Consider the following 53391-nt stretch of genomic DNA (forward strand, 5'->3'; position numbering starts at 1 on the left):
ATGTATGATCTTAAAACACATGGGTCTTTTCCTGCGGAACGGATCATGCCGTTCACGTTTACGGTCACGAGCACGAGCACGTTCACGATGGTTGCCGGCAACACGTGAACGCAACCGTCAGACGGTTCAACCGGCGTGGAATGAAACGGTCGAGCCGGTCTCGGCCTGCCGTGCTCGTGCTCGTGAACGTGAACCTGCACGTGAACGAATAGTACATGCGATTGCCCTGGGGAACGGTGGGAATACCATCACGCCCCGCCACCTTCCGCATCAGGACTCCTCGTCGTCGTCCTCCGTGTCGGGGGCAGGCAGGGTGTTGGTCTTTCTCAGGTTGATCAGGTAGGCCCGAAGGACCTCGGCTTCGATGCGGCCCCGTCGTTTGGCGGGGACGGGCATGCGAAGCTGGAGGGTGATCTTGTTGTGATCCGGGATCTGGATATTGATCCGGGGCTCCACCCCGGGCTGGTCCAGGGCGTGTTTCCGGGACAGGTGGGTCATGTGACGGATCGCCAGGTCCAGATAGGGGCGGCAGACGTCCCGGGCCGCGTCCAGAAGCGCCGCTTCCGCCGTCTGCCAGTCTTCGGTATTCTTCAGGGTCACGGTGATGATGTGGAAGACATAGTCGCCCATGAAGGTTTCGTTCCGGACCGGCGCACTCAGAAACACCGCGTTGGGGACGAACACCGAAATCCCGGTATACTGATGGGTCTTGACGCCGGAGCCCACTTCGAGCAGCAGGACCCCGGTGAGGTTCTGGTCCAGCACGTCGCCCCGGATCCCGTTCACCTCGATCCGGTCGCCGATGGTGAAGGATTTGGTGCCCGACCGGTACAGGTAGCCGACGATGTTCAATATGAATTCCTTGGTCGCCACCACGATGGCCGCGGCAAAGACCACCACCGTGGCGCCTAAGGCCTGAAGCTGCTCGATCCAGACGATCACGATGAAAAACAGCCAGACAAAGAAGGCAATGTTTTTCAGGGTCACCATCCACTTGCGTTTGACGCCCTGATCCATGTCCGTTTCACGGATCAGACGGTTGGCCGCCATCCGTCTCGCCGCCACGATCAGGACGGTAATCAGCACGGTCAGAAGTCCCCTGCCGAACAGGGGGTGGTCAAAAACCGGAATCAGATCCATCAGCATATCCTTTATCAATCAACCTTCCTGTATCACCGGATCACCGGAAACGCATGGCCCTTTCCATCGTCGGCATCGAAGGCCCATCGGGCCACGGGCCGGACCCAGACCACGGTCAGGATCAACGACACCACAATGGTGCTCATGGCCAGATGAAATCCGTGATCGCTGATCAATCCCTGGCGATGGCCGATGGCGGCCAGAACGAAACTGAATTCACCGATCTGCGACAAAAGGGCTCCGGCGTACATGCTTCGTCGCCAGCTCATGCCAAGGCCTCTGAACACCAGACCGTTTAACAGGGTGTTGGTGGCCAGCACGCCCAGCACCAGAAGAGCCACCTGAAGCCAGTTTTCGATCAGAAAAACGATGTCGAGCTGCATGCCCACCGACACGAAAAACATGGAGATAAACACCACCCGGAACGGCGACAGATGGTGGTGCACCCAGTCGGTGTTTTTCAGGGCCGCCACGGCGATTCCTCCGGCGAAGGCACCCATGGCGGGGGACAGGTCCAGAAGGCTGAACATCATGGCGCTGCCGAAGCACAGAAGCAGGGCGATGAACACCTGAAATTCCGGATCATTGAAAAACAGACGGGCAAAGGGGAACCCCACCTTGTCCCTCTGCCGGCTGACCCAGACGATGCTCGAGAGAAACACCAGAAACCCCAGGGTCTGCTTGAGCATCACCACGCCGCTGAGCGATGTGTGGCCCAGGAACTGAAGAATGAGGATCATAGGAATCACCGCCACGTCCTGGGCCAGAAGAACGCCCACCACGCTCTGGCCCACATCCGTGTCCAGCTCGTTCCGGTCTTCCAGGAATTTGATGACCACGGAGGTGCTGCTCAGGCTGATGATAAACCCGAGAAAGATGATGCGCGTGAGACTCCAGTCGAAATACAGGCCGATGAGCCCCACCGCGGCCAGACTGCCCGCGATCTGAAGCAGGGTTCCGATAATGACGATGCGCCATTTGGCGATCAGGCAGTGCAGGCACATTTCCATGCCCACGAAGAACATCAAAAGAACCACCCCGAGTTCACCCAGCCTGGCCACCGTGGTCGTGTCGGACAAAACGGCCATGCCAAAGGGGCCCAGGGCCAGCCCGGCCAGGAGGTAGCCCACCACCGACGGCTGCCTGAAAAATTTTAAGGCAAATCCGATGATGATAATGAAAAAAATCGAAAACACGACGATGAGCATCGACGGATCGGTATGCATGGCGATGGTCTCCTTCTGTTTATCCCGGTTCAGGTCATCCTGACGGCTGCGGCCAGCTCTTTGAATGACTCGCGCTGGCCGCTGTCGCCCACCACGGCCACCAGGTCATCGGGGGCGAACACAAAATCAGCACCGGGATTGGCCTGCATGGCGCCGTTTCTGAAAATCCCCACCACCGTTCCCCCGGTTTTCTCGCGGATGCCCGCCTGCTGAATACTCTGATCGATCAGAGGGCTGTCGGCGCCGAGCCGGAACCAGGTCATTTCCAGCATGGTCCTGAAATGGCGCAGGTTATCGAGAATCGAATTGCCGGACGCCGCCCTGGACATGGGGGAATAGACAGCCTGACGCACCGAATCGGTATACTGCTGAATGGCCGTCACGGGCACATCCAGATGCAGCAGGGCCTGCCGGGCGATCTCCAGGCCGGCCTCCATTTCCGGCAGCACGGCCATGTAAACCCCGCCCTCATAGAGTTTCCGGGCCGTGCCGATCCCGTCGGCCCGGGCCACGATGCGAAGATCCGGATTGATGCGGTGGGCCTGGTCCAGAATGCTCAGGGCAATCATTTCCGACGGGGTGGTCACGATCAGAAGCCTGGCCCGGTCCAGATGGGTGGCCTCGATGACCACGGACTGGCTCATATCACCGAAAATCACCGGATACCCGGCCCGTTTGCATTCACTCATCCGCTGAAAGTTCAGTTCGGCGATGACGAAGGGAATGGACAGCCGGGACAGCACATGGGCGATATGCTGCCCCACCCTGCCCCCGCCGGCGATGATGGTATGATCGGCAAGTCCCTGACGGGGAATGTTCGCCATCTGGGGGCGTTCCCGGCGGAACAGCCGTTTGCGTATCTGGTAAAGGGGGGTGGCCAGATAGGAGACAAAGGGGCTGATCATCATGCTCAGCACCGACACGGACAGGAAAAGCCCGTAAAGATAGCTGTCAATGGCCCCGGCGTCCACCCCGGCCCGGGCCAGGACGAAGGAAAACTCTCCGACCTGGAACAATCCCAGGCCCACGGCCAGGGGCACGATGTTGATGTAGCGGAACACCCGGGCCAGAACGGCGAAAATCACGCCCTTGGCGATGGAAACGATCAGCATCAGGGAAAGGACGGCTCCCAGATGATCGATCAGAAAGTCCGGATCGAGCAGCATGCCCACGGAGGTGAAAAACAGAAGGCCGAAGATATCCCGCAAGGGGACGATATCGCTCAGGGCCTGATGGCCGTAGTCGGACTCACTGAGCACCATGCCCGCCACAAAGGCCCCGAAGGCGAAGGACAGGCCGAACAGGTAGGTGGCGTACCCCACTCCCAGGCCCAGCGAGGTCACGGTGAGAATAAAAAGCTCCCGGGAATTCCACTGGGCCACGTAAGACAGAAACAGCGGCAGCAGCTTGCGGCCCAGGAAAAACATGATCACCAGAAAGGCCACGGACTTGGCCACGGCCAGGGCCAGAAGATCCAGCCCGCCCGCGGGGTCGCTCAGCTGGGGCAGGATGATCATCATGGGGACCACGGCCAGGTCCTGGACGATCAGCATGCCGATCATCACCCGGCTGGACAGGGTGCCCATCAGCCCCCGGCTCATCAGGACCTTCAGCGTCACCATGGTGCTCGACAGGGAAATCAGGGCGCCGAACCATAAGGATACGTCCCAGGACCAGCCCATGGCCCGCCCGAGTCCGTATCCCAGGGCCAGACAGAGACCGATCTGGATCGGTGTTCCGACAAGGGCGATGGCCCGGACCGGCTTGAGTTCATCCAGAGAAAATTCCAGCCCCAGGGCGAACAGCAAAAGGGCCACCCCGATTTCGGCCAGAAGTTCGATTTCATGAATATCGCCGACCGTGACGAATCCGGTATGGGGACCCACCACGATCCCGGCCAGAATGTATCCCAGAATCAGCGGCTGTTTGAGCCGCTGGGCGATCAGCGCCCCGATCAGCGCTGCCACCACGATAATCACGATATCCGCCGCTAAACCCATATCTTCTCTCTCTTGCCTTACGGTTTTCGGTTCATCACACGCAGGCAAGCATATTACAGATCCTCGTCCGGATAAAGTTCATTCATGCAGTCATCGCAAATGCTGTGACTGAAATGGGCTTCGGAGTTCTCGGTGATGAATTTTTCGAGCCGGTTCCAGTAGCCCTGATCATCACGGATTTTTTTGCAGTGCATGCAGATCGGGATGATCCCGCCCAGTACCTTGATTTTCGAACGGGCATCCTCCAGTTCCTTGTTTTTCCGGGACAATTCCCGCATCAGGTTGGCCATGTCGTTGGTCAGAAGTGCCATTTTTTCGAGGATATGACTGCTGGTGAACAGGATATTGGCCGTCATGATCAGCAAAACGCCCGGGCGCCGGTAGATGTGGCAGTCCAGGCTGATGGGCCCCGAATGGCGGGTCATGATGTTCAGGGCCACCTTCAGGTGGGAAAGGCCCGGCTCAAGGGGAAACATCCTCCGGCTTTCCGGCAGGAGAAATGTCGAAAACAACTGGCCCGTGAGATTTTCCATGGCACCGAGGGACGCGGCAAAGCCCTCGTTGTAGGATACAATTGAAAACTTCTCGTCCAGAATCACGTAGCCGATCTGATCCGATTCACGGATAAAATGATCGAAACACTCCCGATACTGATCGAAAAAAGCCGCTGAATCAATCATGGGTCACCGCTGCCTTGAAAAGAGGCCGGACCGCGTCCAGACTGTGACCGCAGCCGTCGGCCCCAAGATAGCCGCACAGGTCCATACCGGCCTTGAACAACCCGCCTCCGACGACGATGGCCGGCTCACCGGTTCCTGTCGTTCGCCGGACTTCGGCGATGATCGAGCGAACCTTGTCGATGTTAAAGGGCATGGTAATCGAGATTCCAAGTGCGTGGGGTTTGAAATCCGTCACCATGCCGATCAGATCCGCCTGGGGTGTGTTTGCCCCAAGGTATCTGACATCCCAGCCCTCGCAGGTCAGGATGTCGGCGATCATCCAGGCCCCGATTTCGTGGAACTCGTTGGGGGCCGCCGTAATCACGGCTTTGAGGCCGTTTTTTTCCGCGTCCAGGGCCATGATCCCCACCGTGGCCATGACCCGGCTGACGATGGCCGAGGCCAGATGTTCCTGGGCCACCGAAATGACGGCACGCTCCCACAGGGTCCCGATATTGAACATGGACGGCTGGATGATGTGACTGTAAAAGGGTTCGATGTCTGGGTGGTGGGACACGGCCTCCCTGGCCAGATCCAGGCAGGCCCCGTGATCTCCGCGCAGGAGGGCGGCCTGAAACGCCTGCTGTGCCTCGATGATGTTATCGTTCATGACCGGCGGCGCGTTCAATCCCGCATCGGTTCGGGACAGGTCGATCATGGCATCGTGCCTTCTGATCATCCACCGGTAAACGGCAAGGACATGGTCCATGGCGCGCGGGGCGTGGGTTTCGACGGCCCTGATCCAGGTCGAAAGGGCCAGGAGGAAATAATCGTGGGAAAATCGCCGGGCATGGTAGCTGCGATACACCCAGGGAACGGTCCGCGCCAGAAGGTCGTAGCTTCCGGTATCGAACACCGTGGCCATGAAGGCGGCATGATGTTTGTGATTGTCGTACATCACGTCGAGGGGGCTGTGACCGATCAGGCCGTCGATCGACGGATCGGCGCCCAGGGTCTCGTTCAGATGGCGGATCAAGGCGGGTGAACACTGACGGTAGGCCGCAGCCTCGTCCGGGGGAACCGGTGAAAGGGTCCGGGCCTCGGCGATCACCTGTTCAAGGGTCTCGTTCATGGGCATCTTCCTGTGAAAGCAATCCGGCATGGCGACGGCCGTCCCACGGAGGGCATCCGATCTGCGCCGGGGTATCGTGGTCTGGGAGGAAGGATCGGGGATCATGACCCGTATCCGGTTTCATTGTGGCCTGAAAAAAATAGCACGGATCGCATGACAAGACAAGGACGCAGAGCCCCTTTCAGGCAAATCCCATGTCAACCGCGATCCCGCCCCGATGAGCAATCGCATGTATGATCTTTAAAACACATGGGCCTCTTCCTGCGGGACGGAGATTGCCGTTCACGTTTACGGTCACGAGCACGAGCACGTTCACGATGCCGGCCGGCAACACGTGAACGCAACCGTCAGATGGTTCAACCGTGCCGGCAGGAAATACACCGCGTGAACACACGACACCCTCTTTGTGGCTTTGTGAGAAATCACATAGACGGTCCCTTTCAAAGACGCCGGTTTAATCGCTCTCACAGAGACACAGAGACGCAGAGAAAAACCGGACATGCCTTCGCATGTCACACGGTGCCGCCCACCGGCATCCGGACCATGACCGCGGAACATGCGATTGCCCTGATCCGGCCCGGCTGAAACCTTGCGTTTTTTGGACAAACGCCGTAGAATGCATATTATTTGTCACACCCCAACCGGCCGACCGTCACCCAACCCTTACGGGAGAACGTCCATGACTATCTCCACCGAGTCTTTCATGGCCCTGATCGACCAGATGAACGACGGTGTGTATTTCGTCGACAGGAACCGGACCATCACCTACTGGAACAAAAGCGCCGAGACGATTTCCGGCTTCAGGGCAAAGGAGGTTCTCGGGCGTCGTTGCTCGGACAACATCCTCACCCACGTGGACCAGAAGGGCAGGAATCTGTGCACGGGCAAATGCCCTCTTGAAATGAGCATTCTGGACCGGATGCCCAGACAGTCGGAAATCTTCATGCACCACAAGGACGGGCACCGCATTCCGGTGCTGATCAAGAGCGTTCCGCTGATCGACGACCAAGGGGAGTCCATCGGCGGCGTCGAAATCTTCACCGATCAGAGCAGCCTGCGCATCGACGAGCAGACCCTCAGGGAACTCGAAGCCCTGGCCATGATCGACAAACTGACCCAGCTGCCCAACCGGAACTTCCTGGACCGTGAACTGACCCGGCGCATGGACGAAGCCGTCCGCTACGGCTCCCCCTTCGGTCTTTTCTTCATGGACGTGGACCATTTCAAGTCCTTCAACGACCGCTACGGCCACGACGTGGGCGACCGGGTGCTCCGATACATCGCCAACACGTTCATCGCCAACGCCAGGCCCTCGGATGTTTACGGGCGATGGGGCGGCGAGGAGTTTCTCGGCGTGGTGCGGGCGTCATCGGTTAACGACATGGAAACCCTGGGCGAGAGGATCCGGTTTCTCGTTGAAAAGTCCTACCTGACCCACGAGGGCGAGATCCTTCAGGTCACCCTGTCCATCGGGGGCACCCTGGCCGCGTCCCACGAACCCATCGACAGCATCATCAAACGGGCCGACGAGCTTCTTTACCGCTGCAAGGCGTCCGGACGCAACCGGGTGATCATCGGCTGAATCAGGCGTCCAGCCGGTCCAAAAAAGCATGCACCGTTTCAAAAAACGAATGGCCTGCTTCTCCGCGCACAATGCCGTGGCGGTCATGGTCGATGATTTCGAAGGAGACCAGGCTGGAATCGATCCGATCGGCGATCATCCGACCGGATCGGGGATGGACCTTGGGATCACGGCTCCCCTGGATGATCAGGGCGGGCACCGTCAGGCCGGGGAGCCCCCGGCGAACCTGACGCATCAGGGCTTTGACCTGATTGAAGGCATGGATGGGACAGCGGGAATAATTGATCTCCGGGTGGTCCGGGTGGTTGCGGGCGAAGGGCTTACGAAGCCCGCTGAGATTCAGCCGGGCCGCGAGACGATTCCAGACCTCCACCGCTTCGGAAAACCCGGCGGCCGGCCCGGCAAACCGCATGGGAGCGCTTGCCGATATCACGGCACGGTACCGCCCGGGATGGATGACGGCCTGATGCAGGGCAAGCCCGGCCCCGGTGGAAAACCCGGCCGCAACGATACGCCGGGCGACCAGGGACAGGATCTCGTAGCCCCGTTCGACGGAATCCACCCAGTCCGCGAAGTTCCGACCGGCCAGATCATCGGCCGAGGTGCCGTGGCCCGCAAGCCGGGGCGCATAGACCGTATACCCCTTTGCAAACAGATCCTCGGCCCAGAGTCCGACTTCAAACGGGGCGGCCATCAGGCCGTGAATCAGGAGCACGGCATCGGACGAGCCGGGGTGATGGAGAAAGATCGGCGACCCAATCTGAGGCCCTTTGGTTTCTCCGGCACGAAAATGCCGTCGACACTCATCCTCGAACAGGGTGCGCTCACGGATCAGACGATCCAGACAGGCCGGAGGGATGTCAGGCACGGTCATATCAGTGCTTCGAAGTAGACCCTGTAGATCATGGCGTAGTGAAGTCCCCCGCCCAGAAGCACGGTGATGTGAAACAATTCATGGAAACTGAACACGCCGGGAACGATCCGGGGACGCTTGACGGCGTAAATCAGGCCGCCGGCGGTAAAGGCCGCGCCTCCGGCGAACAGAAGCACCAGCTGATTCGTCGACATGTTGCCGAGAATCTGCCGGATGGGAAGAATGGCCAGCCATCCCATGAACAGATAGATCACCGCATAGAGCACCCGGGGTGCCCGGGGAAATAGAAGTTGGGAAAGAACCCCGAAACCCACCAGACCCCACTGGAGCCCGATCATGGTCCAGCGCCAGGCGCCGTCCAGACAGAACCAGCAAATCGGCGTATAGGTTCCTGCAATCATGAAGAAAATCGCCGTACGATCCATTTTTCTCCAGAAAGAAAGTTCGTTCTCCTCTTTTTTAAAGATGTGGTACAGGGAGCTGGCCGAGAAGAGAAACACGATGGACAGACCGTAAATCAGGGCGGTGATCAGGGCGGGCACCGAGCTTCGGGTGACGGGCAGCAAAAAGATCAGTCCCCCCAGCGACAGAACCGCTCCGGCCAGATGTGAATAGACGTTGAATGATTCCTGTTTTCTGATGCCCATGACGCGCTCCATCTTTTTATTGTAAGAAAGCCCTTTTACCGTTTTACCCGGAGAAAAGACAGGGCAAAGAGCGGCATGACATAAGTTTTACAGCCCACGCGGATTCAGCGGGGAGGTCTCTTCCCGGGCCGCAGCCTCCTCAAACCGGGCGTAACCCTCCCGGAGGGAGGCGATAAGGGTGCGACAGGCACCCGGGTCTTTGTTCACGGCGGCCTTTTCCAGATCCTCGGCGACGGTCCGGAGACGGTTGGCCGAAATATTGGCGAAATAGCCTTTCATCTTGTGAGCGTCACCCCGCAGGGTATCCATATCCCCGTGATCCAGGGCGGCAGCGAGCCGGTCGATATCGGCGGGAACGGTTTCAAAAAAAACGGTCAGCAGTTTGGCCAGCAGATCAGGTTTATGGTTGATTCGGGCCATCAGCTCGTTCCGGTCGAACACCCGTGCCGGCCCGGCCGTGTCCCGCAGCGGACGTTCGGCGGGAGCAGACGCGCAGACGGGGACGGACCCGGCCCGGCGTCCGGGAAGAAAACGCGTCAGAACCCTGTACACATCGTCGGGTTCGACGGGTTTGGGGATATAGTCGTCCATGCCCCCGCGGAAACATTTTTCCCGGTCGCCCTCCATGGCATTGGCGGTCATGGCCACAATGGGCACCCGATGATCGAGCACCGGTGACGTCGGGTCACGAATGATACGTGTGGCCTCGAACCCGTCCATCACGGGCATCTGAACATCCATAAACACCAGATCGTAGGCGGTTTTTTCAAGCCGCTCAAGGGCGTCTTGTCCGTTTTCGGCCAGATCGGCCGTAAAGCCGAAGCTGTTCAGGATACCCAGGGCCACATCCTGATTGATGGGAAAATCCTCGACCAGAAGAATCCGAAACCTCCGACGCTCCTCTTCGACCAGGGTGTGGCGGGTAATCAGCTTAGGCGGTTTCTTCTCCTCGACCCGGGGCGCCCCCAGAAGGGCGGCCAGGCAGTTGTACAGATGGGACCGCTTGTAGGGTTTGCTGAAATAGGCTGAAAACCCGGCCTCGACAAAGCGGCCGGCGTCTCCGCGCCTACCGATGGACGTCATCATGATCAGGGCCGTGTCACGAAGCCCGGGATCGTCCTTGATCATCCGTCCCAGGGCCTCGCCGTCGACATCCGGCATGTTCTGGTCGATGATGGCGATGCGGCAGGGATCGTCCCGGTCCCGTGCCTCCCGCATGGCCGTGACGGCCGCCTCGGCCCCGTCCGCGGTGTCCACCCGGCACTGCCAGGACAACAGTTCCTGCTTCAGCACATCGCGACTGGTCTGATTGTCGTCGACCAGCATGATCCTCACCCCCCGGATATCCGGTGCCGATATCGGAAGCGCCTCGCTTTCCTTTCGGCGTTCCAGGGGCACCGTGAACCGGAAGGTACTGCCCCGGCCCGGGTCGCTGTCCACCCCGATGGTCCCCCCCATCATCTCGACCAGACGACGGGAGATGGACAGCCCAAGCCCCGTGCCGCCATACCGGCGTGTGGTGGAGGCATCGGCCTGGGAAAAGGGCTTGAACAGGGTCGCCCGCGTGTCGGGGTCAATGCCGATCCCCGTATCGGTGATGGTGAAGGTCAGGCTGATTTGGTTCCTGTCCTCACCGGTCCCGTCATAGGTCCCCGAGACTTCCAGAAGGACCTCGCCGCGATCGGTGAATTTGACGGCATTTCCCAGAAGGTTCACCAGAACCTGACGCAGACGGCCGGGATCACCGATGACCGCGCCCGGAACGTTCGGGCCGATCCGGCAGATGAATTCCAGTCCTTTGTTTTGGGCTTTCAGCGCCATCGGTTCGTTGGTGTCCTCGATCAGGGAGAACAGATCGAAGGAGATGTGCTCAAGGGAAAGCCGGCCTGCCTCGATCTTGGAGAAATCCAGGATATCGTTGATGATCAAAAGCAACGATTCGGCGCTCTGCAGAATGGTCCGGACAAACCGTCCCTGTTCCTCACTGAGCTCGGTCGACGCCAGCAGCCGGGTCATGCCGAGCACCCCGTTCATGGGGGTCCGAATTTCATGGCTCATGTTGGCGAGGAATTCGCTTTTGGCGTTGTTGGCCTTTTCGGCTTCGACGGCCAGGCGCCGGGCCTCGGACAGGGCGTAATTCAACTGGACGTTGGCCGCCTGGGTCCTGATCTTCTCGTTTTCCAGCTCACGGACCGACTGTTCGAGTTCGGTGGTCCGCAACGCCACTTTCCGTTCCAGGTCGCCCTGCTGGGCCTGAAGTTCCTGATCGCGGGCCTGGATCCGGGACAGCATGTCGTTGAACCCGTCGACCAGAAGCCCGATCTCGTCATAACTTCGTTTTCTGGCCCGAAGTTCGTAGTTCCGGCCGGCGGACACGTCCTTCATCATCCCGGTGAGTTCCTCGATGGGCCGTGAGATCACGCCTTCGAATCGTCGGGACAGGGTGTAGGCCGTCAGGATGGACACCAGCACAATGGCCAGACAGGTCAGTAGATACCAGGTCAGGCGCTGATGGATCACATTCAGGTTGGCCTTGAGGTAGACCGTGCCGATCCTCTCCCCGTCGAACACGATGTCTTCGATCAATTCCAGATGGGTGTGGAAAAAAGGAATGCCCTGCCATCGCCCCGCCTCGCCCAGCCGGTCCCTGTCCAGAGGCTCCCCCTTTGCAAGCGGGGTCCACATGGTTCGGGTAAGCCCGTTGAAGGCCTTGGTATACCCGGCGAAGAAATGCCCCTCATGATCGTAGATCACGGCGGCTTCCATGCCTTTTTCGGCGTGGATGGGGTAAAGGATCTCCCGGGCGAAAGGTTTGTCATTGAAGGTCAGGGCCGCCACGCTGTTGCCGGCGGTAATCCGGGCGATGATGGTCAGGTCCTTGATCAGTTCCTTGCGAAAGATGTAGAGCTCGGCAGCCATCAGGAGCACGGTGGACAGCACGAGAATCACCGCCGTGATGGACATGACCAGATAGATGATTTTCTGCCGGATGCTCGTGTACGTCACCTGCCCTCCTCACGCGCCCCGAGCCGGCCGGGATCGACGATTTCAGCCAGCTTGAGCAACCGGGAACCGATGACCAGGCCGGACCGCCGGACCTCCCCGAGGTTCACCTGGAACCGGATGGTGTTTCCCTTACGGATAAAACCGATCATGCCCCCCTGACGGGCGAAGCCGTCGACGTCGCCCACCGTCAAAAGGGGGCGATCCGCGACCTGATCCAGAATGGCCGAAACCCGTCGGCCCCGGCCTTCTCCGATGAACAGAAGGTGCCCGTCACGCAGTTCCGCCAGGGTTCTGATCCGGCGTATCCGCAGAGGATGGCCGGAGACCGTTTTGTTTTCAAGGGTTTCCAGAATGCTTCCCAGGGCGTCGTCAGCCATGACATAACACACCATGGGCGATTCCGCCGTTTCGAACACCGATTCCGGCCAGGTCACGAACTTGGCGAAATTGTACAGATAGGCAGCCTTGATATTGTCTTCCGAACTTTTGTCCAAAGAAGACGCCTGGACGCCCGGAGCGAGGCCGGCCCAGAGCATCGCCGCAAGAAATAGTATTGATCGTCTGAACATCATCCGTCCATCCTCGATCATCCTCAATCAGAACCGCACAGTCACTTTGCCGTAGACGCTTCGGGGGACTTCCGCAGGGCTGTTCAGCACATAGGTCTCCACGTATTCCGCATGGCTTTTATGAAGCAGGTTCCGGCCGCAGAGGGACAGTTCCAGATGCCTGGACGGATTCCAGCCCAGCCGGAGATCCATCTCGGTGTATCCGTCGATGAGGCCGTTTTTGATCTCGTCCACACAGCGCAGCCAGATGTCGCATTCCAGGTCCCAGGGCAGATCCGTGAGGATTCTGACAGACGCCTGGTGTCTGGGGGTCTCGTCGCTGGAATATGTCGAATAGATCGTCCCGGCGTCTTTTGTGATATCGAAATCCAGATCGATGAAAGCGTAAGAGGCCTGGACACGCAAAAAATCAAGGGGCTGGATGTTGGCGGTCACCTCAAATCCCACGGTCGAGGCGTCCATGTCGTTGCCCACGTAAAGGGGCTGAATCACATGGGGAGGCGTGTCTCCGAGGCGGGGTATGGGGTCGCCCGCGGCATTGGTGGTCAGGTCCGTGTACCGGTAATAAAACACCGTGGAGTCAAGGGAAAACCGGTCAAAGGACGTGATCCGGTGTCCCAGTTCAAAGGCGGTCAGGTTTTCCGAATCGACGCTGTCAAGCCCCCAGACGGTGACGGCCGAAGGCAGGGGCTGGTCGGGCAGGCTGGGAGGAATCACGGCCTGGGTGTAACGGATGTCCGTGTCCCCCCGACTGGGGGTCCGCACGGCCCGGGACAGGGCGGCCCACAGCACATGGGATTCCGCGGCCTGCCAGAGTACCCTGGCGTTGGGCTGGATTTCGAAACCCGAATACTCGTTGTGCTCGAACCGGGAGCCCAGGATCATCTGGAGCCCCTCGTGAACCGTCACGGTATCCTGGACAAAAGCGCTGTAAAGGGAGTCCTTGTGCCTCTGTGTGCTGAAGGCGATCCCCATGGACTGAAAATCGATATCGTCTTCGTAATGCCGGTAGCCCAGACCCCAGACCAGGTCATGCCGTCCCACGGGGGGCAGCCGGAACTGGGCTTCCACGTCCACGATATCGTCAGCCATATCCACGCCGCCCTCTTCCTTGCGGGTCGTGTCAAAGTAAAGCTGAATCCCCACATCCCCCCCGCCTGAAAACCGGTGGGTCAGGCGGCTCAACAGATTGAACCCCGAAATCTCGTTCTCGGCATCCACGGTATAGGTATAGGGGGGCGAAAGGCTGGGAATGGACGAAAGTTCATCCAGATCGCCCCGGTAACAATCTCCCTGGACGGTCAGGTCGCTCCGGTCATTGAGCGCCGTATCCGTACGGAACCCGGCCTGGTACTTTTTCCAGGGATCTTCCAGATCCCTGCCGTTTGCGTCGGCCATTTCGTCCCGGGCAAACCCGCTCGCGTAAAACCGGGCATGCCCCCGGTCTCCCAGGGCCGCGCCGAACCGGGCCCGGGCGAAGCCTTTTTCATAATCCCCCGCCCCTGCGGTCAGAAGGGTTCCCGTGGTGTCTTCGGCACTGCGGGTGATGATGTTGATCACGCCGTTGACGGCATTGGCCCCCCAGAGGCTGGCCCCCGGCCCTCGGATCACCTCGATGCGCTCGATGTCCTCGAGCATGTAATCCTGGCTCTCCCAGAACACCCCGGAAAAAAGGGGAAGATACAAGGTCCGGCCGTCCATCAGAACCAGGAGCTTGTTCGAATACCGGCTGTTGAAGCCCCGGGCCGACACCGACCACTTGCTGGAGCTGATGCGGGCCGCCTGAATACCGGGCACCATGCGCAGGGCCTCGGCCAGACTGGTCACACCCGATCGCCGGATATCCTCACCGGTCACCACGAAAACGGCCGCCGCCGACTGGGACTGCCGAAGCGGCGTCCGGGAGGCGGAAATCACCTCGATATTGGCCAGTTCCTCGATACTCAGCTCCGTCAGATCGGGCAGCGGAGCGATCCCCGCCTGTGCATCCGACCCCATGAAAAGCACCGCGAGCATCATCAGTACCCGAACGCAAAAAACCTTTTTTCCCAATTCGTTCAACCCCCTCACGTTCCCATCTCCCCCCGCCAAAACGCACAACCGCTTCAATTAATAACACATGCCCCATCCCCGCACAACGGGAAATCCCGGCATTACCGCCGCAAGCGGACGGGGTCTGGGGATCAGGGCGACCGCATGCAATGCGATGGCCCCGGCGTGAAGCCCCCTTTGATTACCCGGGGCACGGCCTTTGCATAATCTATCGTAAACGGCTGAAACACGGCACAAGGAGCAAACGCCATGACACACATGACGACCCAGGATATTAGGACCCGGCATCGAAACGCCGACGGTTCCCCGAAATACACGAACAAACTGATCGAGGAGACAAGCCCCTATCTTCTTCAGCACGCCCACAACCCGGTCAATTGGCACGCCTGGGGCAAGGAGGCTTTTGAAAAAGCAAGGGCGCTCAACCGACCCCTGTTTGTCAGCATCGGGTATGCCGCCTGCCACTGGTGTCACGTGATGGAGGAGGAATCCTTCGATGATGAGGAGATCGCCGCGTTCCTGAACGATCATTTCGTCTGCGTGAAGGTGGATCGGGAGGAGAGACCCGACGTGGACGCCGTATACATGGCGGCGGTGCAGGTCCTCACGGGCAGCGGGGGATGGCCCCTGAACGTGATGCTGACGCCGTCGCTCACTCCGTTTTTCGGAGGCACCTATTTCCCCGCCCGGGACGGCGACCGCGGGGCGTTCACCGGTTTTTTGAGCCTGATCCGAAGGATCGGCGAGGCCTGGCTCAACGAGCCCGAACACCTTGACGCCGTCGCCCGTCAGATGACCCGTCGGATCCGTGAGCATCTGGTTCCCGCCGACGCGTCCGGCCTGCCGTCTCCCGACGTCTTCAAGCGGGCCGTCGATTATTTCAAAGGACGTTACGACCGCGTACACGGCGGGATCAAGGGGGCGCCCAAGTTTCCGTCCAGCCTCCACCTGAGGTTCCTGATCACGGCGTCCCGACGAGAAGGCGATGCGTCCCTCTTCCCCATGGTGTCACACACCCTGACCCGTATGGCCCGGGGAGGCATTTACGACCAGGTGGGCGGGGGCTTTCATCGCTACGCCACGGACGAAGCCTGGCGGATCCCCCATTTCGAAAAGATGCTTTACGACAACGCCCTTCTTTCCATGACCTATGCGGAGGCCTATGCGGTCGAGCCGGCCCCCCTGTTCCGGGAGACCGCCTGCGACACTCTCGATTATGCCCTGAGGGAACTGCGCGCTCCAGGCGGCGGTTTCTATTCGGCCACGGACGCGGACAGCAAAACGCCCTCCGGCGAGATGGTCGAAGGGTATTATTTCACCTGGACCCCCGACGAACTGATCGAACGGCTCGGCCGGAATACGGCAAAATGGGCGATGGACTACTTTTCCATGGACGGAAGACCGGATCTGGACGGACGGTTTGTGCTCCATGTCACCCCGGAGAGCATCCGGCGCGCCCGGGCAAGAGGCGACGACATCGATCTGCGTGATATCAGGCGACGGCTTTACTCCGGCCGCGAGGACAGGCCCCGCCCTCTGACCGACACCAAAATAATCAGCGCCTGGAACGGCTTGATGATCTCGGCCCTGGCCCGGGCGGGGCGTATCCTCAGCCGCCCCGTCTACACGGAAGAGGCGGTCCGGACCGCCCGGTTCGTCATCGACCGCCTGATGCACACGGGCCGTCTCAAACGAACCGTCACGGGGGAAACGGCCGGAATCAACGGCTTTCTGGACGACAATGCCTTCATGACGGCGGCGTTTCTGGATCTGTTCGACACTAGCGGTGATCCGGCCTGGCTGTCCCGGGCCCGGGGTCTGGACGCGGTGCTTGAAACCTTTTACGAGGATCGCGAAAGGGGCGGTTTTTTCATGACGGCCTCGGACGATGACCCGTTGATCGCCAGGGAAAAACCCGGCCTTGACGGAGCCATTCCCTCGGGAAACGCCCAGAGTGTGATCAATCTGGTCCGGCTTTACGCCGCGACAAAGGACAGGTTCTACCTGGACCGGGCCGAAAAGACGCTGACGGCCTTTTCATCTTGGATGGAAACAATTCCCGGCGCCTGCGGGGACATGCTGATGGGACTCGATGCCTGGCAGCGCGCAGCAGAAAACCGTTAGAGGGGGGGGGAAGTTGAACCGAAACGATCCGGAGCGATTCCGAGGCAGGCACCTGACACAGACGCAAGCCGTTTCAATGTGGGGACATTTCAAATAAGGCCGTGCCTGCCCCGGACGCTCTTGGAGAAGATCTTATGAAAAAACCGAAGACCCCTTCAGGTCTTCGGGGCGTTCATCAATACCTGGTTATCCCTGACAAAACGATCCATGCCGTTTCGGGCCATCATCGTGGCTTCGACAAAAAACCGGGCGATGTCCTGTTCGGTATCGAGGCCTTCGAACATCGTGTCCCCGACCTTGACCAGAAGATCGGCCAGGCCGTGGGAATAGATCCACCCGTGGGTGAGAATGCTCATCTTGGCCTCGTCGCTGATGCCCTGGAACAGAGGGTAATCGGCGAGCCAGGCCATGTTTTCCCTGAAATGCTCCTCGGCAAGCCGCCTGTTCAGCGCGTCGTGCTTCCGGTTGAACAGGCACTTGAACAGATGGGGCTCTTCCCGGGCGAACATCACATACCCCAGCCCCAGGTCCAGATAGGCATCCCGGGTCCTTCTTTTTCGCTCGTAATCGGTCATCACGGCCCAGGCCATTTCAATGACCGCTTCCTCGATTTCCAGCATGGACTTTCCGCAGGAGTAAATGGGCATGGTCGACGACTTCAGATCCTCGGCAATGCTCCGGGCCGTCAGCTTCTCAAGCCCCCCGGACCGAACGATGCGAAACGCCGAATCAAGAATATCATCAATGATATAACGAACCTTTGGAGCCATACCCATCCCGCTTGAATTAAAAAACATGTGTTATATAACCAACGTTATTCAATTCGTCAAGGTTTTTTTGAGGACCGCTCAGGGAAACCGACGGGTCCTTTTCACGCAAAGGGCATCAATGCCGGAAGGACCGAGCAGCGAACAGGGAAAAAAAGACGACCCGGCTCTCAAAATAACGATGGACAGGCGGAACAGGGTCGGGGTAAGAGACGGAGACCATCATCTTTCACAAAGGAGCGACCATGAACAGCCATGAAGAAACCACCGGCAAAAAAGCATCGGCCTTTGTCAGACGATCCGTCACGTTCAAACTGATTTCCACGGGGATTCTGATCCTGCTGCTTCTCATTCCGACCGCCATGATCCAAAACCTGATCAGCGAGCGGCAGGACCGGCGTGATGAGGTCATCCGGGAGATCAGCCGGAAATGGGGAGACCGCCAGACCATAACCGGCCCCTTCCTCACCATTCCTTACAAGGCCTTTTACCTGGACGAGGACAACACGCTCAAGTACAGCCTGAACTATCTGCACATCCTGCCTGAAGCCCTGGACGTGGACGGCGTGATAACCCCCGAGGTGCGCTACCGAAGCATTTTCGAAGCGATTCTCTACACGGTCGAGCTCCGGTTCAGCGGCAGATTCATCCTTCCGCCCGCAAGCCGTCTGAACATCGCGCCGGAAAACCTCCTCTGGAACAGCACGCATCTGTCGCTGGGTATCACCGATATGCGCGGCATCAAAGACAACATCATCTTTCGCGTCAACGAATCGGACTATCCCGCCGCCCCCGGTCTCAAGACCACCGACCTGGCCGAAGCCGGGGTCAGCGCGCTGATCAGCCCGCCGACCCCCAACGGGCCCAACACGTTTTCGTTCACGGTCAGTCTGAACGGCAGTGAACAGATCGATTTCATTCCCGCGGGCGAGACCAACACGGTCCGGCTCCGTTCAGACTGGCCGTCGCCGAGCTTTAACGGCGCCTTTCTGCCGGAAGAACGGGACATCCGGGAAAACGGTTTCTCGGCACGCTGGAAAATTCTGCATCTGAACCGAAACTACCCCCAGTTCTGGGAAGGGTCCCAGTTCAATGTCACCCCGTCGGCCTTCGGCCTGAAACTGATCCTCACGGCCGACATTTACCAGAAATCCACGCGCCTCGCCAAATACGCCATCATGTTCATTATCTTCACCTTCGCGGCGTTTTTCTTTTCCGAAATCATCACCCGGCGTCGGGTCCACCCGATTCAATACACCCTGATCGGAATGGCCGTCCTGATCTTTTACACCCTTGTCCTGTCCCTGTCCGAGCACATCCCTTTCAATTACGCCTACATTCTGTCCGCAGCGGTCGTCACCCTGATCATCTCGGGCTACGCCAAAGCCGTTGTCGCACGCCCGACCTTCGCGGTCATGATCATGGGGATCCTGACCGTCCTTTACGGCTACCTGTTCATCATCCTCCAGCTTGAGGATTACGCCCTTATCATGGGCAGCATCGGGCTTCTGCTGATTCTGGCCCTCGTGATGTACATCACCCGGAAAATCGACTGGTACGAGGTCGAAACGGTTCAGGAATGAAAAAAGGCGGCCGGAAGCCTTAAACGGCTCCCGGCCGGGGGGTGAGGTGGGTGGTGGTGCGGTCCCTCCTGACGGCCGGCGGATTACCGCTCACGGACCGTGGCGTTCCAGGAGGACAAAATATGGCTGACGATCAAAGGCACCATCTCTTCTTCACCGGGTTCCACCGATGCGTTGACCGCCTCGATCAGTTCATACAGACTTGAGGTGTGGGTTTCTGTTTTGGTTCCGCTGCCGGCGTGTTTCGCGTAAAGTGCTTTCATGGGGCCTCCTTTCATGGATTTTTAAAGGGTCTTGCCCTGTATCAAAAGCACACATCGTGCCAAACCTGACTCCCCGTGCCTGCCCCACGGATCGCCCGTTGTGTTCGAACGTGACTTCGTGTATGATGATGTCATTCTTTTTTTCCGTGCACACCGGCACGGTTCCCCGCTGATCCCGCGACCGCCGGATCAGTCCTCGCCGTGTCGGCATGCTTTTTGTTTATATTATGTTTCAGTCACATCAACCTGTCAACTGAGCCACGATGGAGGTGACGTATGAAGATTATCATTGATAAAAACCTTGTGGAGTTCACGCCTGAAAGCGATCAGGAAAAGAAAGAACTGGAAAAACTGTGGAACACCGTGGTGGACTGCGTCAAATTCAACAAGAAGCTCGTCCCCGTGGGTGAATACACCCCGGCCAAAAACAAGCTGGCCCGCTTCGTCATTGAAGACTGACGCGGGCCTTGTCCCACCGACATACCGGGAGAATACCGTTTGGTTTCTCCCGGTTTTATTTGACCCTATTGATCTGAAGGAGATGCCCCATGGATTTCAAACAGGTAATCGACTCACGCCGCGCCGTCAACTTTTTCGATACAAAACAAGATGTTCCGGACACCTTGCTCAGACAGATCATCGACATGGCGGCCAAAACCCCGTCGAGCTTCAATCTCCAGCCCTGGAGCCTCATCGCCCTCAGGAAACCTGCGGACAAGCAGCGCCTTGAGAAGCTGGCCATGAACCAGACCAAGGTCAGCGAGGCCCCGGTGACCCTGATCGTTCTGGGGGACCGAAAGGGATGGGCCGACGGCAATCCCTTTGTGGAAAAAAATTTTCAGGAAATGATCAAGGCGGGCTCAACCAGCGAAGAAGGCCGGGACTGGTATGCCAAGGCACGGAAAAACCTCTACGGCGGCAGTGAGAACACCCAGTTGGCCTTTGCCTGCAAGAACGCGGGTTTTTTCGCCATGGCCCTGATGTTGGCCGCCAAGAGCCTGGGCCTGGACACCCACCCCATGGACGGATTTGATCACGAGGGTGTCCGCAAGGAATTCAAGATCCCAGACAACTACTGGATTCCCTTGCTGATCGCCGTCGGGTATTTCGACGCCTCCAAGGACCTCCTGCCCCCCAAATGGCGCAAAACCGCCGATGAGATCCTGGTGTCCTTCGAGAACTGACCGGTTTATCGACCGGCGGGTTCACGATCAAGCAAGGCCCTTAACTCAAGATCCGGATGGATGCCGAACCGGGTCAGGGCAAAATCATATTTGACGGGATCTTCGGGGCAGACGGCCGCAAAGGACCGGGTGATGTCACGGGCGGTCTTCATGTCGGCCGACCGGCGCCCGGTCAGCCCCAGATGAAGGGCAATGCGGTGCATGTGGGTATCCAACGGAACGATCAGGCGCCGGGGTGAAAGGGCCGTCCAGGTACCCGGATCCACGGCGTCCTTTCGAACCATCCAGCGAAAAAACAGGTTCAGGCGTTTACAGGCGCTCTGTTTCGACGGAGCGGCTAAAAGATACCCCGGGTCCCGGCCTCCGGCAAGCATCTGTCTCACCAGATTGTCCATGGCCGGAACAACTGTCTCATCATTTTGAGACAGACCGGCCGCGGCGGCCCGCTCCAGGGTTCCGAACCGTTCGATCACATCCTTGAGCCCCAGCAGAAAATCCACCAGATGGCGATCCCGGACAAAACGGTACACGAAACCGTCGAAATCTGCGGTAAGGGAAGCACGGTCCGACCGTTTGAGATAATTCGACGGCGACGGCCCGATCACATCGAGAACCCGATCGAGGGTCAGAAGAATCAACGACACCCGGCCAAAGGCCAGGGCCGAGGCGATCATGCCTGCGATTTCACGGTCCGCCGGGTCATCGAAGCGGTAGACGACCTCAAGGGGATCGGGGTGAATGAACACCTTCCGGTTGTAGGTGTCATAGAGGTCGTCGAGCATCTGTCTCATGGGGTTTTCAAATCCACCCGGTCGATCAGCCACTTGAGCATCTTGCGGTCCTGATCGGGGTCGACCAGGCCGCTTAGGGCGGAAAGGGGTATTTCGGCCCGGGCCATCCCCTTGTGCCCCCCGGCCGAGCCCAGTTTGCCAAAGGCTTTTTCCGCCAGTTTCCCCGCGTTTTTTCGAAGTCCGTCGTTTCGGAAAATCACCACGAGTTTCTTGCCGAAAACGCCCGAGACAAAGGTCCAGCCCACGCCCTTGACCTTCAGAAAAAAATCGGCGATCAGCACGCAGACATCCGGGGTACCCACGTGACCGAGGTGGACATAGACCCTGCCCCGCCGCATGACCCGGGTGTTGAAGGCCAGTTGAAAATACTTGAGAAAGCCGGGATTGATCTCGGCGAATTCGATTTTCTGCACCAGGTTGAGGTTGATGTGCTTGAACAAAAACTGAAAGGCCTTGACATCCTCTCCGAACGCCTTGCGCTGAAAGTCGTTGGTATCCGTCTTGATACCGAGAAACAGGGCCGTGGCCAGCTTCGTCGACGGCCTTATCTTGGCGGCCTTCACATACTCGGTCATCATGCTGGAGGTGGCCCCGTACTCGGGCCGGATGTCCACATAAGCGGCCTTGGGCTTGAGCACCGGGTGATGGTCGATGATCACGTCACAGTCGAATTTCCGAAACAGCTCGTGGTGCTCGGGCTGGGAATCCACGATGACGACCCGGGAAAAAGCGGTCTTGGGCACATCGGCGGCCCGAAGCAGCTTGACGCCGAGAAGCTCGACCATGGCCACATTGTCCGGCCGTTTGACCGTGTTGACACTGGCGACGGCCACCGAGGCCACCTTACGCCACAGCAGGCGCTTGACCGCCAGGGCCGCCCCGATGGCGTCGGGATCGGCGTTGATCAGAACAAGAACCTGATCGTCGCTTTTGAATACCGCCTGAAATTTGCGGAGCCGTTCCGCTGCTGAAACCGTCATGACCCGTCCTTTTCCGATTGCTGATGCGAACCCGCCGATCGCCGGACAACGGCCATGATACTATCAGACTTTCGCAGGGAATCAAACGGTCTTTCTCACCCGGGCAGAATGATCCTTTCCATTTTTTTTTGCCTGTGGTACGGTGGAACAACTTCTCTCGCCGTTTGTTTACATGTTTCTTCGACATTTCAACCGCTGTTCGGGTTGCGTCGCATTTTTTTATTCTCTTACGATCGTCACGTGTGTTCATCATTATCGGGCATGGGCGGGAACCGTGTGTCACCGGCTTTTCCATCCGACTGGCATGCATGTTGCTGTTCCCCTATGGTACCCCTCAATCAGGTTCGCGACTGTGGAGCGGGGGTCCCCTGCCCTCAACCCAAGGAGATCATTATGGAAAAAAAAGACGACAAACGGCTTCCCATGGTATCGGACCTGACAGCCTGCGAATCCACGCAAATCATGCTTGAAAAAGCCAGAAAAGACGGAGTACAAACCGCCTGGGATCGCGCTGCGGACATGAAACCCTGCCCCATCGGGGTGGAATCGGCCTGCTGCAAGCTCTGCCACATGGGCCCCTGCCGCATGAACGCCGGGAAACCCTACGCCAAGGTCGGCGTCTGCGGGGCCACCATCGACACCATCATGGCCCGGAACTTCGCCCGCATGGTGGCAGGAGGAGCGGCGGCCCACAGCGACCACGGGCTGGCCATTCTCGAACTGTTCCGCGACGTGGCCGCAGGGACCATCGGCGATTACACCATCAAGGATCCGAACAAGCTCGAAGACCTCTGCAAGGCCCTGGGCCTCGATGTGGACGGACAATCCGTCACACAGATGGCCCAGTCCCTCTACGATGAACTGATCAAGACCTACACCCAGCTCCACGGCGAAATCCCCTTCGTGAAGCGGGCTCCGGAAAAAACCCTGGAACTGTGGCGCAAGCACGGCCTGGTGCCCCGGAGCGCCCCCAAGGAAATCATGGAGATCATGAGCCGGACCCACATCGGCTGTGACCAGCATTACGAAAACATCACCCGCCAGAGCAGTCGAACGGCCCTGGCCGACGGCTGGGGCGGATCCATGATCGCCACCGAACTGTCGGACATCATGTTCGGAACGCCCTCGCCGGTCATCGCCGAGGTCGACATGGGCGTGCTCAAGGAGAACATGGTCAACATCATCGTCCACGGCCACGAGCCCAACCTGTTCGAATCCATGCTCGAAACCGTGAACGACCCTTTCTACATCAACATCGCCAAAGAAAAGGGCGCCGCCGGCATCAACCTGGTGGGCATGTGCTGTTCCGGGGCGGAGATGATGTCCCGCCACGGGATTCCCCATGCCGGAAACTTCGGATCCACCGAGGCGATTCTGGTTACCGGGGCCGTGGACGCCATGGCCGTGGACATCCAGTGCATCAAGCAGGGCCTGGCCACCGTGGCCGAATGCTACGACACCCACCTGATCACCACCAACCCCCGCTGCATGATCGAAGGGGCCCTGCACATTCCCTTCGACGAGCATCACGCCCGGGACTGCACCGACGAAATCGTGACCAAGGCCATCGCCCGGTTCGCCACCCGAACCAAACCGGTGGTCATCCCCCGGAAAGCGACCAAAGGGGTCCACGGCTTCACCCACGAGTACATCAACTACATGCTCGGCGGCAGCTTCCGGGGCAGTTACACGCCGCTGAACGACAACATCATCAACGGCAGGATCCGGGGGGTCGCCGGGGTGGTCGGCTGTGTGAATCCAAGGGTCAAGCAGGATTCCATGCACATCGCCCTGGTTCAGGAACTGATCAAGAACGATGTGCTGGTCCTCCAGACCGGCTGTTCCCAGATCGCCCTGGCCAAGGCCGGGCTTCTAACCCCGGAAGCGGCCCACTTCGCCGGTCCGGGCCTTCGGGAGGTCTGTGAAGCCGTGGGCATGCCGCCCATCCTGGGCCTTGGCTCCTGCGTGGACAACACGCGCATTCTGATCGCCGCAACAGCCATGGTCCATGCCGGGGGCCTGGGCCAGTCCATCGCCGACCTGCCCGCCGCCGGGGCGGCCCCGGAATGGATGAGTGAAAAGGCCATCGCCATCGGCCATTATTTCGTGGCGTCGGGGGTTTTCACCGTGTTCGGCGTCAGTTTCCCCATTGTCCGGAACACCAAATTCCACGACCTTCTGTTCGACGGACTGGAAAAACAGGGTTTCGGCAAATGGGGGCACAGCACGGACCCCATCGAAATGGCCCATATGATGATCGCCCACATTGACAAGAAACGAAGCGCCCTGGGCATCGACAAGGCCAGGGAACGAACCCTGGTCGACATGTCCGACCGGCGTGAACTGACCATCTGATCGACGGCGTTCGGGTTCCGTGACCGTAGCCGCACGCGGCGGCGCGGGACCCGTCCCGATTTGATGAACGCGGAGAAGGTATGGTTATTTTCGACGGAACCTACGAATGGGACGGAAAGAAACGGAGCGCCGCGCCCCCCATCAGCTGGTGGCCGGGCTCCTACAAACTGAAAATCGTTGACCTGAGAGACCGGATGCCCGGTGTGGCGGTAATCAAACCCTTTGTGTGCATCCTGTCCGATACGGGCAAGGGGTTCAACATCAAGAACACCTTCGAAAAATTCGCCCTGAACGTCTGTGACCACTTCGGGCTCGATGTGTCCAAGGTCCTGTGGGTGGAGGATGCCCCCGGCAACCCCGACGAGGCCGCCGCCGTGGTCCGGCCCATCAGCCGCATGGGAAAGAACCCCGTCTATGAAACCACCTGGCGGCCCGTACGGCCCAACGAACAGGCCCTGGTGGAATCCTGCTTGCGGGAGAACTGATACGTCTCACCGGGCCGGTCTGATCCGCCCCATGGAGCAGAGAACGCCCAGTACGCTCAGCGCGCAGAACACCTCCATGCTCACATGCATGCTGGTCAAAAAGGCGTCTTTGGTCTCCGGACTCACCGGCTGCCGGCCCATGAAATGCCGGAACATCAGGGTGGCGATGGTCATGCAGCAGAGCATGCCGCTGGTCCGCATGGTGGCAAGAAAACCTGAGGCGATGCCGTAATGCCTGGGGGTCACGCTGCCCATGATGATGGTGGTGTTGGGAGACGCGAACAGCGCGATGCCCAGTCCCATGAGGGCCAGCATGGCAAAGATCACCGGCAGGGGCGTGTCGCCGTGGACCCGGGACGCCAGCCCCAGCCCCGCCACGCACACGGCCATGCCCGACGTGGCCAGTCCCGCCGGAGAAACGCGGTCCGACAGGCGCCCGAACACGGGCGACAGAACCGCCTGGATCACGGGCTGGACGACCAGGATCATCCCCGCTTCCTGGGGGGCAAACCCCCTGACCACCTGGAGGTACAGACTGAAAAAGAAACTGATGCCGAAGGAGGCGGCGTAGTTGATCAGCGTCGCCAGATTGCTCACGGCGAAGACGCGGTTCTTGAGTAACAGGTTCACATCGAGGATCGGTGAGGGCGACCGGTATTCGTAGATCAGAAAAAGCAGAAGCCCTGCGGCCCCGGCCGCCGTCATCAGAACGTACCGTGGTCCTTCGGTCTGGTGAAGGGTTCCGTAAATCAGGCAGAACAGCGAGGCCACATACATCAGCGCGCCGATGCCGTCATACCGCTCCCCCCGGGCATCGGCCCATTCCCCTTTGAGTTTCAGGAGGGTCAGGGCCAGGGCGACCAGTTCCACCAGAACCCCGAAATAGAAAATGCAGCGCCAGCCCAGATAGGTGACCATGTAGCCCGAAAGCACCGGCCCCGCGGACAGACCCAGGTACACGCATCCCACGATGATGCCCATGGCCCGTCCCCGCTTGGCCGGAGGAAAGACCGACGAAAGAATGGCCACGCTGGTCCCGGTGATCATGGCGCCGCCGCTGCCCTGGAGGAAACGGAAGACGATAAAGCTTTCGATGGTGAAGGCCTGGGCCACCAGAAGGGTCCCCAGGGTGAAGACTCCGATGCCCATGGTGAATATCTTTTTGCGGCCGTAAATGTCCCCCAGACGTCCCGAGGGCAGGAGAAACAGGGAAAAAGCCAGAATGTAGACGGTTTCAATCAGTCCGAGCTGCACGGCGCTCGCAGAGAACTCCCGTCCGATGGCCGGCAGGGCAACTCCCACCGCCGACATCATGAAAGGCGTAAGGAACTGGACCGCACTGACCACCAGAAGGGTCACGGCCCCGGAGACCGCGTAATCGGATGAGGGCGTGTGCCCGTCGGGAGACCGGGTCGCGGGGGTATGGTCGGGCTTCGTCGTCATTGTCAAGCGTTTCCCAATGGCATGGATCAGTTGAACGGCACCCCGATATCACCGGCAAATGCCTGGGGCATATAATCATTGAACCGGATAATTGGCAAGGGGAATTGTGCCCGGTCCCAGGGCAATCGCATGTATGATCTTAAAACACATGGGTCTCTACCTGCGGCGCGGATCATGCCGTTCACGTTTACGGTCACGAGCACGTTCACGATGCCGGAAGGCAACACGTGAACTCAACCGTCAAAGGGTTCAACCGGCGTGGGATGAGACGGTCGAGACGGTCTCGACCTGCCGTGCTCGTGCTCGTGAACATGCACGTGAACGAACAGTACCTGCGATTGCCCTGCCCCACTTCCGGCTTGACATTTTCCGCCCTGGTTTATAAATACTACAGACAATTTAGTATTGGTTAAGTCCACCATCATTACGAACAACCTGAAAAGGGGAGAGCATACTCATGAGCAAGATAGCGGTACTTCCGGGAGACGGGATCGGACCCGAGGTGATGGCCGAGGCCGTCAAGGTTCTTGACGCGGCCGGGGAAAAATTTTCCTTTGACCTTTCATATACCTTCGCGGATGTGGGCGGAGCGGCCATTGACAACCATGGCCAGGCCCTGCCGCCGAGCACCCTTGCCGTCTGCGAGCAGAGCGACGCCATTTTGTTCGGTTCCGTGGGCGGACCCAAATGGGAAAGCCTGCCCCCGGCCGAACAGCCCGAGCGGGCCTCCCTGCTGCCGTTGCGCAAGCATTTCAACCTGTACTGCAACCTGCGCCCGGCCAAGGTGTTCAAGACCCTGGTGTCCGCCTGCCCCCTGCGGCCGGACATCGCCGGTGACGGGTTCGACATCCTGTGCATCCGGGAACTGACCGGCGACATCTATTTCGGCCAGCCCAAGGGCCGTGAAGGATCCGGCCCCACGGAAAAAGCCTACGACACCATGGTCTACACGCGCATGGAGATCGAGCGCATCGCCCGCATCGCCTTCGACACGGCCCGCAAGCGCCGCAACAAGGTCCATTCCGTGGACAAGGCGAACGTGCTTACCACCATGGTGCTCTGGCGCGACGTGGTCAAGGAGGTGGCCAGGGATTATCCGGACGTGGCCCTCGAACACATTTACGTGGACAACGCCAGCATGCAGCTGATCAAGAACCCCCATCAGTTCGACGTGCTCCTCTGCGGCAACATGTTCGGCGACATCCTGTCCGATGAATGCGCCATGCTCACCGGCTCCATGGGTCTTCTGGCCTCGGCCAGCCTCAACGAAAAGAAATTCGGACTCTACGAACCGGCCGGCGGCTCGGCCCCGGACATCGCGGGCCAGGGCATCGCCAACCCCATCGCCCAGATTCTTTCCGGCGCCATGATGCTCCGCCACAGCCTGGACCAGAACGAGGCCGCCACCGCCATCGAAGACGCCATTTCCAGGGTTCTTGACAAGGGCATCCACACCGCCGACATCGCCCGGGACAAAACCAAGGCCGTCAACACCGCCCAGATGGGAGACGCCATCGTCAGGGAACTGATCGGCTGATCCGACGAACAAGTCCGTTGCCCCACCTTCAAAAGCCCCTGAAACGCCGTCGTTTCAGGGGCTTTTTTTAATCAACTCCCACCGGATCATTTTAAAGATAAACCGCCCGTATGCCGATTAGAGTTAAAAGATTCTACGGATCTGTCAGGCCTGCGACAGCGGCGCTTTTTCGTTTTCATTATGATCGATGGATATGACGGCTTTCACCAAACACCATGACCCGGGCTTCACCCTGATTGAGCTGATGATCGCCATCGCCATCCTGGGGACCCTTGCCGCCATTGCCTCACCCATGGCCGGGACCTACATCGACCGGGCTCGAATCGCAAAGGCCAAGGCGGAAATCCGCATGATCGCCGGCGAGATCACGTCCTTTTCCGTCACCTGGGACCGCATGCCCAATGACCTGGCCGAACTGGGCCTGGGCGGCTTGCACGATCCCTACGGCAATCCCTACCGATACCAGCCCGTCATCCTCGGCAAAAACGGACGACCCAATATCGGCGATCTTCGCAAAGACCGGAACCTGGTCCCGGTCAACACGGACTACGATCTGTACAGCATGGGAAAGGACGGCAAATCCCAGCTCCCCTTCACGGCCAAGAACAGCCGGGACGACATCGTCCGGGCCAACAACGGACTTTTCATCGGACTGGTATCGGCCTACTGATTCAAGGAGACGTCATGAATACAGGACTGTCACTGTTCAAAAGCAAGGTCGCACGGCGCATGTTTTTTCTGTTTCTCATCTGCGCCATGCTGCCCATCACCCTCTTCTCGGGCCTGTCCTTTTTTCAGGTATCCGCCCAGTTGGAAAAGCAGGGCCTCGCCCGCATTCAAAGCGCAGCAAAATCCTATGGCCTGACCCTGCTCGACCGGTTTCAGTTTCTCGATCAGAAAATAAGCATGATCGCCGCCGCAACACAGGGGAAGGGAACGCCGATCAATGAAGGCCAGAGCACGGATCACTTTCTTGCGATGACCCATGTCAGTGATTCGGGTCATCGGACCGATTTCATCGGAACCCTTGACCGGCTCCCGGAGCCCCTGCCCGCGCCCCGGTTTTCCACAACCCGGATCATCTTCGAACCCGTCCCGACGTCTGGCAGCCGGATTTTTCTCGTCAAACGGGTTCTGGACAGCCCATACGGTCCCGGGCTTCTGGTGGGACAGGTCAACCCGGTCACGTTCTGGGGCATCGGCTATGACAACATCCTGCCCCCCATGACCGACGTCTGCATCCTCGACCAGTCCCGGACCATTTTGTTCAGTTCCTACGCCATTCCGGCCAATGTGATTCATCGCATCCGCTTCGACAGCGACAATCTGGAATCCCGTTCCCTGGAATACGTGACCGGCGACGAAGGATTTTTCATCGGGTACTGGCCCATGTTTCTGCAATCGCGCTTTGAGGCCCCCAACCTCATCGTGGCCCTTCGGAACACCCGCGACGACGTGTTCGCGCCCCTGTTCCATTTCAAAATTCTCTTCCCCCTGGTGGCCCTTCTCTCATTCTGGGTGGTGCTGCTGCTCAGCCTCATCGCCATCCGGAAAAGCATGGTTCCCCTTGAAAAGCTCAATGAGGGGGCCGGCCGCCTTGCCCTGAGGCAATTCGACACCCGGGTCGACGTCCGCACCGGCGACGAATTCGAAGTGCTGGCCGACACGTTCAACCGAAGCGCCGATCGTCTGGGTCGCCATTTCCATGCCATGGAGGCCATGGCCGACATCGACCGGGCTGTCCACGCCTCACTGAACACGCAGACCATCGTGGCCACGGCCATGGAACACATGTATGATTTTTTTTCATGCGCCTCGATCAGCTTCGGGTTGGCCCGCGGAACGAACCCGGAGGCGCTCCACATGTTCACCGCCCATCAGCGGGACTTCGATGCCCTGGACGAGGAAACCCTCCGCCTGTCGGCCGAAGACCGGCTCAATTTAGTGAGGAGACCCGATCTTCTGATCAGCTTACCCCGGGATCCCAGGCCGTCGTTTCTCCCCCGGCGCCTGTCCTCGGCTATTCAACAGGTTCTGGCCATTCCCCTGTTTCACCACCAGACCCTGGCCGGGCTGATCTGCCTGGGGCACATGAAACCCGTTTCCTTCTCGGATGAAGACATGACCCATATCCAGAGGCTGGCCAGCCAGGTGTCGTCATCCTTGTCCAACGCCCGGCTGGTGGAAGAGCTTGAATCCCTCAACTGGGGAACCCTGGAAGCCCTGGCCCGCACGGTGGACGCCAAGTCCAAGTGGACGGCCGGTCATTCGGAACGGGTTTCGGAGCTGGCCGTAAGAATCGCCCGGGCCATGGACTGGGACGACAAAGACACGGCCAATCTCCAGCGGGCCGGCCTGTTGCACGATATCGGAAAGATTGGAATTCCCATGATGATTCTCGACAAGCCCGACAAACTTTCCGACGCGGAATACGGTCTGGTCAAGGAGCATCCGGTGATCGGCGCCAAAATCATCGAGCCCATCGAGGCATACGCCGACGCCATCCCCATCATTCTTGAGCATCACGAGCGATACGACGGCAAAGGCTATCCCCTGGGCCTGTCCGGAGACGACATCAGTCCGGGCGCACGGATTCTCGCCGTGGCCGATGTGTACGACGCCATCGTGTCCAACCGCCCCTACCGCCAGGGCTGGGTCCAGGAAAAGGTCATCCGGCTGATCATGGATGAATCGGGCAAGCATTTCGATCCCCGGGTGGTCGACGCCTTTTTGACCGTCATCGAAATCGGTCAACCCAAAAGCTGATGGCTTCGTAAAAAGCATTTCCAGGCCCAATATGTCCCTATATCCGAAAGGAAGTGTGTTAAATCGGTTTGTTGCAAGATTGAATAAACAACCCCGCCGCAAGCTGCCGGGGAATTAGGACCAGGGCAACGGCATGTCGCATTCGTTCACGTGCCTGTTCACGTTCACGAGCACGATGGTGGTGCCGGGCTGTGACAAGTCATGCTTCGTGCTCTTCTTGTTCTTCAGGGAGCGCAGCGACCGGGTGGTTGAATGGATTGACCACGAAGCTCACGAAGGGCACGAAGGAAAAGAGCCCCGGCTCTTTTCTGTCATGGCATGGGATGCCCACAGGAGCGTTGCCGTGCGACATGCCCCGGCATGTCCGGGTTTACGTATCTCTGTGTGACGCCAGGCGAAGGTCCAGGCCGTTGCCCCGTTTCAGGATAAACCCAATCAACCGGGCGCAGACATCCGATTGCCCTGCTGCCTGCCAAGGCCCGGCTTTACAAATCCAAGGCTCTGTGGTAGGAAAACGCCTATCCCTTTGGGTTCAATGCCATTCGCTTGAGGCACTGATGGGCGCGCCTCGCTTTTCCCATCAACCGGGCAACGCGTTTTTTCAGGCGCACGGCACGGCCTTTGGGCTTTCGGACTCACTGACGATCGAGCATTCCCTTTTAGACAGGACCCTGACCATGAAACGATTTGTGTTGATCTGCCTTTTTCTCATCGCCCTGACACCGGACCTGTGGGCTGAAACGCCCGACCCCCGTCCGCTCACCCTGGTCTGCTCGACCACCCAGATCGCCGATTTCACCCGCCAGGTCACCGGCGATCTCTGCCGGATCGTGAGCATTCTCAAACCGGGGGCGGACCCGCACACCTACATGCCCACACCGGGTGATGCGAGCCTGGTGCTGTCGGCGGATCTCTGCCTTGAAAACGGCCTTCACCTGGAAGGCAAGAACTGGATGGAAACCCTTGCCCGGGACGCGAACAAACCTCTGGTCACCTGCACGGCGGGTATCACCCCCCTGACCCTTGATGAAGACGGCCGGACCATGGCCGATCCCCACGCCTGGTTCTCACCGAAAAACGCCGCGGCCTACGTGAACACCATCGTGAGTGCCCTGGCCGCCCTCGACCCCGGGAACGCGGACCAGTACCGGGCACGGGCCAGACTTTATCTTCAACAGCTCCGGGTGCTCGACGGGTGGATCCGGGAGCTGGTCAACGCCATTCCCCCGGACAGGCGGGTGCTCGTGACCAGCCACGACGCATTCAACTACTTTTGCACAGAATACAGATTCAACGCCCGGTTCAATTACCTGAGCCTGGCCCCGGTGGGCTGGTCCACGGGCAGTGAGGTGGGCGGAGGCATGACGCCGAAACGGTTCAAAGCGGTGGTCGATTCCATCCGATCGTTCAACGCCCCGGCCGTGTTTGTCGAAACCAGCGTCAACCCCAAGCTGATCCGGGAAATTGCCCGGGAAGCCGGGGTCTCGGTGGGGGGCCTTCTTTATTCGGACTCCATGGGTGAGACGGACTCGGCTGCGGAGACCTATATCGGCATGATGCGGGAAAACGTCATGACCATCGTGCACGCGCTCAAATAAGGAGACGAATTCATGCGACTCATCGGCGTGGCCCTGTTGTGGGTGATGATCATCGGCGGTCTGGCGTTTTACATGACCGCCCGGGACGACGGGACGTCGCCGGTTCACACGGAGGCGGCAATTCCGGGTGAGGCCGCCTCCTTTTTCATCGACCTGACCCTGACCTTTGCCCCGGCCCCGGATCCCTTTGCCCTGAACGATCCGAAGCAGGCCGACCCTTCCGGGCTGGTTCTGGCCATAGACGGCCGCGTCCTTCCCCCGTTGACCGAAACACCGGAACCGGGCAGGCCTGTCCGGATCGGCCCCCTGACGGGCGAAGCCGGAGAGGTCTGTGAGCTTTTTGTCTCGGCCGCCCCGCCCCTGGCCCCCCCGGGCCGGCACGATGCGGCCAGGATCAGAATATTAAAAAACGACCGAATCCTTTGCGAGGACACCTTCTGGGCCGGCTCCGGCCGGGCCATCACTGGGACCCTGCAATTTTCCGTGACAGAGGATGACCATGCACACTGACAACACGGCTGACCGTTTTCCGGCGGTGATCGAGGTAGCCAACCTGACCGTGAGCTACGGTCCCAAACCCGCCCTTCTCGACATTTCCTTCCGGATCGACAAGGGGCTGCTCGTGGGCGTGATCGGCCCCAACGGCGCGGGGAAATCCACGCTGATCAAAGCCGTTCTCGGGTTTGTGAAAAAAGATCTGGGCACGGTGTCCATCCAGGGAAAACCGGCGGAAAAGGCCCGCGGCCTGGTGGCCTATGTCCCCCAGCGCGGGGCCGTGGACTGGGACTTCCCCACCCGGGTCTACGATGTGGCCATGATGGGACGGTACGGGCATATTCCCTGGTACAAACGGCCCGGCGACGAGGACCACGCCCGTGTGGAAGAGGCCCTTGCCATGGTGCGGATGAGCGACTTTCGTGACCGCCAGATCGGACAGCTTTCCGGCGGCCAGCAACAGCGGGTGTTCATGGCCCGGGCCCTGGCCCAGGGGTCCGACATCCTTCTTCTGGACGAGCCCTTCGCCGGGGTGGACGCCGCCACGGAGAGGGCCATCCTCGATGTGCTCGAACGGGCCCGGGCCGCGGGCCGCACCCTGATGGTGGTCCATCACGACCTGGCCACGGCAGGCGAATACTTTGACCGGCTTCTCCTGATCAAACAGCGGCTCTACGCCTTCGGAACCCCCCAGGCCGTGCTTCGGGAAGACCTGCTCAGCGACGTGTACGAAGGCCGTCTTAAAATCTTTTCATCCCTGAACACAGAAAAGGAAGCCTGACCGTGGAGATTCTGACCGCCTTGTTCATCGATCCCCTCCGGGAAGCGTATTTTCAGAAGGCCCTGCTCGGCGGCTGCCTGGTGGCCGCCGTGTCCGGGGTACTCGGCTGTCTGGTGGTGCTCCGGAAGATGGCCTTTCTGGGTGACGCCCTGTCCCACGCCATGATCGCCGGTGTGGCCGGAGGCTACCTGTTCATGAAAATTCTTTTCGGCGTCGAGGCCCATGCGCCTGCCATGCTGATCGGCTCCCTGATCGCCGCGGTGCTGACCGTGGGCCTGATCGGGTTTGTGTCACGGGTGTCCCGCATCAAGGAGGACACGGCCATCGGCATCATGTACACGGGCGTCTTCGCCGGCGGCGTGGTGCTGGTCTCGGTATTCAAAGGTTTCATCCACATTGACCTGATGCATTTCATCATGGGCGACGTGCTGGGCATCGCGGACATGGACCTGTGGATGTCGGGGTTCACCGCGGCCCTGGTCTTAAGCGTGATCCTCCTGTTCTTCCGGCATTTTCAGCTGGCGAGCTTCGATCCGATCATGGCGGCCTCCATCGGCTTTCCCATTCTTCTTCTCGACTACGCCCTGACCGTCTGCGTGTCCCTGGTGGTCGTCACCGCCGTGAGCATGGTGGGGGTGATTCTGGTCGTGGGGCTTCTGATCACGCCGGCGGCCTCGGCCTACCTTCTGTCGGACCGCCTGGACCGGATGATGATGCTGTCGGCCCTGTTCGGCGTCACCAGCGTGATCGGAGGACTTTACGTGAGCGTCTGGGCCGATTCGGCCGGTGGCGGTGCCATCATGCTGTTCTGTACGGCCCAGTTCCTGGCGGTGATGGCCCTCGCGCCCCGCTACGGACTCATCGCCCGATGGCTGACCCTTCGCCGCATGGTGCCCCAGCCCCTTCTCGAAGACATCCTCTGCACGGTGTGGCGGGAAGGCGGGGCCGCGCCCGTCGCCCGCATCAAACCCTACCTGGAAACCACCCGAAACCTCACGGCCACGATCCGGAGCCTTGTCCGGGACGGCCTGCTTGCCATGGAAGAGGCCTCGATCTCTTTGACGGAAGCCGGAAAAAAAGAGGCCCTTCGCATCATGCGGGCCCACCGCCTCTGGGAGACCTACCTGAGCCATGTGGGAACCGCCATGGACCTGCATGAAAAAGCCCACAAGCTTGAGCATATCCACGACCACTCGGCCATGGACTACCTGGACGATCTTCTGGGTCACCCCATGGTGGATTTCCAGGGCAAAGCCATTCCCGAGAGGATCCTCGTCCCCGGGGAAACCGTGCCCCTCAGCATGCTGCGTGACGGCCGGACCGGCACCGTGGACAGCCTGCCCCCGGAACTGGACGCTCTGGACCCCGGCCGACACATCCATGTCTGTCCCCGCGAAGAGGACGGCCGCCTGTGGGTGGTGCAAACAGACGACGGCGCCCGGGTGAAACTGGATCACGACGCCGCCGACCGCGTCCTGATCCGAATCGACGGGTGAAAAACCCGGTCCCTCAGTTCAGACAGGCCGGAGTCTCCCATCCCTGGTGAAGGCCTTCGGCCTGCATGAGACCCCGGTAGTTCTTTCTGACCCATGCCTTCAACGAACGCGCCATGGCCGGGTCGTGAAACTGGATCACCTGGCCAATACAATCAAGATCCTGCTGAATACGCCAATAAACATACATCGCGTTTCCTCCGAAAAAATAGCTGTGATTCTTAATAAAACCGGCCCGGCAACCTCATGTCAGGCTCAGGAAAAAAAGAGTTCCCAACACCGCAAGGGCAAACCCTCCCAAGGTTTTCATGCCGTGTTCCGCATAATGGGCCCATCCGTCTTTTTTATCGGCCAGGTCCGTGATGGTGTTCCGACCCGAGATGGCCAGCATCACGATCAGAGAGACGGTCACCGCCATGCCCAGCGATATGGCCGCACCGAGCAGGATCCCGAGCCCCATCAGGTCCATGGACATGGCGAACAGCATCACGGTGACCACCCCCGGGCAGGGCACACAGCCGACCATAAGGGCGAACAGCACGGGGTTGGATATACGGGAAACAGCGTCCCCGTCGGTCTTCCCCGTCCGTTTGAGCAGCTGGATGATCCCGGAGCCGGCCATGGCAAGGCCTATGAGGGCGATCAGGGTGTAACTGGCCATCTGACTGATCCGCGTGGCCTGGTCCAGATGCCGTGTCACCCCGGCTTTTAGAATCATTCGGATAAACAGAACGAACACAATGCCCGAGGCCCCGTGGAACAACGTGATCAGATGGCTGAACATCAGCCCCTGGAGACGGGTGGGTTTTCGTGTCACCACATAGGACAGGGCAAAGGCCTTGCCGTGTCCCGGCCCCGCGGCATGAAGCACACCGTAGGCAAAGGCAATGGCAAGCAAAGAGGCAAGGGGGCCCAAACGGCCTGTGTCTCTCGTTTCACGGACAAGGGCGGCCATATGGGTGTTCAGGCGAAACTGCCAGGCGGAAATCGTTTCGAGAACAAGGCTTCGCCGGGGCGGCTCTTCAGCCTCGTGAACCGGCCCGGCCGATCGGGAGGTAAAGGGATTATCAGCCGCTGTCATGGCGGGCGACATCAGAAGAAAAGCAAGCAGCGCCAAGACGATCAGGCTGAAAACGGACCGTTTTGTCCGACAAAGAGGAACCGTCCCCCTGCAACTATCATGGTGATGGCGGCCCCCGCTCATCATGGTGTCCTGAAATCCACAAACAGGGCCCAGGGATGAATCTGGCCGAAGTAAATCGATGTGGACGTATCCTGACGAATGCCCGTGCTGACGGCAAGGGCGCCCGGATTGTCCACGGATACGGGCCGGTCTTCGGCAAAAAACAGGGCCGAGTAATAGGTGGGATCGTAGGTGGCGATTTTCACCTGCTTGGGCCCGGTTACGGCGGTCACATGACAGGGGATGAGAAAGGTGTACGTGAGGATGCGCTTTTCATCGATCGCTGCGGAAAAATCTTTGATAAACCTTACGTCGAACGGTTTCCCGTCGATGGTGACAAAGGTGAAATACCGATGCTCCGCGATGTTGTCGAAGGCCTCTTTCCGGATCAGGGCCGCCTCGGCCGGATCAAAGGCGCCGTCCCCGTTGCGGTCGTAATCTCCGGCGATCATACCGGAGAACATGTCGTCGAACACCCAGGTGACCCGGAAGCCCGCAAGCCCCTTTTCATTGAAGACCACGGTCAGCCGCTGGGAAATGAACACATGGGGATGGGCCTCGACCCGTGCCTGGTCAAGAAACATGACAACGAGGCACACCACGCTGAATTTCAAACTGTTTATAACCATGTCATCCCTGTGGATTGCGCTGATTGTCAACGGCAGGATCTACGGCCCCGCCGGAAAACGTGACGTCATCCTACTATCCGGCGTCGTTGATTTCAAGAGCAGAGGATTCGATCGTCGAAAAAACCGACGACGGCTTCTCCGTTAAAACTTCGTGCGTCGAGACCTTTCTCGCTTCAGGCATTGACATTTTATGCATCGATCATCGCCAAAGTCTGAAGCGGCTATGGCCAAACGGAAGAAATCGTCGTAGGGCAAGGCCTTCGAGCATATGTTCCCCTGTTTATCCTTGACCTTGACCGACAGTTCAAGTAGGGTGTTTTACCATTGTAAAACAAAGGTCCCGGGAAGGCGACGCAAAGGCCCGCCGGATAAGGGACGCGTTCTAAAACAGACAAGGCTTTCATCACCGGGGGGATGATGTGACGCCGGGATTGAATTAAAGGAGCCAAACATGAGTTGTGACAGTGCATGCGCCGAGAATGAAGCGGCGGCCATCATGCGGAAAAGCATCCTGCCGGTCCTCAAACAGGTGGACGACCCCGACATCAAAAACCGGATCCGGCAGTTCTGGAACGACACCATCGTCCCGTATTTTCTCACGCTGGAATCCATTGACCGCGCCATCAAAAACGGCGAGATCGATCCTCCGGAAGCCAGCGTCCAGGTGACCCGCGCCACCGACGCCGCCCTGGCCACGGGCGATCAGCTTGAAGAAGAGCTTAATGACCCCGAGTTGATCCGGAAAGTGAAAGACGCCTTCCGGATGACCGGCGCGCCCTACGGCCTCCAGTCCGATTTCGTCCGCCACGCCTTCGAAAAACCCGGCGGATACCCCGGCGACTACGAAACCCTGGAGTTCATTTACAACAACACGCCCACGTCCAAGGGCTTCGGCTACTGCGCCGACGAGACCTTTCTGGCCAACGACTACGCCAGGGCCGTCCGCAACCGCAAAGACAAAATGAAGCAGATCCTCAAAGACTATCTGTCAGGCGACCCCCAAAACGCCCAGATCCTGAACGTGGCCTGCGGCGCCTCCCGAGACCTTCGGGAACTGTTTGCCGAAAACACCTTCACCCTGTCCGGCAAGGTGACCTTCACCCTCATCGACAAGTCCAGGGAGGCCCTTGATTTTTCCCTCCAGAAACTGGAAGACCGCCCCAACGGCGTCGACATGAAAGGTTTCAACCACAGCGTCTACGATTACCTGAAAGACCCCGAAACCCACCGGGACCTTCTGGGCCCCATGGACATGGTTTACTCCATCGGCCTTGCGGACTACATTCCGGCCGACGGGTTCCGCGATCTGATCGGCTTTTTCTACAGCCTGCTCAAACCCGGCGGACGCCTTGTCATCGCCCACAAGGATTCGAAGAACTACCATCCCCTGACCCCGGACTGGTGGGCCGACTGGTCGTTCTACCTCAGGGACATCGAGGACGTGGTCAACCTGGCGAAATCCAGCGGCATCGACAACTACGAGCTTTCCATCGAGCAGGAAGACGACACCAACATCATCTTCTTCCTGATCATCCAGAAGAAATAAGCAGCATCCCCGGTCCGGGCATCCTGCCCGGACCGGGGACGATAACGAGAACCGTGACCCAGTCCCCAAACCGAATCATGGGCGCCCGCCGTACGAAACCCCGTCTGACCGCTGAATCGGCATACCTGCTTGGCACGGTTCTTTTTGCCGTACTTCTGTGCGTCCTGCCGGTGCGCCTTCCGGCCTCGGAGACGGACAGCTTCACCGACCGCTGTGCGCCGCTGCCGGACAGCACCGACCGCCTGAATCTCATGGTCAACGAAGGACTCGACGAGGCCGTCCGAAACGCCAACCGTGTCGCAAAGCGCCGCTACATGCAGACCAACTATCCCTTCAGCGGCCGCAAGGGCACGGACTTCTGCAACGCCGAGGATCTTTACAGGCAACTCCGGCTGTTGTTCGCCCGAAAGTTCATCGGTCAGATGGAAGCCGACATCAACCGTCTCCCGGCCGGCCTGATCATGAAAGTCGACCTTGACCACTCCGTGTACCGTGACTTCCCCTTCGAAAAATCACCGACGCTGGTGGCCCTCGGCACCATGGGGGCCCTTGTCCGTGTCGGGGATCACCGCATCGGCGCAGACAAATTCGGTCATTTTTTTTCCGAAGGCTGGACGGAATACACACTGGCTTACGGTGAGCCCGGCCCCGATTTTTTCAAGGCCCTCACTTACGGCGTCATCACCGAGAGCCTGTATTACGGCGTGCTGACCACCGGCGTTTTTTCCCACGCGGACCTTGCGGCGAACCTCAACGGCATGCGCTTCTACAACGCGCTTCTCGGAAACGGCGACGACCCGCTCACGAAACACCGGCCCGAGCCCTACGTGAAATGTCTGAACCGGACATGGGAGCGTGTTCGTGATTTTGACTGGAAAGACTATGTGGACGCAGCCTGGGACGAAGGCGTGAATTTCAATTATTTCAGGAATGAAGCGTTGCTCCGTTTTGCTCTTTCACGCATGGAAGACGAGCTTCGGCGCCAGGCGGAAGACTGCGACTGCCGGATGGACCCGGACGACAGGGACGCCCTGGCCGAAAAATACGCTGAATTTGCCGGCCATGTGCTCAACCTGGACCGACCGGCCGTTTTGCCCGAAAACCTGACCCCCGAGCATCTGATCCTGGAGAAGCTTCATCAGGCACTGCCCCGGGACCATATCATCCGTCAAACCCTGCCCGGCCTGTTTTCCACCGATACCCCCGCCCCCTGAATCAGGACGGATTGAGCACCTTTTCAAGACGCATCAGATCCTCATCCTTACCCACGGCGATCACCGTGTCTCCGGCCTTGAAAACGGTTTCGAAGGAAGGGTTGAAGGCCATGTGGCCGTCGGCTTTTTTGATGGCGATGATGATCAGGTTGTATTTCTGACGAATGCCGGTGTCTTTGAGCATGATGTCGACCAAGGGGGACTTTTCCGTCACCGGCAGTTCTTCCATCTGGATATCCTTGTGTTTGCGGGTCACCGCCAGATCGAGGAAGTTGGTTACCGTGGGCCGGAGGATTTTCTGAGCCATGCTGGCCGCGCCCATGTCGTAGGGCGATTCCACCAGATTGGCCCCGGCGGCCCGAAGCTTGGATTCGGTCTCCTTGTAACTGGACCGTGCCATAATGAGAATGTCCGAATTGAGCTGGCGTGCGGTGAGAACGAGAAAGACGTTGTCCGTATCCGTGGCCAGGGCCGCCACCAGCCCCCTGGCCCGCTCGATCCCGGCTTTCAACAGACAGGACTCGGATGAGGCATCGCCGATGATGTAAAGCCGTTTGTCCTCCTCCAGAACGGGCACAAGGTCCCGGTTCTGTTCAATGACAACGAAATCCATCCGTTTGTGAAGGGTCAGCTGATGGCAGAGCACCTTCCCGATGCGCCCGTAACCGCAGATGATGTAATGATCTTTCAGATGATTCATTTTCCGGTCCAATTTTCGCCTCCCCAAAACGGCCCTGATCCGTCCTTCGACCATGAACTGAACAATGGCCCCCACCACGTAGATAAAAAAGCCCCCCCCGATGAAAATCAGGACGAGGGTGAACATCTTGCCCGCCTGGCCCATGGGATGGACCACCCCGAACCCCACGGTGGTAAGGGTAATCACCGTCATGAACAGGGCGTCCATGACACTCCATCCTTCGATGGCCACGTAGCCCAGCGTGCCCAGGATGATGATCAGGGCGAGAAGGATCAGAGAAACGATAAACTGACGGTTACTGGTCACGTCGGTTGTCCTGAATGAAAGAAAATGCCGTCAACAGACTGAAAAAGACAAACGCACATTACACCGGAAGCGGTTTTTTTCAAAACAAAAACACCGACATTGACCTCCGGCATGCTTATTTCCCGCAGGACTCCGACACAAGGACCTGCCCCCGCGACGTAAAGGAAATACCCTGCTGGCTCTGAGCGCCGATCATCACCGCCTCGACAATGGGCGGATTGACCGGCCGGTCCGAGGTCCATTCCACCATGAAATTGGCCCCCGAGCCCCCGCTCTTGTCGCTTTCGGGGATAACGTAGCGAAGCGATTCCAGGGGCTTGAGCGTTTTGGGTCCCGTGAGGTAATGTTTCAGGTGCATGCCCTGGGTTGCATAATAATCGACCACGGTGATCGTGATGGACCGGCCGGGATCCACATTGCGGACACTCAGGGTCACCGCCAGGAGAAAGGGCCGTTCCGTGTTACCGCTGTAGATATGGGAATACGCCGGCACGTAGATTTTCTGGCCCCGGCTCAAACCGGTGCAGTCCCCGGCAAACAGCAGGGCCGGAAACACGACAAGAAACAAAACGGTTGTCAGGATGAAACACCCCGGGCGTTTTCCCCGAACGGCATCGGCGGTCTCCCCGGACCTGAAACCGGATACCCCTTCACGTTTTTCATTCATGATACGCTCCTTTGATGACCTTTTACGAGATCACCACCGTGACGGCTTCGTAAAACGTCCGTTTTTAAGCGTTGCACGTCATCCTTCGTCACCCTCCGAATGGTACGCCATCACAGACAACCCCGTCAAGCCCGATTCCGTCTGTACCATAACCGTCCCAGCCATCCCTGATAATGCCAGCCGATGGTGGGCAGCACGCCGCGGGATCGCAGCCAGAACCCTTGGGGAATAGCCTCGTCGGAGGTGGGACATGAGCCCAGCGGAATCTTTGCCGTAACGATACCCTGCCCCTCTTCATGGGAGCGGAACGCGACCACCCGGCCCGTGCCGTCCACCACGGCCGCCCCGCCCTTGAAATGACCGCGATAGGAAAGGGGCGGCAGACCGAGAAAGCCGCCGTCCACCCTGCCGCAATGGGCGGCATGAATGACGGGAGCCCCCACCAGTCGGGCCGTATCCTGAACACATCCGATGGCGTTTTGACCATTGTCCCGTTCCCAGGACCTTCGGATCAATCCGGGAAGCACATCGGGCAGGCTCCACCAGCATGATCCGCCCATGATCACATCGACCCGTCCCCGGAGTCTCCGGGCGGTCATGGTCCGCATGAACTCCCAGCACACGGCGGCCCCGACCCGAAGGCCGCCATGGGTGCCCAGCACCCCGGTGTCGTCCGGATCACCGCCCTCGTAAAAGGCATTTTCCCACATGGTGGGCAGATCCTTGTCGTACCGTCCCACGAGCTTCCCGTCCGCAAAGGCCAGATACCGGTTCCGGACCGACCCGTCGTCGATACGGCAGAGAAATGACCCGCCGATCATCACTCCGTGCCGGGCCGAAAGATCCCTGAGAAACGAGGCCGCAGTTCCGTCTTCGGTCTCGACCCGATCCGCAAGTTCAGGCAGAAAGGCCACGCCGGTATTAAAAAACTCCGGCAGGGCGATCCACATGGCCCCCTCCGCCACCGCCCGAAGAGCCAGTGTCTCGCATCCGTTCATGTTCGCCGATACATCGCCGACCCTCACATCGAGCTGCACCGCAGCCACCCTGACCGTCTTTTCCATGTCCTGCCCTCCCCTGATCACCGTAAATAATCCAAACCAGTAGACCGATGGCCATGAAACACCCCTCAGCCGCCCCACTCCGGGGCACCGGCATGATCCGTCCCGATGTCGTTCCCGGGGCTGACGTCAAATTCATTCACACCTGCCCGCCGCTGTCAAGGGCAGGTCTTTCCAAAGCCCCTAACCCTTCAGCCAGATTCAATATCGCCACACAATGAGGCCAAATATGCCCATCAGCAGGCAAACTCCTGGTTTTCAAGGAAAAAAGACGGACCGCCCCCATCGATGTGGCGTCTTCGCCCCACCCGGTGACGTTCAGCCCCCTTGCCGTCAACGGTCCGATCAATCCATTTTATCTCTTGATTCCAAACGGTTACTTTTTTTCATCATCCTTTGTCACATCACTTGCAATCCGCTGGGGCCACAAACACCATGACCCATAAACGACACAAAGGAAAAATGAATGGCACAACTTATCGCAGACAGACGGGATGTTGACTTTGTCCTTCATGAGCAGCTGGACGTCGCGGCTCTGGCAAAGGAAGACCGATTTTCGGAATTCGGGAAAAAAACCGTGGATTTGATCGTGGGCGAGGCCCGAAACTTCGCCGTCAAGGAAATTCTGCCCCTCCAGAAATTGAGCGACCGGGGCTGCACGTTCAACGCCGGAACCGTCACGGTGCCCGAGGAGTACCACCGGGTGTTCAAGGCTTACAACGAGGGGGAATGGCAGGCCATGACCGACGATCCGGCCTGGGGCGGCCAGGGCATGCCCAAGGTCGTTTCCATGGCGGCCAACGAGTACTTTTACGGGGCCTGCAACGCCTTCATGCTGTTTCAGATGCTCAGTCACGGAGCCGCAAAACTGGTGGAGAGTTTCGGCACGGACACGCAGAAAAAGCAGTGCCTGAAAAACATGTTCTCGGGGAAATGGTCCGGCACCATGCTCCTCACCGAACCGGAAGCCGGGTCCGACCTGGCCGCCGTTGCAACCACGGCAACCCCCAACGGCGACGGCACCTACTCGCTCTCGGGCAACAAAATTTTCATCTCCGGAGGGGACCATGACATGGTGGAAAACATCATCCATCCCGTCCTGGCCCGCATCGACGGCGCGCCTTCCGGCATCAAGGGCATTTCCCTGTTCCTCGTGCCCAAATACCGCATCAACGAGGACGGAACCTTGGGTGAATTCAACGATGTAATCTGCACAGGCATCGAGGAAAAGATGGGCCTTCACGGCAACTGCACCTGCTCGCTCACCCTGGGAAGCAAGGGGAAATGCATCGGCACCCTTCTGGGCGGAGAGAACAAGGGCATGGCCTGCATGTTCCAGATGATGAACGAAGCCCGACAGATGGTGGGTCTCCAGGGATTCGCCAATGCAAGCGCCTCATACATGTACGCCCTGTCCTACGCCCGGGAGCGTATCCAGAGCAAGGAGCTGACGGCCCCCGGCGGGTCTTCTCCCGCCCCGATCATCCGGCATCCCGATGTCCGCCGCCAGCTGATGGTGATGAAGGCCTGGACCGAGGGCATGCGCAGCCTGATCTACTACGGAGGTCTCTGCCACGATCGCATGGCCGTCGCGAAAACCGAGGAGGAAAAGGCCGCCTTCGCCTCGCTTCTCGAAGTCCTCACCCCGATCATCAAGGGGTATGTCACGGACCGGGCCTTCGACATCTGCAGCCAGGGTATCCAGGTGTACGGCGGATACGGTTACATCGAGGAATTTCCGGTGGCGCAGCTGTTGAGGGATTCCCGTATCTTCATGATCTACGAAGGGACCAACGGCATCCAGTCCATCGACCTGCTGGGCCGGAAACTGGGCATGAAAAACGGCAAACCTTTTATCGCCTTCCTCGATGAAATCCGCAAAACCATCGCCGAAGCCAAAAACGTCAGCGGCGTAGCGGTCCTGGCCGAAGCCTGCGACGCCTTTCTCACCCGGTACACCCAAACGGCCCTCACCCTGGCCAGAGTCGCCATGAGCGACAAGGTGCAACACGCCTATGCCTTTTCCCATCCCTTCCTCGACGTGACCGGCGACCTTGTCATGGCCTGGATGCTCTTGTGGAGAGCCGCCGTGGCGGCCCCGAACATCGGACGGAAGAAAAAGGACGACGCCTTTTACCAGGGCCAGGTCACCACGGCCCGTTTTTTCATCAACACCATCCTTCCCGCCACCCTGGGCAAACTGAGCGCCATCGACGCCTGTGACGGCGCGGCGGTGGAGATGGACGACGCCTCCTTCGGAAGCAGGTAGCGGCACCGGGCGAAGCATGGACGACGTTTGCCGCGACGGGGCCGTCGTCATCCATCTCACGACACAAAAAGGACAAAACGCCATGACGGATGACCATATGACACAACGCCAAAAAGCCCGACTCGTGATCGACCTGTTCCACAGGCTTGTCATGCACCACGCCCTCTGGTTCAACGAGGTCAGGCACCAGATGGGGCCGGACACAGCCATGGACACCCTGTGGGCGGTCTCGGAAAGAAGTTTTGAAATTCAGATGAAGCGGTTTGCCAAACAGTTTGATGTCCCGATGGAGGGGGGTGTTCCCGCCCCCCTGCTTCATCTGGACGAAACGGTCCGTGACGAACTGATGAAAAACATAGCCGTCAACTGGCTGGCCAATGACGGCGTCTGGTTCCAGGCCGTGGAATCCGAACACGGCATGAACGATGCAAAACGATGCAACGACTCGTGCTGGGCCCGGTTTTCACCCCTTGAGGCCTCATCGATCAAACGGGTGCTGGGGCTTCCGGAAAAACCGGGGCTTCCCGGCCTGAAGCGCGCCCTTTCCTACCGACTGTACGCGTTTATCAACGAGCAATCGATCCACGACGAAACAAAAGACAGCTTTGTGTTCCAGATGAACCATTGCAGGGTTCAGGCCGCCCGAAAGCGGAAAAACCTCGACGACTACCCCTGTAAATCGGCGGGTCTCGTGGAGTATGCCTACTTTGCAAAAACCATTGACCCGCGCATCGAAACCGAATGCATCGGCTGCCCTCCTGACAGCCGGCCCGACGACTGGTTTTGCGCGTGGCGTTTTTCAATCAAACAATAACAAAAAGGAATCGTAAGATATGAATGATGTAGTCATCGTAAGCGGCGCCCGGACAGCCATCGGCGCCTTCGGAGGATGTCTGAAAAGTGTCTCGGCCATTGACCTGGGGGCCCTGGTCATCCAGAACGCCCTTCTCAAGGCCGGTCTGCGTCCGGTGGTCAGCGACAAAACGGCCTCCTATGCCCCCGAAAAACTCAAAACCGCCGAACCCCCGGCCATCGATGCCCCCAGCAAGGCCTGGGACAAGGCCCTGACCCCCGTGGCGGTGGACGAGGTGATCATGGGCAACGTGCTCACCGCAGGTCTGGGCCAGAACCCCGGCCGCCAGGCCATGATCCGGGCCGGGGTTCCCAAGGAAACGCCGGGATTCACCATCAACAAAGTCTGCGGATCGGGCTTGAAATCCATTGCGCTTGCCGCATCCGCCATCATGAACGGCCAGGCCGAAGTCGTCATCGCCGGAGGCCAGGAAAGCATGAGCAACGCCCCCATGGCCTTGCAGAAAGCCCGCTGGGGCCACCGCATGGAACTGACCGGCGTCGGCGAAATCCACGATCTGGTGGTCTACGACGGTCTCTATGAAATCTTCAACGGCTACCATATGGGGATCACGGCGGAAAATATCGCCTCCCTCTACAGCATCAGCCGCCTGGACCAGGACCGGCTCGCCTACCTGAGCCATCAGCGGGCCCTTGCCGCCATCAGGCAAGGAATGTTCAAGGATGAAATCGTTCCTGTGGTGATTCCGGGCCGCAAAGGCGACACGATTGTGGATACGGACGAGCGTCCCATGGAAACCACCATGGAAAAAATGGGGGCGATGAAGCCGGCCTTCCGGAAAGACGGTACCGTCACGGCGGGAAATGCCTCCGGAATCAACGACGGTGCCGCCGCCGTTGTCATGATGAGCGCAAGTAAGGCCAGGGAGCTGGGCCTTGAGCCCTGCGTCACCGTCAAAGGCTTCGCCGTGGGCGGCGTTGACCCCGCATACATGGGCCTGGGGCCCGTTCCCGCCGTGAAAAAGGTCCTCCATGACACAAAGATGAGCATCACGGACATCGACATGATCGAACTCAACGAGGCCTTCGCCGCCCAGGCCATGGGCTGCATGCTCGAGCTGGGCATCGATTTCGATCGACCCAACCAGCTCGGCAGCGGCATCTCGCTTGGGCATCCCATCGGATGCACCGGAGCCCGGCAAATGGTCACCCTGATCCATGAAATGAAACGAAAAAACAGCAAAACCGGCCTGGTCTCCATGTGCATCGGCGGCGGCATGGGCATGGCCATGATCGTTGAACGTTAGACCAATCTCTCCTGCGTAATTCCCTCGTGCCGCAGCCTGATGAACCCCCTCGGCTCAAGGGGCTGCGGCACACCTGTTTTCAAAACAGCTCACCCGGCCGGGCTTTCGCCAGGCCGGGTGAGTGGTTTATCAGCATCCGATATCCGAGGGGGACATCAATAGGTGAAAAATCCTTTGCCGCTTTTCCGGCCCAGCCATCCGGCCCGGACATACTTCCTTAGCAGCGAATGGGCTCTGTACTTGGAATCACCGAACTCCTGATAGAGAACATCCATGACGGCAAGGCAGACATCGAGTCCGATCAGGTCACCCAGGGCCAGCGGCCCAAGGGGATGGTTGGCGCCCAGCTTCATCGCGGTGTCGATATCCTCGGCGGTGGCGATGCCTTCGGCCAGAATCCCGGCGGCCTCGTTGATCATGGGGATCAGAATCCGGTTGACCACAAAGCCCGGCGCTTCGGCGACTTCCACCGGTTCTTTCCCGATCTCAAGGGAAACGGCCTTCACCTTATCGAAGGTATCCTGGGAGGTGGCCACACCCTTTATGATTTCCACGAGTTTCATCACCGTGGCGGGATTGAAGAAATGCATGCCGATGACCTTGTCCGGACGGCCGGTGGCTGCGGCCACGTCGGTGATCGACAGGGACGAGGTATTCGAGGACAAAATGGTTTCGGGTTTGCAGATTCCGTCGAGGTCCTTGAAAATCTGTTTTTTGATCGCCATGTTCTCAACGGCCGCTTCGACCACCAGGTCGCAGTCGGCGGCGAGAGTCAGATCCGTGGTGCCAATGATCCGTGCAAGGAGTTCATTTTTCGCCCCCTCGTCCATCTTGCCTTTGGAGATGCCGCCTATGCCCCGTTTGACGAAGGCGTCATCAAATGAGGCGACAGATGCACATGACGGGGCGGTGCCGTCACGATCGAGCCCCGTACGGCAGACGGCCGGCGCACGATTTTGCCTTGCGGATTGACCCCGCATGCGATTGACGGTAACCTTGACGGCTTCGTAAAAAGTCCGATTTCTGCGTTGCGCTTCATCCCTCGTCACTGCGGCGTACCCGAAGTACGCCTCATTCCTCGGGATTCGCGACGCCTTGAACTCGAACTTTTTTCTTTGCCGTCATTTGATGACTTTTTACGAGTTCATCAACATAGCTCGATCTTAAAAAAGGATCGAAGATTTCAACATGGGAGACAACACGATGCATCCTGTTTTTATCGTCACAGGCCTCTCGATTATCGCAACCGCGGTTGTCGGCTGTTCCGTGTCGACACCCCCGCCTTCGGTGTTCAACACACCGCCAGACATCACCCGAATCATTGCCGACAGGCTTTTGCCCCATGGGTCGGAATGCCCTCCGCCGCACACCGCCGCCGTTTACGCCTACGATATCGATCATGACCGCCGTCTGATGCTGATAGCCGTTGCCGACTACCTGTGCACCGGCTCCAATTCCTTTCTTCCGGTCGTCCTTGAGGATGGGTCATGGCGTGCAGGGGAATTCATGGATGGGGCCCCGTCCATGGTTGTCATGGAAAACGATGACAGTCTCTGGCTGGTCACCCAATGGCAGATCGAAGGAACGTACCCCGCCCTTTTCCACAGCGCAGACGGTGTCTCCTGGCGCGAAATCCCCCTGCCTGCCGGAAGAGATGTGGACTGCTGCTTCGAACGGCTGACCCGCCTGTGCGTCACCGACGAGACGATCCGGATCACCCTTGAGGGCGATTCCGACGAACGCAGGGAATTCTGGACAGGAGACCGCCAGGGGCACGACGGCCTGACCCTGCGCTGGTTCAAAACACCCCCTCCCGCCCGGGTTCCGGGCGACTGCCCCGACCTTCCCCCGAAACGCGGACGCTGGGTCCCGTCCCCTGAAACATCAAGCGACGGCATGGAACGACACAAAGGGGTGGAGATACACAATAGCATAAGGAAACACCTTGACTGATCAGTCCGTGATGACGTACGATCCATATCATCCTCATCTTGTTTTTTCCGAGGCCCTTATCACCACTCCGGGAGATAAATTATGTTAATTCAAAACAATAAAACAGCATTCTGTTTTGCTCTCTATGTCGCAGTATTTTTCTTTGCGACCACTCACATCGTTCAAGCAGAAACGGTTAAAGAGCACCCTGACGTCCTTCCCTTTCCAGGGTCCGTACTTGCCGAAAAAATGTCAAAATACAATAAATTCAATAGTGCTCAATTTTACAGAACCCATCCGCAAACAAAAAAGAAAGAAACGATTAACGTTAAAGGTGAATATTATTATCTTTTGTATGAAGTCAGAACAGCATCCGGAGACAGGGTAAGAGACATTTCAAAGACAGAATTTTTTGAACACTTCAGGAAAACGGCAAAGGGAAAAGGCGGTGAGATCATCTATGAAGATCAGTCCTACCTGATATTTTCAATTCCCGGCAATCAGGGCTCTAAAGTCTGGTGCAAACTTAACGTAACGGCAAATATGGGGCAGCAATATGTGCTGATTGTTGATGAAAAATCGAGTGAACCTGAAATGTCTTCGGGCACCAGTTTTCAAGAAAAAAATGCGCCGGAACAACCCTATTATTCAAATCATGCGGTAAATGTTTCAGGAAAAACATCCGGCATCCGCTATGTTGACCAGACGACAGTCACTGTCCCGGAAAATGAATTGGTAAAATTGAGTCTGCCGTCTACAACGCCTCTGGCGGACATTCAACATGTGAGACCCGACATTGAACTCAAAACCGAAGACAAAAAAATCTCCGTTACCAGTCCCGGGAAAGATGAACATTGGATGGGTGGCAATTCATATCGGATAAGCTGGTCCGGGGCACATACCGACAGCATGGTAAAAATCGATTTGGTTTATGTTGCACCGACCCACGAAAAGGTCCTTGAAATTGCATCATCCACTGAAAATGACGGTAGTTTTGAATACCTCCTCCCTGTAGGAATCAGCTGGAAACACTGGCATAACCGGATTCGCGTCTCATCGCCTGATGATTCCGCAGAGGGATTTTCAAAAGCGTTATCGGTATTTACAGATGACGTCGACATAGAATGTCGCATCATGAACGTCAAACAGGCATGGGAACGTGACTTTTATGTTGTATACAGCGAACGTGATGAATGGCTGGAATTTGAAATATGGCTTCGTAACCTTGGCATCAAAAAGCCGGTTAACATACAAACCGTAGTCGTAAGGCTGGTAAAGGAGCCTGAAAATGTTGTTGTATTTCAGGAAGAATGGGGATTCTCCAACATATACCCCATTGTCTGGTATAAGACGCCGGAACCCAGGAAAGTCAACATATCAAATTTCAGAATGTGGAAAGATCTTACTGAAAACGTCAACCTGAACAGTGGATCCTATCGGCTGGACGTTGAGGTCGATCCTGACAACCGGCTTGGCGAAAATGCCGCTTTCAGAGACAACAATAAAGATGTAAAATTTTTTCGAATCAAGTAAAAGCCAACCCCCTATCTTTTTTTCGCCCGTTTCACGGTTTTTCCCATACCAGCGACCATTTGCCCAGGGCCGGTCACCTCATTCGGCCCGAACCCGGCCTTCGGACCCCTTGTCCCCGGCAATCAACTCATAGGTTTTTTGGGGGGTCAGCCCTTTTTCCTTCTGGTGGGAGACGTAAATGACGGTGGTCCGGCTCTGGTCGGCGATGGTGTTGACAAGGGCGGTAAGCACGGAAACCTGGCGGTCGGAAAGGCCATGGGCCGGTTCATCGAGGATCAGAAGGGGCGGATGCTTGATCATCGCCCGTGCAATAAGGACCATGCACTGCCGTTCATCCGTAAGGTCGGAAAACCAGGTGTTTTTGACATCACCCAGACCGATCAGATCGATCCATTGCCCGGCCAGGTCCCGCTGCAGGGACGACGGCTTTTTGTACAACCCGATGGAATCGAAAAGCCCGGAGACGACCATGCTTTCAACGGTGTGGCTGCCGTTGAACAACACGGTCATGGACGGGGTCACATACCCGATCTTTTTCTTGATGTCCCAGATGCTTTCACCCGATCCTTTTTTCCGGCCGAAAAGAATCAGGTCCTGGCCGTAGGCTTTGGGATTATCCCCCGTGATCATCGTCAGAAGGGTGGTTTTTCCGGCGCCGTTAGGGCCCGTCAACTGCCAGAACTCTCCCGGCCGGATGTCCCAGCAGATGGTGTTCAGGATCTGTTTGTCCCCATAGCTGACCGACACTTTGTCGAACCGGATAAAAGGCAGGTCAAAGGGTTCGGTTTCGCCCAGAGGCGGGGGGACCGTGCCGTTCAGGGTCACGTCCGTCTTATCTGAATATCTTTGACGATACGCGGCAGGCGTCCCCGAAAACACGACGGTATCGTTTTCAAGGCGCAGCACGTCCGTGATGAATGGCAGGATGTTCTCCGACCTCCGAAAGACCTGGATGAGGGTCATGGTTCGGGACAGCTCTGAAAGGTGCGACACCAGATGCCCGCGCGAGGCCTGGTCCAGCATGTCAAAGGCATTTTCAAGAACGAGGAAATCCGGGTTTTTGGAAAGAAGGTGGTTCAGCAGGGCCTTTTTCTGCTCACCGCTTGAATAGGTCCGGATACTGCGACCGTCATGCTGTGTGAGCGAATAATCATCGTGTATGTACTCTTCCCGGATAAACCAGTTGAGCGTGACCCCTGAAAAAAGCGCCCCGGTTTTCCCTTTCAGATGTCCGAACGGTGCAGGCCCCTGGCCCTTTAACAGACTTCCGATCAACCCCGATTCCACGGTAAGCCCGGAACCGTCTATCGCCCAATGTCTGTTCTGATCCATCGTAGTCCCCATCCCCGCTACACTGTTTCACTCACGTCACTATCGTTATCCCCACACCACACTCTGAGAGCCTGTTTTGTTTTTTTGTCTTCAAACTCGTACCATGAATCGAGCAACCCCCTGCGGAGCAACAGACCCGTGATCGAGGCGTCGGGTTGAAACGCAAAATCAAACTCATTCTCCCGATCCTTATAAAACACGAGACCGATCAAAATCAATCAAACATGGCAACATGCCGGGCATTTTTTATGGTTGAGAGCCGGAACGGCGGGCATCGAACATCCCCGAAAGACCCCTGGGACCCGCATCCCGTCATGGAGCCGGCCCCCCATTTACCCGAACAACAACGACACCCGCACGGACGAGCGTCTTTCGGGTTAAGGAACGAAACCCGGCAAAGCACGACATCAACGTAAACTAAGACACACTTCGAAAAATAACCGCCGCAAAGGGCCTGACCGCAGCGCTTTACTTCCTGAACTTTTCTTATAATATTGCGTTTCATGTCAAGTATTTATCCGCGATTTCGCCCATCTCAATCAAAAAGACGATGACAACAAGGGAGTCGATCACGATTTTAGAACACGCGGCAAAGAAAAATTGACTGAACGAGAAATAGTTGTAGACAAATAAAAAAAAGGCGGGGTAAAAGTGTAAACACAGCACGAGGTGGGAAGTGTTCACGGAAACGGACGGATAAATCATTGATCAAAACGTCGTCCGACCGCAAGCCCTGTCCACTTTCCAGGACGCTTTTCCATGTTTCACCTCTAATATCCGAATAGGTGGAAAATTGTTCACCAAAAACCGTCTATTTGAAAACATGGAAAATAACCCGGCCAATTTTCCATTTTTGCCCCTTTAATATCGCAATAGATGGAAAATTGTCCATGACATAGGGTCAATAGATGGAAAATTTTCCATCTATCAACAATGTTGGCAGTCGGACGAACGCCTGGATAAAAAGTAGAAAATTGTTTTGCTCTTTCAAAAAGAAATGTTGTAAAGAAATCGGAGTTCGGGCTTTCTCCTGTTGAACGACTTTTCAAATTCAACCGCTGTCTCGTTCAGGGTGGCCCATCTGCTCAACCCTTGTGCCGGTTTCCGTCTCCCTCGTTCTTAGGGCGGCCCGCACGTTCGAATGCTTTCACGACTTTGATCAGCGTTTGGTTCTGGTTGTTCTTTGTCACACTTGGCATATTGTTTCCACGTTCCCCGGCATTGGGTTCATCACGTCTTGTTCCCCACCCATTCGTCACCGTGAATCAATCTGCCAACAATTGCTTCCACCGGACCGGGCTACAGCTTGTCCCTTTTGGAAGTCTTTAGTTTATCAACCTTTTTCGCCCATCTGCCCGGCGTCTCGT

45 protein-coding genes are annotated in these 53391 nt (G+C 58.3%); 21 read left to right on the plus strand and 24 right to left on the minus strand.

Going from position 1 to position 53391, the window contains the following annotated elements:
• Nucleotides 1-270: 270 nt before the first annotated feature.
• The 5 genes from ACYQ11_RS07500 to ACYQ11_RS07520 are packed head-to-tail and all read right to left on the minus strand — an operon-like array spanning nucleotide 271 to nucleotide 6157.
• Complete coding sequence (locus ACYQ11_RS07500; RefSeq protein WP_459923148.1) at nucleotides 271-1158, minus strand: mechanosensitive ion channel domain-containing protein; 888 nt, start codon at nucleotides 1156-1158, stop codon at nucleotides 271-273.
• Nucleotides 1159-1172: 14 nt separating this feature from the next.
• Nucleotides 1173-2366: a cation:proton antiporter domain-containing protein gene (locus tag ACYQ11_RS07505; RefSeq protein WP_459923149.1), complete on the minus strand. Its 1194-nt coding sequence runs from the start codon at nucleotides 2364-2366 to the stop codon at nucleotides 1173-1175.
• A 29-nt stretch (nucleotides 2367-2395) separates the two neighbouring features.
• Nucleotides 2396-4366: a monovalent cation:proton antiporter family protein gene (locus ACYQ11_RS07510; RefSeq protein WP_459923150.1), complete on the minus strand. Its 1971-nt coding sequence runs from the start codon at nucleotides 4364-4366 to the stop codon at nucleotides 2396-2398.
• A gap of 53 nt (nucleotides 4367-4419) precedes the next feature.
• Nucleotides 4420-5046 (minus strand): hypothetical protein, encoded by a 627-nt coding sequence (locus ACYQ11_RS07515; RefSeq protein ID WP_459923151.1) that lies wholly within the window; start codon nucleotides 5044-5046, stop codon nucleotides 4420-4422.
• Entirely contained in the window at nucleotides 5039-6157 is a 1119-nt protein-coding gene (locus ACYQ11_RS07520) for a cobalamin B12-binding domain-containing protein (protein WP_459923152.1), read from the minus strand. Before ACYQ11_RS07520 ends, ACYQ11_RS07515 begins: the two co-directional genes overlap by 8 nt.
• Nucleotides 6158-6836: 679 nt before the next feature.
• Here ACYQ11_RS07520 and ACYQ11_RS07525 point away from each other — a divergent pair.
• Entirely contained in the window at nucleotides 6837-7739 is a 903-nt protein-coding gene (locus ACYQ11_RS07525) for a sensor domain-containing diguanylate cyclase (RefSeq protein WP_459923153.1), read from the plus strand.
• A gap of 1 nt (nucleotide 7740) precedes the next feature.
• Here ACYQ11_RS07525 and ACYQ11_RS07530 read toward each other — a convergent pair whose 3' ends face one another.
• The 5 genes from ACYQ11_RS07530 to ACYQ11_RS07550 all read right to left on the minus strand — a co-directional run bounded on the left by ACYQ11_RS07530 (nucleotide 7741) and on the right by ACYQ11_RS07550 (nucleotide 14833).
• Nucleotides 7741-8613 carry an alpha/beta hydrolase gene (locus tag ACYQ11_RS07530; protein WP_459923154.1) on the minus strand — a complete coding sequence of 291 codons (873 nt, stop codon included), beginning with the start codon at nucleotides 8611-8613 and terminating at the stop codon, nucleotides 7741-7743.
• Complete coding sequence (gene trhA, locus ACYQ11_RS07535) at nucleotides 8610-9260, minus strand: PAQR family membrane homeostasis protein TrhA (protein ID WP_459923155.1); 651 nt, start codon at nucleotides 9258-9260, stop codon at nucleotides 8610-8612. The genes ACYQ11_RS07530 and trhA overlap by 4 nt, the downstream gene beginning before the upstream one ends.
• 87 nt (nucleotides 9261-9347) lie before the next feature.
• Complete coding sequence (locus tag ACYQ11_RS07540) at nucleotides 9348-12266, minus strand: response regulator (RefSeq protein WP_459923156.1); 2919 nt, start codon at nucleotides 12264-12266, stop codon at nucleotides 9348-9350.
• Nucleotides 12263-12838 carry a TOL_0243 family YfiR-like periplasmic protein gene (locus tag ACYQ11_RS07545; RefSeq protein ID WP_459923157.1) on the minus strand — a complete coding sequence of 192 codons (576 nt, stop codon included), beginning with the start codon at nucleotides 12836-12838 and terminating at the stop codon, nucleotides 12263-12265. The genes ACYQ11_RS07540 and ACYQ11_RS07545 overlap by 4 nt, the downstream gene beginning before the upstream one ends.
• 24 nt (nucleotides 12839-12862) lie before the next feature.
• The gene (locus tag ACYQ11_RS07550) at nucleotides 12863-14833 is read right to left on the minus strand and encodes a TonB-dependent receptor plug domain-containing protein (protein WP_459923158.1); all 1971 of its coding nucleotides are present in this window, start codon (nucleotides 14831-14833) and stop codon (nucleotides 12863-12865) included.
• A 303-nt stretch (nucleotides 14834-15136) separates the two neighbouring features.
• Here ACYQ11_RS07550 and ACYQ11_RS07555 point away from each other — a divergent pair, with 303 nt between their 5' ends.
• The gene (locus ACYQ11_RS07555) at nucleotides 15137-17011 is read left to right on the plus strand and encodes a thioredoxin domain-containing protein (RefSeq protein ID WP_459923159.1); all 1875 of its coding nucleotides are present in this window, start codon (nucleotides 15137-15139) and stop codon (nucleotides 17009-17011) included.
• Nucleotides 17012-17166: 155 nt separating this feature from the next.
• Here the strand turns inward: ACYQ11_RS07555 and ACYQ11_RS07560 are convergent, their stop codons facing one another.
• A complete protein-coding gene (locus ACYQ11_RS07560; protein WP_459923160.1) occupies nucleotides 17167-17781 on the minus strand; it encodes a WHG domain-containing protein in 615 nt (204 codons plus the stop codon).
• A 242-nt stretch (nucleotides 17782-18023) separates the two neighbouring features.
• Here ACYQ11_RS07560 and creD point away from each other — a divergent pair, with 242 nt between their 5' ends.
• The gene (creD, locus tag ACYQ11_RS07565; protein ID WP_459923161.1) at nucleotides 18024-19361 is read left to right on the plus strand and encodes a cell envelope integrity protein CreD; all 1338 of its coding nucleotides are present in this window, start codon (nucleotides 18024-18026) and stop codon (nucleotides 19359-19361) included.
• Nucleotides 19362-19444: 83 nt separating this feature from the next.
• Here creD and ACYQ11_RS07570 read toward each other — a convergent pair whose 3' ends face one another.
• Nucleotides 19445-19624, minus strand: a complete 180-nt coding sequence (locus ACYQ11_RS07570; RefSeq protein ID WP_459923162.1) for a hypothetical protein — start codon at nucleotides 19622-19624, stop codon at nucleotides 19445-19447.
• Nucleotides 19625-19900: 276 nt separating this feature from the next.
• On the opposite strand from ACYQ11_RS07570, the gene ACYQ11_RS07575 reads away from it, so the two are divergent.
• The gene (locus ACYQ11_RS07575) at nucleotides 19901-20083 is read left to right on the plus strand and encodes a hypothetical protein (RefSeq protein ID WP_459923163.1); all 183 of its coding nucleotides are present in this window, start codon (nucleotides 19901-19903) and stop codon (nucleotides 20081-20083) included.
• Between the two features lie 89 nt (nucleotides 20084-20172).
• Nucleotides 20173-20808, plus strand: coding sequence for a nitroreductase family protein (locus ACYQ11_RS07580; RefSeq protein ID WP_459923164.1), 636 nt, complete (start codon nucleotides 20173-20175; stop codon nucleotides 20806-20808).
• Between the two features lie 5 nt (nucleotides 20809-20813).
• On the opposite strand, the gene ACYQ11_RS07585 is transcribed toward ACYQ11_RS07580, so the two are convergent.
• Together ACYQ11_RS07585 and ACYQ11_RS07590 are read right to left on the minus strand one after the other, a co-directional pair.
• Nucleotides 20814-21599, minus strand: coding sequence for a TIGR02757 family protein (locus tag ACYQ11_RS07585; protein ID WP_459923165.1), 786 nt, complete (start codon nucleotides 21597-21599; stop codon nucleotides 20814-20816).
• Nucleotides 21596-22579 (minus strand): DHH family phosphoesterase, encoded by a 984-nt coding sequence (locus ACYQ11_RS07590; RefSeq protein ID WP_459923166.1) that lies wholly within the window; start codon nucleotides 22577-22579, stop codon nucleotides 21596-21598. Before ACYQ11_RS07590 ends, ACYQ11_RS07585 begins: the two co-directional genes overlap by 4 nt.
• 393 nt (nucleotides 22580-22972) lie before the next feature.
• Here ACYQ11_RS07590 and cooS point away from each other — a divergent pair, with 393 nt between their 5' ends.
• Both cooS and ACYQ11_RS07600 read left to right on the plus strand, forming a co-directional pair.
• Nucleotides 22973-24934 carry an anaerobic carbon-monoxide dehydrogenase catalytic subunit gene (gene cooS, locus ACYQ11_RS07595; protein ID WP_459923167.1) on the plus strand — a complete coding sequence of 654 codons (1962 nt, stop codon included), beginning with the start codon at nucleotides 22973-22975 and terminating at the stop codon, nucleotides 24932-24934.
• 80 nt (nucleotides 24935-25014) lie between these two features.
• A complete protein-coding gene (locus tag ACYQ11_RS07600) occupies nucleotides 25015-25419 on the plus strand; it encodes a hypothetical protein (RefSeq protein ID WP_459923168.1) in 405 nt (134 codons plus the stop codon).
• Between the two features lie 6 nt (nucleotides 25420-25425).
• On the opposite strand, the gene ACYQ11_RS07605 is transcribed toward ACYQ11_RS07600, so the two are convergent.
• On the minus strand, nucleotides 25426-26862 hold the full coding sequence (locus ACYQ11_RS07605; protein ID WP_459923169.1) for an MFS transporter: 1437 nt from the start codon (nucleotides 26860-26862) through the stop codon (nucleotides 25426-25428).
• Nucleotides 26863-27319: 457 nt separating this feature from the next.
• Between ACYQ11_RS07605 and leuB the strand changes: the two genes are divergently transcribed.
• The 7 genes from leuB to ACYQ11_RS07640 all read left to right on the plus strand — a co-directional run bounded on the left by leuB (nucleotide 27320) and on the right by ACYQ11_RS07640 (nucleotide 35535).
• The gene (gene leuB / locus ACYQ11_RS07610; protein ID WP_459923170.1) at nucleotides 27320-28399 is read left to right on the plus strand and encodes a 3-isopropylmalate dehydrogenase; all 1080 of its coding nucleotides are present in this window, start codon (nucleotides 27320-27322) and stop codon (nucleotides 28397-28399) included.
• A gap of 193 nt (nucleotides 28400-28592) precedes the next feature.
• A complete protein-coding gene (locus ACYQ11_RS07615) occupies nucleotides 28593-29069 on the plus strand; it encodes a type IV pilin protein (RefSeq protein WP_459923171.1) in 477 nt (158 codons plus the stop codon).
• Between the two features lie 14 nt (nucleotides 29070-29083).
• Nucleotides 29084-31165, plus strand: coding sequence for an HD domain-containing phosphohydrolase (locus tag ACYQ11_RS07620; protein ID WP_459923172.1), 2082 nt, complete (start codon nucleotides 29084-29086; stop codon nucleotides 31163-31165).
• A gap of 677 nt (nucleotides 31166-31842) precedes the next feature.
• Nucleotides 31843-32763 carry a metal ABC transporter solute-binding protein, Zn/Mn family gene (locus tag ACYQ11_RS07625; protein ID WP_459923173.1) on the plus strand — a complete coding sequence of 307 codons (921 nt, stop codon included), beginning with the start codon at nucleotides 31843-31845 and terminating at the stop codon, nucleotides 32761-32763.
• Between the two features lie 12 nt (nucleotides 32764-32775).
• The gene (locus tag ACYQ11_RS07630) at nucleotides 32776-33273 is read left to right on the plus strand and encodes a hypothetical protein (protein WP_459923174.1); all 498 of its coding nucleotides are present in this window, start codon (nucleotides 32776-32778) and stop codon (nucleotides 33271-33273) included.
• Entirely contained in the window at nucleotides 33263-34039 is a 777-nt protein-coding gene (locus tag ACYQ11_RS07635; protein WP_459923175.1) for a metal ABC transporter ATP-binding protein, read from the plus strand. Before ACYQ11_RS07630 ends, ACYQ11_RS07635 begins: the two co-directional genes overlap by 11 nt.
• 2 nt (nucleotides 34040-34041) lie before the next feature.
• Nucleotides 34042-35535, plus strand: coding sequence for a metal ABC transporter permease (locus tag ACYQ11_RS07640; RefSeq protein WP_459923176.1), 1494 nt, complete (start codon nucleotides 34042-34044; stop codon nucleotides 35533-35535).
• A 13-nt stretch (nucleotides 35536-35548) separates the two neighbouring features.
• Here ACYQ11_RS07640 and ACYQ11_RS07645 read toward each other — a convergent pair whose 3' ends face one another.
• The 3 genes from ACYQ11_RS07645 to ACYQ11_RS07655 all read right to left on the minus strand — a co-directional run bounded on the left by ACYQ11_RS07645 (nucleotide 35549) and on the right by ACYQ11_RS07655 (nucleotide 37344).
• Nucleotides 35549-35722 carry a hypothetical protein gene (locus ACYQ11_RS07645; RefSeq protein WP_459923177.1) on the minus strand — a complete coding sequence of 58 codons (174 nt, stop codon included), beginning with the start codon at nucleotides 35720-35722 and terminating at the stop codon, nucleotides 35549-35551.
• Between the two features lie 54 nt (nucleotides 35723-35776).
• Entirely contained in the window at nucleotides 35777-36613 is an 837-nt protein-coding gene (locus ACYQ11_RS07650) for a nickel/cobalt transporter (protein ID WP_459923178.1), read from the minus strand.
• A 122-nt stretch (nucleotides 36614-36735) separates the two neighbouring features.
• Nucleotides 36736-37344, minus strand: coding sequence for a DUF1007 family protein (locus ACYQ11_RS07655; RefSeq protein ID WP_459923179.1), 609 nt, complete (start codon nucleotides 37342-37344; stop codon nucleotides 36736-36738).
• A gap of 451 nt (nucleotides 37345-37795) precedes the next feature.
• Here ACYQ11_RS07655 and ACYQ11_RS07660 point away from each other — a divergent pair, with 451 nt between their 5' ends.
• Together ACYQ11_RS07660 and ACYQ11_RS07665 are read left to right on the plus strand one after the other, a co-directional pair.
• Complete coding sequence (locus ACYQ11_RS07660; RefSeq protein WP_459923180.1) at nucleotides 37796-38890, plus strand: SAM-dependent methyltransferase; 1095 nt, start codon at nucleotides 37796-37798, stop codon at nucleotides 38888-38890.
• 53 nt (nucleotides 38891-38943) lie between these two features.
• Nucleotides 38944-40104 (plus strand): hypothetical protein, encoded by a 1161-nt coding sequence (locus tag ACYQ11_RS07665; protein ID WP_459923181.1) that lies wholly within the window; start codon nucleotides 38944-38946, stop codon nucleotides 40102-40104.
• A gap of 1 nt (nucleotide 40105) precedes the next feature.
• On the opposite strand, the gene ACYQ11_RS07670 is transcribed toward ACYQ11_RS07665, so the two are convergent.
• The 3 genes from ACYQ11_RS07670 to ACYQ11_RS07680 form a co-directional block, all read right to left on the minus strand.
• Complete coding sequence (locus ACYQ11_RS07670; protein ID WP_459923182.1) at nucleotides 40106-41110, minus strand: potassium channel family protein; 1005 nt, start codon at nucleotides 41108-41110, stop codon at nucleotides 40106-40108.
• Nucleotides 41111-41225: 115 nt separating this feature from the next.
• On the minus strand, nucleotides 41226-41777 hold the full coding sequence (locus ACYQ11_RS07675; protein WP_459923183.1) for a DUF3124 domain-containing protein: 552 nt from the start codon (nucleotides 41775-41777) through the stop codon (nucleotides 41226-41228).
• Nucleotides 41778-41902: 125 nt separating this feature from the next.
• The gene (locus ACYQ11_RS07680; RefSeq protein ID WP_459923184.1) at nucleotides 41903-42841 is read right to left on the minus strand and encodes a carbon-nitrogen hydrolase family protein; all 939 of its coding nucleotides are present in this window, start codon (nucleotides 42839-42841) and stop codon (nucleotides 41903-41905) included.
• A gap of 463 nt (nucleotides 42842-43304) precedes the next feature.
• Here ACYQ11_RS07680 and ACYQ11_RS07685 point away from each other — a divergent pair, with 463 nt between their 5' ends.
• The 3 genes from ACYQ11_RS07685 (at nucleotide 43305) to ACYQ11_RS07695 (ending at nucleotide 47227) form a co-directional block, all read left to right on the plus strand.
• Nucleotides 43305-45107 (plus strand): acyl-CoA dehydrogenase, encoded by a 1803-nt coding sequence (locus ACYQ11_RS07685; RefSeq protein WP_459923185.1) that lies wholly within the window; start codon nucleotides 43305-43307, stop codon nucleotides 45105-45107.
• Nucleotides 45108-45204: 97 nt separating this feature from the next.
• Nucleotides 45205-45921: a DUF6125 family protein gene (locus ACYQ11_RS07690; RefSeq protein WP_459923186.1), complete on the plus strand. Its 717-nt coding sequence runs from the start codon at nucleotides 45205-45207 to the stop codon at nucleotides 45919-45921.
• 19 nt (nucleotides 45922-45940) lie between these two features.
• The gene (locus ACYQ11_RS07695; RefSeq protein WP_459923187.1) at nucleotides 45941-47227 is read left to right on the plus strand and encodes an acetyl-CoA C-acetyltransferase; all 1287 of its coding nucleotides are present in this window, start codon (nucleotides 45941-45943) and stop codon (nucleotides 47225-47227) included.
• Between the two features lie 155 nt (nucleotides 47228-47382).
• Here the strand turns inward: ACYQ11_RS07695 and ACYQ11_RS07700 are convergent, their stop codons facing one another.
• Nucleotides 47383-48207, minus strand: a complete 825-nt coding sequence (locus ACYQ11_RS07700) for a 3-hydroxyacyl-CoA dehydrogenase NAD-binding domain-containing protein (protein ID WP_459923188.1) — start codon at nucleotides 48205-48207, stop codon at nucleotides 47383-47385.
• A gap of 223 nt (nucleotides 48208-48430) precedes the next feature.
• Between ACYQ11_RS07700 and ACYQ11_RS07705 the strand changes: the two genes are divergently transcribed.
• Nucleotides 48431-49180 carry a hypothetical protein gene (locus ACYQ11_RS07705; protein WP_459923189.1) on the plus strand — a complete coding sequence of 250 codons (750 nt, stop codon included), beginning with the start codon at nucleotides 48431-48433 and terminating at the stop codon, nucleotides 49178-49180.
• 81 nt (nucleotides 49181-49261) lie between these two features.
• Complete coding sequence (locus tag ACYQ11_RS07710) at nucleotides 49262-50692, plus strand: hypothetical protein (protein WP_459923190.1); 1431 nt, start codon at nucleotides 49262-49264, stop codon at nucleotides 50690-50692.
• A gap of 78 nt (nucleotides 50693-50770) precedes the next feature.
• Here the strand turns inward: ACYQ11_RS07710 and ACYQ11_RS07715 are convergent, their stop codons facing one another.
• A complete protein-coding gene (locus ACYQ11_RS07715; RefSeq protein WP_459923191.1) occupies nucleotides 50771-52024 on the minus strand; it encodes an ATP-binding cassette domain-containing protein in 1254 nt (417 codons plus the stop codon).
• A gap of 797 nt (nucleotides 52025-52821) precedes the next feature.
• Nucleotides 52822-53079 (minus strand): hypothetical protein, encoded by a 258-nt coding sequence (locus tag ACYQ11_RS07720; RefSeq protein ID WP_459923192.1) that lies wholly within the window; start codon nucleotides 53077-53079, stop codon nucleotides 52822-52824.
• Nucleotides 53080-53391 lie beyond the last annotated feature (312 nt).

It is taken from the genome of Desulfatiferula olefinivorans (assembly GCF_054657895.1).

Excerpts from the sequence above, each read along its gene's own strand:
- ACYQ11_RS07555 (WP_459923159.1), top strand. The coding sequence starts at position 15,137 with ATGACACACATGACGACCCAGGATATTAGGACCCGGCATCGAAACGCC.
- ACYQ11_RS07705 (WP_459923189.1), top strand. The coding sequence starts at position 48,431 with ATGCATCCTGTTTTTATCGTCACAGGCCTCTCGATTATCGCAACCGCG.
- ACYQ11_RS07710 (WP_459923190.1), top strand. The coding sequence starts at position 49,262 with ATGTTAATTCAAAACAATAAAACAGCATTCTGTTTTGCTCTCTATGTC.
- ACYQ11_RS07515 (WP_459923151.1), bottom strand. The coding sequence starts at position 5,046 with ATGATTGATTCAGCGGCTTTTTTCGATCAGTATCGGGAGTGTTTCGAT.
- trhA (WP_459923155.1), bottom strand. The coding sequence starts at position 9,260 with ATGGGCATCAGAAAACAGGAATCATTCAACGTCTATTCACATCTGGCC.
- ACYQ11_RS07650 (WP_459923178.1), bottom strand. The coding sequence starts at position 36,613 with ATGACAGCGGCTGATAATCCCTTTACCTCCCGATCGGCCGGGCCGGTT.
- ACYQ11_RS07570 (WP_459923162.1), bottom strand. The coding sequence starts at position 19,624 with ATGAAAGCACTTTACGCGAAACACGCCGGCAGCGGAACCAAAACAGAA.
- ACYQ11_RS07575 (WP_459923163.1), top strand. The coding sequence starts at position 19,901 with ATGAAGATTATCATTGATAAAAACCTTGTGGAGTTCACGCCTGAAAGC.
- ACYQ11_RS07560 (WP_459923160.1), bottom strand. The coding sequence starts at position 17,781 with ATGGCTCCAAAGGTTCGTTATATCATTGATGATATTCTTGATTCGGCG.
- ACYQ11_RS07625 (WP_459923173.1), top strand. The coding sequence starts at position 31,843 with ATGAAACGATTTGTGTTGATCTGCCTTTTTCTCATCGCCCTGACACCG.
- ACYQ11_RS07695 (WP_459923187.1), top strand. The coding sequence starts at position 45,941 with ATGAATGATGTAGTCATCGTAAGCGGCGCCCGGACAGCCATCGGCGCC.
- ACYQ11_RS07645 (WP_459923177.1), bottom strand. The coding sequence starts at position 35,722 with ATGTATGTTTATTGGCGTATTCAGCAGGATCTTGATTGTATTGGCCAG.
- ACYQ11_RS07600 (WP_459923168.1), top strand. The coding sequence starts at position 25,015 with ATGGTTATTTTCGACGGAACCTACGAATGGGACGGAAAGAAACGGAGC.
- ACYQ11_RS07685 (WP_459923185.1), top strand. The coding sequence starts at position 43,305 with ATGGCACAACTTATCGCAGACAGACGGGATGTTGACTTTGTCCTTCAT.
- ACYQ11_RS07690 (WP_459923186.1), top strand. The coding sequence starts at position 45,205 with ATGACACAACGCCAAAAAGCCCGACTCGTGATCGACCTGTTCCACAGG.
- ACYQ11_RS07585 (WP_459923165.1), bottom strand. The coding sequence starts at position 21,599 with ATGAGACAGATGCTCGACGACCTCTATGACACCTACAACCGGAAGGTG.
- ACYQ11_RS07615 (WP_459923171.1), top strand. The coding sequence starts at position 28,593 with ATGACGGCTTTCACCAAACACCATGACCCGGGCTTCACCCTGATTGAG.
- ACYQ11_RS07530 (WP_459923154.1), bottom strand. The coding sequence starts at position 8,613 with ATGACCGTGCCTGACATCCCTCCGGCCTGTCTGGATCGTCTGATCCGT.
- leuB (WP_459923170.1), top strand. The coding sequence starts at position 27,320 with ATGAGCAAGATAGCGGTACTTCCGGGAGACGGGATCGGACCCGAGGTG.
- ACYQ11_RS07715 (WP_459923191.1), bottom strand. The coding sequence starts at position 52,024 with ATGGATCAGAACAGACATTGGGCGATAGACGGTTCCGGGCTTACCGTG.
- ACYQ11_RS07545 (WP_459923157.1), bottom strand. The coding sequence starts at position 12,838 with ATGATGTTCAGACGATCAATACTATTTCTTGCGGCGATGCTCTGGGCC.
- ACYQ11_RS07580 (WP_459923164.1), top strand. The coding sequence starts at position 20,173 with ATGGATTTCAAACAGGTAATCGACTCACGCCGCGCCGTCAACTTTTTC.
- ACYQ11_RS07605 (WP_459923169.1), bottom strand. The coding sequence starts at position 26,862 with ATGACGACGAAGCCCGACCATACCCCCGCGACCCGGTCTCCCGACGGG.
- ACYQ11_RS07675 (WP_459923183.1), bottom strand. The coding sequence starts at position 41,777 with ATGAATGAAAAACGTGAAGGGGTATCCGGTTTCAGGTCCGGGGAGACC.
- ACYQ11_RS07510 (WP_459923150.1), bottom strand. The coding sequence starts at position 4,366 with ATGGGTTTAGCGGCGGATATCGTGATTATCGTGGTGGCAGCGCTGATC.
- ACYQ11_RS07635 (WP_459923175.1), top strand. The coding sequence starts at position 33,263 with ATGCACACTGACAACACGGCTGACCGTTTTCCGGCGGTGATCGAGGTA.
- ACYQ11_RS07655 (WP_459923179.1), bottom strand. The coding sequence starts at position 37,344 with ATGGTTATAAACAGTTTGAAATTCAGCGTGGTGTGCCTCGTTGTCATG.
- ACYQ11_RS07680 (WP_459923184.1), bottom strand. The coding sequence starts at position 42,841 with ATGGAAAAGACGGTCAGGGTGGCTGCGGTGCAGCTCGATGTGAGGGTC.
- ACYQ11_RS07520 (WP_459923152.1), bottom strand. The coding sequence starts at position 6,157 with ATGAACGAGACCCTTGAACAGGTGATCGCCGAGGCCCGGACCCTTTCA.
- creD (WP_459923161.1), top strand. The coding sequence starts at position 18,024 with ATGAACAGCCATGAAGAAACCACCGGCAAAAAAGCATCGGCCTTTGTC.
- cooS (WP_459923167.1), top strand. The coding sequence starts at position 22,973 with ATGGAAAAAAAAGACGACAAACGGCTTCCCATGGTATCGGACCTGACA.
- ACYQ11_RS07660 (WP_459923180.1), top strand. The coding sequence starts at position 37,796 with ATGAGTTGTGACAGTGCATGCGCCGAGAATGAAGCGGCGGCCATCATG.
- ACYQ11_RS07505 (WP_459923149.1), bottom strand. The coding sequence starts at position 2,366 with ATGCATACCGATCCGTCGATGCTCATCGTCGTGTTTTCGATTTTTTTC.
- ACYQ11_RS07525 (WP_459923153.1), top strand. The coding sequence starts at position 6,837 with ATGACTATCTCCACCGAGTCTTTCATGGCCCTGATCGACCAGATGAAC.
- ACYQ11_RS07700 (WP_459923188.1), bottom strand. The coding sequence starts at position 48,207 with ATGCGGGGTCAATCCGCAAGGCAAAATCGTGCGCCGGCCGTCTGCCGT.
- ACYQ11_RS07590 (WP_459923166.1), bottom strand. The coding sequence starts at position 22,579 with ATGACGGTTTCAGCAGCGGAACGGCTCCGCAAATTTCAGGCGGTATTC.
- ACYQ11_RS07550 (WP_459923158.1), bottom strand. The coding sequence starts at position 14,833 with ATGGGGTCGGATGCACAGGCGGGGATCGCTCCGCTGCCCGATCTGACG.
- ACYQ11_RS07620 (WP_459923172.1), top strand. The coding sequence starts at position 29,084 with ATGAATACAGGACTGTCACTGTTCAAAAGCAAGGTCGCACGGCGCATG.
- ACYQ11_RS07630 (WP_459923174.1), top strand. The coding sequence starts at position 32,776 with ATGCGACTCATCGGCGTGGCCCTGTTGTGGGTGATGATCATCGGCGGT.